This is a genomic window from Pseudomonas sp. YQ_5 (assembly GCF_043103305.1).
Taxonomy (GTDB): domain Bacteria; phylum Pseudomonadota; class Gammaproteobacteria; order Pseudomonadales; family Pseudomonadaceae; genus Aquipseudomonas; species Aquipseudomonas putida_Y.
This window is the reverse complement of sequence record NZ_JBICJS010000079.1, coordinates 1-51,890: the sequence shown is the minus strand read 5'-3', so window position 1 is coordinate 51,890 and position 51,890 is coordinate 1. Positions and strand designations below refer to the sequence as shown.

The 51,890-nt window shown below is 55.8% G+C and carries 54 protein-coding genes and 3 pseudogenes; 26 read left to right on the top strand and 31 right to left on the bottom strand.

The genetic code is table 11. From position 1 onward, the window contains the following. Positions 1 to 181 precede the first annotated feature (181 nt). Together ACF8EA_RS18555 and ACF8EA_RS18550 are read right to left on the bottom strand one after the other, a co-directional pair. Complete coding sequence (locus ACF8EA_RS18555; protein WP_209965250.1) at positions 182 to 922, bottom strand: hypothetical protein; 741 nt, start codon at positions 920 to 922, stop codon at positions 182 to 184. Between the two features lie 106 nt (positions 923 to 1,028). After that, positions 1,029 to 2,171, bottom strand: a complete 1,143-nt coding sequence (locus ACF8EA_RS18550) for a DUF3883 domain-containing protein (RefSeq protein WP_209965248.1) — start codon at positions 2,169 to 2,171, stop codon at positions 1,029 to 1,031. Positions 2,172 to 2,261: 90 nt separating this feature from the next. Between ACF8EA_RS18550 and tnpB the strand changes: the two genes are divergently transcribed. The 6 genes from tnpB to ACF8EA_RS18520 all read left to right on the top strand — a co-directional run bounded on the left by tnpB (position 2,262) and on the right by ACF8EA_RS18520 (position 7,991). Next, positions 2,262 to 2,621 (top strand): IS66 family insertion sequence element accessory protein TnpB, encoded by a 360-nt coding sequence (gene tnpB / locus ACF8EA_RS18545; protein ID WP_012270248.1) that lies wholly within the window; start codon positions 2,262 to 2,264, stop codon positions 2,619 to 2,621. Between the two features lie 18 nt (positions 2,622 to 2,639). Further along, entirely contained in the window at positions 2,640 to 4,169 is a 1,530-nt protein-coding gene (gene tnpC, locus ACF8EA_RS18540) for an IS66 family transposase (RefSeq protein ID WP_392522910.1), read from the top strand. A gap of 478 nt (positions 4,170 to 4,647) precedes the next feature. After that, positions 4,648 to 5,274 (top strand): hypothetical protein, encoded by a 627-nt coding sequence (locus ACF8EA_RS18535; RefSeq protein ID WP_321141775.1) that lies wholly within the window; start codon positions 4,648 to 4,650, stop codon positions 5,272 to 5,274. A 39-nt stretch (positions 5,275 to 5,313) separates the two neighbouring features. Further along, entirely contained in the window at positions 5,314 to 6,123 is an 810-nt protein-coding gene (locus ACF8EA_RS18530) for a GIY-YIG nuclease family protein (protein ID WP_392522909.1), read from the top strand. Positions 6,124 to 6,160: 37 nt separating this feature from the next. Further along, positions 6,161 to 7,036: a bacteriophage abortive infection AbiH family protein gene (locus tag ACF8EA_RS18525; RefSeq protein ID WP_392522907.1), complete on the top strand. Its 876-nt coding sequence runs from the start codon at positions 6,161 to 6,163 to the stop codon at positions 7,034 to 7,036. Between the two features lie 31 nt (positions 7,037 to 7,067). Then, positions 7,068 to 7,991, top strand: coding sequence for a toll/interleukin-1 receptor domain-containing protein (locus tag ACF8EA_RS18520; RefSeq protein WP_321141778.1), 924 nt, complete (start codon positions 7,068 to 7,070; stop codon positions 7,989 to 7,991). Between the two features lie 22 nt (positions 7,992 to 8,013). On the opposite strand, the gene ACF8EA_RS18515 is transcribed toward ACF8EA_RS18520, so the two are convergent. The 3 genes from ACF8EA_RS18515 to ACF8EA_RS18505 all read right to left on the bottom strand — a co-directional run bounded on the left by ACF8EA_RS18515 (position 8,014) and on the right by ACF8EA_RS18505 (position 10,829). Beyond that, positions 8,014 to 9,606 carry a relaxase/mobilization nuclease domain-containing protein gene (locus ACF8EA_RS18515; RefSeq protein ID WP_392522906.1) on the bottom strand — a complete coding sequence of 531 codons (1,593 nt, stop codon included), beginning with the start codon at positions 9,604 to 9,606 and terminating at the stop codon, positions 8,014 to 8,016. Beyond that, a complete protein-coding gene (locus ACF8EA_RS18510) occupies positions 9,603 to 9,947 on the bottom strand; it encodes a hypothetical protein (RefSeq protein ID WP_251009998.1) in 345 nt (114 codons plus the stop codon). Before ACF8EA_RS18510 ends, ACF8EA_RS18515 begins: the two co-directional genes overlap by 4 nt. Positions 9,948 to 10,619: 672 nt before the next feature. Beyond that, positions 10,620 to 10,829, bottom strand: coding sequence for a hypothetical protein (locus tag ACF8EA_RS18505; RefSeq protein ID WP_392522904.1), 210 nt, complete (start codon positions 10,827 to 10,829; stop codon positions 10,620 to 10,622). Between the two features lie 329 nt (positions 10,830 to 11,158). Between ACF8EA_RS18505 and ACF8EA_RS18500 the strand changes: the two genes are divergently transcribed. After that, the gene (locus ACF8EA_RS18500) at positions 11,159 to 12,676 is read left to right on the top strand and encodes a type IV secretory system conjugative DNA transfer family protein (protein WP_392522903.1); all 1,518 of its coding nucleotides are present in this window, start codon (positions 11,159 to 11,161) and stop codon (positions 12,674 to 12,676) included. 10 nt (positions 12,677 to 12,686) lie between these two features. On the opposite strand, the gene ACF8EA_RS18495 is transcribed toward ACF8EA_RS18500, so the two are convergent. Further along, positions 12,687 to 13,106: an ankyrin repeat domain-containing protein gene (locus ACF8EA_RS18495; protein WP_392522901.1), complete on the bottom strand. Its 420-nt coding sequence runs from the start codon at positions 13,104 to 13,106 to the stop codon at positions 12,687 to 12,689. Next, positions 13,096 to 13,956 (bottom strand): hypothetical protein, encoded by an 861-nt coding sequence (locus ACF8EA_RS18490; protein WP_392522900.1) that lies wholly within the window; start codon positions 13,954 to 13,956, stop codon positions 13,096 to 13,098. Before ACF8EA_RS18490 ends, ACF8EA_RS18495 begins: the two co-directional genes overlap by 11 nt. A gap of 99 nt (positions 13,957 to 14,055) precedes the next feature. Here ACF8EA_RS18490 and ACF8EA_RS18485 point away from each other — a divergent pair, with 99 nt between their 5' ends. Next, on the top strand, positions 14,056 to 14,742 hold the full coding sequence (locus ACF8EA_RS18485) for a hypothetical protein (protein ID WP_392522899.1): 687 nt from the start codon (positions 14,056 to 14,058) through the stop codon (positions 14,740 to 14,742). A gap of 72 nt (positions 14,743 to 14,814) precedes the next feature. On the opposite strand, the gene ACF8EA_RS18480 is transcribed toward ACF8EA_RS18485, so the two are convergent. Both ACF8EA_RS18480 and ACF8EA_RS18475 read right to left on the bottom strand, forming a co-directional pair. Continuing rightward, positions 14,815 to 15,144 carry a hypothetical protein gene (locus tag ACF8EA_RS18480; RefSeq protein ID WP_392522897.1) on the bottom strand — a complete coding sequence of 110 codons (330 nt, stop codon included), beginning with the start codon at positions 15,142 to 15,144 and terminating at the stop codon, positions 14,815 to 14,817. 117 nt (positions 15,145 to 15,261) lie between these two features. Further along, on the bottom strand, positions 15,262 to 15,591 hold the full coding sequence (locus tag ACF8EA_RS18475; RefSeq protein WP_392522896.1) for a hypothetical protein: 330 nt from the start codon (positions 15,589 to 15,591) through the stop codon (positions 15,262 to 15,264). Positions 15,592 to 15,674: 83 nt separating this feature from the next. On the opposite strand from ACF8EA_RS18475, the gene ACF8EA_RS18470 reads away from it, so the two are divergent. Both ACF8EA_RS18470 and ACF8EA_RS18465 read left to right on the top strand, forming a co-directional pair. Beyond that, positions 15,675 to 16,124 carry a hypothetical protein gene (locus ACF8EA_RS18470; RefSeq protein ID WP_392522894.1) on the top strand — a complete coding sequence of 150 codons (450 nt, stop codon included), beginning with the start codon at positions 15,675 to 15,677 and terminating at the stop codon, positions 16,122 to 16,124. Positions 16,125 to 16,481: 357 nt separating this feature from the next. Further along, on the top strand, positions 16,482 to 18,377 hold the full coding sequence (locus ACF8EA_RS18465; protein ID WP_392522892.1) for a flavin monoamine oxidase family protein: 1,896 nt from the start codon (positions 16,482 to 16,484) through the stop codon (positions 18,375 to 18,377). Between the two features lie 102 nt (positions 18,378 to 18,479). On the opposite strand, the gene ACF8EA_RS18460 is transcribed toward ACF8EA_RS18465, so the two are convergent. Next, a complete protein-coding gene (locus ACF8EA_RS18460; protein WP_392522891.1) occupies positions 18,480 to 19,262 on the bottom strand; it encodes a hypothetical protein in 783 nt (260 codons plus the stop codon). Positions 19,263 to 19,636: 374 nt separating this feature from the next. Then, positions 19,637 to 20,149 carry an antirestriction protein ArdA gene (locus ACF8EA_RS18455; RefSeq protein ID WP_392522889.1) on the bottom strand — a complete coding sequence of 171 codons (513 nt, stop codon included), beginning with the start codon at positions 20,147 to 20,149 and terminating at the stop codon, positions 19,637 to 19,639. Between the two features lie 581 nt (positions 20,150 to 20,730). Between ACF8EA_RS18455 and ACF8EA_RS18450 the strand changes: the two genes are divergently transcribed. Further along, positions 20,731 to 20,910, top strand: a complete 180-nt coding sequence (locus ACF8EA_RS18450; protein ID WP_392522887.1) for a hypothetical protein — start codon at positions 20,731 to 20,733, stop codon at positions 20,908 to 20,910. 22 nt (positions 20,911 to 20,932) lie between these two features. Here the strand turns inward: ACF8EA_RS18450 and ACF8EA_RS18445 are convergent, their stop codons facing one another. From ACF8EA_RS18445 to ACF8EA_RS18385, 13 genes are all read right to left on the bottom strand, one after another. After that, entirely contained in the window at positions 20,933 to 21,295 is a 363-nt protein-coding gene (locus tag ACF8EA_RS18445; RefSeq protein WP_392522885.1) for a histone-like nucleoid-structuring protein, MvaT/MvaU family, read from the bottom strand. A gap of 136 nt (positions 21,296 to 21,431) precedes the next feature. Continuing rightward, positions 21,432 to 23,159, bottom strand: coding sequence for an ATP-binding protein (locus tag ACF8EA_RS18440; protein WP_392522884.1), 1,728 nt, complete (start codon positions 23,157 to 23,159; stop codon positions 21,432 to 21,434). 9 nt (positions 23,160 to 23,168) lie between these two features. Beyond that, positions 23,169 to 24,182, bottom strand: coding sequence for an SIR2 family protein (locus ACF8EA_RS18435; RefSeq protein WP_392522882.1), 1,014 nt, complete (start codon positions 24,180 to 24,182; stop codon positions 23,169 to 23,171). 130 nt (positions 24,183 to 24,312) lie between these two features. Next, positions 24,313 to 25,053 carry a PaeR7I family type II restriction endonuclease gene (locus ACF8EA_RS18430; RefSeq protein WP_392522880.1) on the bottom strand — a complete coding sequence of 247 codons (741 nt, stop codon included), beginning with the start codon at positions 25,051 to 25,053 and terminating at the stop codon, positions 24,313 to 24,315. Between the two features lie 2 nt (positions 25,054 to 25,055). Then, a complete protein-coding gene (locus ACF8EA_RS18425) occupies positions 25,056 to 26,777 on the bottom strand; it encodes an Eco57I restriction-modification methylase domain-containing protein (protein WP_392522878.1) in 1,722 nt (573 codons plus the stop codon). Between the two features lie 22 nt (positions 26,778 to 26,799). Then, positions 26,800 to 27,099, bottom strand: coding sequence for a HigA family addiction module antitoxin (locus tag ACF8EA_RS18420; RefSeq protein ID WP_392522876.1), 300 nt, complete (start codon positions 27,097 to 27,099; stop codon positions 26,800 to 26,802). A 425-nt stretch (positions 27,100 to 27,524) separates the two neighbouring features. Beyond that, positions 27,525 to 28,724: a tyrosine-type recombinase/integrase gene (locus ACF8EA_RS18415; protein ID WP_392522875.1), complete on the bottom strand. Its 1,200-nt coding sequence runs from the start codon at positions 28,722 to 28,724 to the stop codon at positions 27,525 to 27,527. A 17-nt stretch (positions 28,725 to 28,741) separates the two neighbouring features. Continuing rightward, complete coding sequence (locus ACF8EA_RS18410) at positions 28,742 to 29,014, bottom strand: hypothetical protein (RefSeq protein WP_104881287.1); 273 nt, start codon at positions 29,012 to 29,014, stop codon at positions 28,742 to 28,744. Positions 29,015 to 29,050: 36 nt separating this feature from the next. Beyond that, positions 29,051 to 29,290, bottom strand: coding sequence for a hypothetical protein (locus tag ACF8EA_RS18405; RefSeq protein ID WP_104881286.1), 240 nt, complete (start codon positions 29,288 to 29,290; stop codon positions 29,051 to 29,053). 548 nt (positions 29,291 to 29,838) lie between these two features. Next, positions 29,839 to 30,168, bottom strand: coding sequence for an XRE family transcriptional regulator (locus ACF8EA_RS18400; RefSeq protein WP_392522874.1), 330 nt, complete (start codon positions 30,166 to 30,168; stop codon positions 29,839 to 29,841). Continuing rightward, entirely contained in the window at positions 30,161 to 30,529 is a 369-nt protein-coding gene (locus ACF8EA_RS18395) for a type II toxin-antitoxin system RelE/ParE family toxin (RefSeq protein WP_392522872.1), read from the bottom strand. The genes ACF8EA_RS18400 and ACF8EA_RS18395 overlap by 8 nt, the downstream gene beginning before the upstream one ends. Before the next feature lie 60 nt (positions 30,530 to 30,589). After that, the gene (locus ACF8EA_RS18390; RefSeq protein ID WP_392522870.1) at positions 30,590 to 31,834 is read right to left on the bottom strand and encodes a tyrosine-type recombinase/integrase; all 1,245 of its coding nucleotides are present in this window, start codon (positions 31,832 to 31,834) and stop codon (positions 30,590 to 30,592) included. A gap of 453 nt (positions 31,835 to 32,287) precedes the next feature. Continuing rightward, positions 32,288 to 33,193, bottom strand: coding sequence for a LysR family transcriptional regulator (locus ACF8EA_RS18385; RefSeq protein ID WP_392522868.1), 906 nt, complete (start codon positions 33,191 to 33,193; stop codon positions 32,288 to 32,290). Between the two features lie 122 nt (positions 33,194 to 33,315). On the opposite strand from ACF8EA_RS18385, the gene ACF8EA_RS18380 reads away from it, so the two are divergent. The 12 genes and pseudogenes from ACF8EA_RS18380 to ACF8EA_RS18325 form a co-directional block, all read left to right on the top strand. Next, on the top strand, positions 33,316 to 33,525 hold the full coding sequence (locus ACF8EA_RS18380; RefSeq protein ID WP_209965241.1) for a hypothetical protein: 210 nt from the start codon (positions 33,316 to 33,318) through the stop codon (positions 33,523 to 33,525). Then, positions 33,522 to 34,505 (top strand): aldo/keto reductase, encoded by a 984-nt coding sequence (locus ACF8EA_RS18375; RefSeq protein ID WP_392522866.1) that lies wholly within the window; start codon positions 33,522 to 33,524, stop codon positions 34,503 to 34,505. Before ACF8EA_RS18380 ends, ACF8EA_RS18375 begins: the two co-directional genes overlap by 4 nt. A 148-nt stretch (positions 34,506 to 34,653) precedes the next feature. Continuing rightward, positions 34,654 to 36,258, top strand: a complete 1,605-nt coding sequence (locus tag ACF8EA_RS18370; protein WP_392522865.1) for a GH3 auxin-responsive promoter family protein — start codon at positions 34,654 to 34,656, stop codon at positions 36,256 to 36,258. A gap of 11 nt (positions 36,259 to 36,269) precedes the next feature. Further along, positions 36,270 to 37,142 (top strand): alpha/beta fold hydrolase, encoded by an 873-nt coding sequence (locus tag ACF8EA_RS18365; RefSeq protein ID WP_339535347.1) that lies wholly within the window; start codon positions 36,270 to 36,272, stop codon positions 37,140 to 37,142. Further along, positions 37,120 to 38,259 (top strand): enolase C-terminal domain-like protein, encoded by a 1,140-nt coding sequence (locus ACF8EA_RS18360; protein WP_339535349.1) that lies wholly within the window; start codon positions 37,120 to 37,122, stop codon positions 38,257 to 38,259. The genes ACF8EA_RS18365 and ACF8EA_RS18360 overlap by 23 nt, the downstream gene beginning before the upstream one ends. Positions 38,260 to 38,276: 17 nt before the next feature. Next, complete coding sequence (locus ACF8EA_RS18355; protein ID WP_392522863.1) at positions 38,277 to 40,046, top strand: thiamine pyrophosphate-dependent enzyme; 1,770 nt, start codon at positions 38,277 to 38,279, stop codon at positions 40,044 to 40,046. Positions 40,047 to 40,054: 8 nt separating this feature from the next. Continuing rightward, complete coding sequence (locus ACF8EA_RS18350) at positions 40,055 to 40,933, top strand: sugar transporter (RefSeq protein WP_392522862.1); 879 nt, start codon at positions 40,055 to 40,057, stop codon at positions 40,931 to 40,933. Positions 40,934 to 40,980: 47 nt separating this feature from the next. After that, a complete protein-coding gene (locus ACF8EA_RS18345) occupies positions 40,981 to 42,246 on the top strand; it encodes a hypothetical protein (protein ID WP_392522860.1) in 1,266 nt (421 codons plus the stop codon). After that, positions 42,243 to 43,625: an MFS transporter gene (locus ACF8EA_RS18340; RefSeq protein ID WP_209965239.1), complete on the top strand. Its 1,383-nt coding sequence runs from the start codon at positions 42,243 to 42,245 to the stop codon at positions 43,623 to 43,625. The genes ACF8EA_RS18345 and ACF8EA_RS18340 overlap by 4 nt, the downstream gene beginning before the upstream one ends. Before the next feature lie 15 nt (positions 43,626 to 43,640). Beyond that, positions 43,641 to 44,024 carry a 5-carboxymethyl-2-hydroxymuconate Delta-isomerase gene (locus ACF8EA_RS18335; RefSeq protein ID WP_209965237.1) on the top strand — a complete coding sequence of 128 codons (384 nt, stop codon included), beginning with the start codon at positions 43,641 to 43,643 and terminating at the stop codon, positions 44,022 to 44,024. Continuing rightward, positions 44,024 to 44,734, top strand: coding sequence for an SDR family oxidoreductase (locus ACF8EA_RS18330; RefSeq protein WP_392522858.1), 711 nt, complete (start codon positions 44,024 to 44,026; stop codon positions 44,732 to 44,734). Before ACF8EA_RS18335 ends, ACF8EA_RS18330 begins: the two co-directional genes overlap by 1 nt. Before the next feature lie 363 nt (positions 44,735 to 45,097). Beyond that, positions 45,098 to 45,304: pseudogene (locus ACF8EA_RS18325) on the top strand (ABC transporter permease); the annotation flags it as partial. A gap of 37 nt (positions 45,305 to 45,341) precedes the next feature. Here ACF8EA_RS18325 and ACF8EA_RS18320 read toward each other — a convergent pair. Together ACF8EA_RS18320 and ACF8EA_RS18315 are read right to left on the bottom strand one after the other, a co-directional pair. After that, complete coding sequence (locus tag ACF8EA_RS18320) at positions 45,342 to 46,058, bottom strand: SDR family NAD(P)-dependent oxidoreductase (protein WP_392522856.1); 717 nt, start codon at positions 46,056 to 46,058, stop codon at positions 45,342 to 45,344. Positions 46,059 to 46,103: 45 nt separating this feature from the next. Then, positions 46,104 to 46,589 (bottom strand): DUF2165 domain-containing protein, encoded by a 486-nt coding sequence (locus ACF8EA_RS18315; RefSeq protein WP_392522855.1) that lies wholly within the window; start codon positions 46,587 to 46,589, stop codon positions 46,104 to 46,106. A gap of 367 nt (positions 46,590 to 46,956) precedes the next feature. On the opposite strand from ACF8EA_RS18315, the gene ACF8EA_RS18310 reads away from it, so the two are divergent. Beyond that, positions 46,957 to 47,994, top strand: a complete 1,038-nt coding sequence (locus ACF8EA_RS18310) for a diguanylate cyclase (protein ID WP_392522854.1) — start codon at positions 46,957 to 46,959, stop codon at positions 47,992 to 47,994. Between the two features lie 157 nt (positions 47,995 to 48,151). Here the strand turns inward: ACF8EA_RS18310 and ACF8EA_RS18305 are convergent, their stop codons facing one another. Together ACF8EA_RS18305 and ACF8EA_RS18300 are read right to left on the bottom strand one after the other, a co-directional pair. Next, positions 48,152 to 48,361: a 4-oxalocrotonate tautomerase family protein gene (locus tag ACF8EA_RS18305; RefSeq protein ID WP_014753565.1), complete on the bottom strand. Its 210-nt coding sequence runs from the start codon at positions 48,359 to 48,361 to the stop codon at positions 48,152 to 48,154. 69 nt (positions 48,362 to 48,430) lie between these two features. Then, on the bottom strand, positions 48,431 to 49,162 hold the full coding sequence (locus ACF8EA_RS18300) for an SDR family NAD(P)-dependent oxidoreductase (RefSeq protein WP_392522853.1): 732 nt from the start codon (positions 49,160 to 49,162) through the stop codon (positions 48,431 to 48,433). A 113-nt stretch (positions 49,163 to 49,275) separates the two neighbouring features. Here ACF8EA_RS18300 and ACF8EA_RS18295 point away from each other — a divergent pair, with 113 nt between their 5' ends. Together ACF8EA_RS18295 and ACF8EA_RS18290 are read left to right on the top strand one after the other, a co-directional pair. Beyond that, positions 49,276 to 50,202 (top strand): LysR family transcriptional regulator, encoded by a 927-nt coding sequence (locus ACF8EA_RS18295; RefSeq protein ID WP_392522852.1) that lies wholly within the window; start codon positions 49,276 to 49,278, stop codon positions 50,200 to 50,202. A 127-nt stretch (positions 50,203 to 50,329) separates the two neighbouring features. Beyond that, positions 50,330 to 50,674, top strand: coding sequence for a hypothetical protein (locus ACF8EA_RS18290; RefSeq protein WP_392522850.1), 345 nt, complete (start codon positions 50,330 to 50,332; stop codon positions 50,672 to 50,674). A 73-nt stretch (positions 50,675 to 50,747) separates the two neighbouring features. Here the strand turns inward: ACF8EA_RS18290 and ACF8EA_RS18285 are convergent. The 3 genes and pseudogenes from ACF8EA_RS18285 to ACF8EA_RS18275 all read right to left on the bottom strand — a co-directional run. Next, a pseudogene (locus ACF8EA_RS18285) lies at positions 50,748 to 50,882 on the bottom strand (phage tail protein); the annotation flags it as partial. 579 nt (positions 50,883 to 51,461) lie between these two features. After that, positions 51,462 to 51,692, bottom strand: coding sequence for a phage tail assembly chaperone (locus ACF8EA_RS18280; protein WP_392522849.1), 231 nt, complete (start codon positions 51,690 to 51,692; stop codon positions 51,462 to 51,464). Between the two features lie 71 nt (positions 51,693 to 51,763). Beyond that, positions 51,764 to 51,874 (bottom strand): annotated as a pseudogene (locus tag ACF8EA_RS18275) (phage tail assembly chaperone); the annotation flags it as partial. Positions 51,875 to 51,890: the final 16 nt, after the last annotated feature.

The window sequence follows — 51,890 nt, the reverse complement described above, 5'->3', positions numbered from 1 at the left end:
CAAATTGATTGTTGCATCGAATATTCCAGCGGATAACTAGCACTCCAATGAAAAAAATACTTGAGCACCGCACCCCGCAGTTTTGGTCACCAAGTTGCATTCCTTGCCTCACCTCGTCGACAACTCAACAGCTCAGCTCGATAGAGACTCATGCCGTGTTACGCATAGCCGACACCAGTAATCACAAATCTCGACAGCTATCCAATTCCGCATTATCTATGCTATTGTTTCTCAGTGCCACATCAAGGATTTCAATCTGGTAACGGTAACGGGCTGCAAGATACCCAAGCAATATCGAGCCTATTGAGATACCAAACAGAAATGCTCCAACCCAAAGTAACAGGGTATTGGCAAGGTTATCTAGCTTGAAACCTGCTGAGAGTGTCTGGGCGACCCAATCCAAACCACCAAATTCGCCGACAAACGAGTATGAGGTTGCTAGCAATCCAACAACAGCCGTTTTCTCACCAAAAAATCGCCCTGAACTGGCACTTATTCGATTTACCCTCCGTTCCAACCAAAACCGTGCATCCTTTAACTCGAACATTCCGTAAGCTTCCAATTTACTAGCCAATTTCTGCTCATGCCGGACGTCTTCACACAAACTATCGAGAGCAAGAATCTTCCACTTCACCAGTAGCATTAACGAGGCTATCATTGGAATTAGTAGAGCAGCCAAAGCTAGTACCGTAGTGAATATAAAAAGCACTGTAACCAATATAGTAGCGACTACAGTCGGGGGCTTAACATCATATAAAAGCACGAACAACACGTTTATCGAAAAGCAAAAAAACGAGCAGACCAGGGACCAATTTGCGATTGCTTGAGCCTTAGCCTCCAAATCGGTACGACCAACTTTTCGCGGCTCACAGCCATTTAACAATTCTAAAATTTTTATCGTATGCTCAATCGACACTGCCATTTTCCCTACATGACTTTCGAGATTGGCCTAGGCCAATGCCAATTCACCTGTCGACATCAAATCAGACACACAAGCCCTTCTGACTAGGTAATAAACTTGGCAAGCCCTAGCGAAAGTGCTCGCGAAAGCTCGCCCTGAAATCCAGTGGTTTTAAGTACAACTGGCTCGACAAGTCACCTCGCAAAATAAAAAGCTTTGGCTCGGTACTAAGCTGGAAAACCCTGTAGAGATAAAACTGCCCCCCTGCTTCTCCAGAGAACTCTAGCTCATTGTGACTTACAACAAACGAGGACGCGATCCCTCCATTGGTAGCCTTTACTTCGATATAGCGATGCAGAACATCACTTTCAAACGAAAGAATGTCGTAGCCAGCGCCATCACCCTGAGTGTCCGAGATCCATTCCAGCTTCTGGAAAAGCTCAGGATGACCTATCTCCGTCAGCCGATGCTGCTCATAACCAATCACCCAATCCTCCCCCAATCGCCCAAGTTTACGATTCGCTTCGTCCCGAGCGGCGTAGTCAAGCTTGCGCGGTAGGCGCTCTCGAGAACGAGAAGGTACACCGAGCTTTTGCCGCTCCTCCATAATCGGAGACTCAACTAGCACAGCCGAGTAGGATTTCTGTGTCGGTGTCTTTACCTCCTCCAGCACATCTATGATGTTGCTTACATCTGCGGAATATCGAAGCACATAATCTTGGACAGCCTTGCGCAATAACAGTTGGCTGTTGCCGCGCGGTTTGTAGCCCTGAATGAAAGGCAGGCCCATGCCCGCGAGAACGCCGCTGATGTTCTGATGTTTGAGCTCTACGGAGGCTTTGCTTCGCCCTCTCAACTGCTTTCGCAAGATTTCGTTGTGCCGGGACTTGTTGAAGGCCACGCTATCAGCTTCCAAGCGTAGCATTTCAAAATAGTCCAAGACGGTGGCGTGGACCTCATCTTCCGTCCAATCCTCCCCGATCCGTATAACCTCAAAACCCAAGCTCCGAAGCAACGGAACCACGGTGGTTTCACCGCCAGAGAAATCGCCCGCGCCAAGCACGCCTAGGTTAGGAAACTGCTTACCAAAGGCAACAGCCACGATCGCCTTGGAATCGCATGGTTCGCCAGTTCGAGGGTTGCGGACCATGTAATCTCTGGACTTACCGAAGCCGTATCGCTTGAGAAACGCCGCTCGTCCCAAATGCGAAAATTCGTCCATTGCAGCCTGTACAGCGGCGGGGCTTTTCAGAAGGGAAAGCTGAGTCACTAACTATGCGTCCTTGCGGCAATCTTCTCTGCAACTCTCAGCTTTTTCCTACGCGAAATCAAGCCAGCAAGGCATCGGAGCCCGCACGCCATGATGCGTCCCGACGCCAAAGTCGAAAAAGTCTATCTCTACCCCAAGCCCGTCGACTTCCGAAAATCCATTGATGGCTTGGCGGCGCTGGTCGAGTTGGACATCAAGGTGGCGGTGTTCGACCCCGTGCTCTTCGTATTTCTCAACAAATCCCGCAACCGTGTGAAGATCTTGTACTGGGAGCGCAACGGCTTCTGTCTTTGGCTCAAGCGCCTGGAATCCGAGCGATTCAAAACATCACCTGACGCCACCGACGAAGCGATTGTCCTCACCGTCCAGGAACTGAACTGGTTACTCGACGGTTTTGACCTCTGGCGCAATCGCCCGCATCAGGTTTTGACGCCGCGATTCGTCGCCTGATTCGTTATAATCCGGGGCATGATTTCCATGCCCGAAGACCTTCCCGATGACCCCGTACTGCTCAAGCAGATGCTTGCGCAGTTATTGATGGAGCGCACGGTCGATAAGGGCCAGATCGTCGATCTCAAAGAGCAGGTCAAGCTACTGCGCGACCGTCTGTTCAGTCGCAAGTCCGAGCAGACCGTTGAAACCAACACGCCGCAACTCGCGTTGTTCAACGAGCCGGAAAGCCTGTCGATACCTCCGGTCGATGACGACGAAGAAGTGGTCGCGCCAACACTGCGTCGTGGCAAGCGCAAACCGCTGTCCGCTGACCTGCCGCGCATTGAAGTCATCCACGAACTGCCCGAACACGAGCAGGCCTGTGCCTGTGGTTGCCGCAAACACGTGATCGGTGAAGAAACCAGCGAGCAGCTGGATATCGTGCCGATGCAGATCCGGGTGCTCAAACACATCCGTAAAATTTACGGTTGCCGTGGTTGTGAAGCCGCTCCGGTCACCGCTGACAAAACCGCACAGTTGATCGAGAAGAGCATGGCCAGCCCGAGCGTGCTGGCCATGCTGTTGGCCACCAAGTATGTCGATGGCTTGCCGCTGCACCGTTTTGAAACGGTGCTGAGCCGACACGGTATCGAGATTCCGCGTCAGACTTTGGCGCGCTGGGTGATTCAGTGCGGTGAGCACCTGCAACCACTGCTGAATCTGATGCGCGACCGGTTGCTGGAAAGCCCGGTCATCCATTGCGATGAAACCCGCGTCCAAGTTCTTAAAGAACCGGATCGAGACCCGACCAGCCAATCCTGGATGTGGATGCAAGCCAGTGGGCCACCGGATCGGAAAGTCGTGCTGTTCGACTACACCTCCAGCCGTGCGCAGGAGGTGCCGTTGCGCTTGCTGGAAAGTTATCGCGGCTATGTGATGACGGACGATTACGCCGGCTACAACGCCTTGGCGTTGCAGCCGGGTGTCGAACGATTGGCGTGCATGGCGCATGCGCGTCGCAAGTTTGTTGAAGCTCAGAAAGTGCAGCCCAAGGGCAAAGCCGGACGCGCGGATATGGCGCTGTCATTGATCAATAAGCTATATGGCATCGAGCGTGAACTGAAGGACGCCATTGATGAGCAGCGATTGACTGGCCGGCAGGAGAAGAGCCTGCCGATCCTGGGGCAGTTGAAAAGTTGGCTGGACAAAACGCAGCCACATGTGACGTCGCAAAGTGTGCTCGGCAAGGCGGTGAATTACTTGGCGAGCAATTGGAGTCGGCTGGAGCGTTATGTGGAGGCTGGGTATTTGCCGATCGACAATAACCCGGCAGAGCGTGCAATAAAGCCATTTGTGATTGGCCGCAAAGCCTGGCTGTTCAGCGACACGCCCAAGGGTGCCGCCGCCAGTGCTCAGCTCTACAGTTTAGTCGAGACTGCCAAGATCAACGGCCAAGAGCCCTATACGTGGCTGCGCCACGTACTGGAGCGGCTGCCCCATGCGCAGTCGGTGGTAGATTATGAAGCGCTGTTGCCGTGGAACTGTTCACCGGAAATGCCACGGTAAACGATGGCCTCACCTTGCGGTAGGTGGGGTTCATGGATCGCTTACGATTATTTGAGAATATGGCGGGGGCTGTCTCAGCCTGACTTAGAGGGTAATGTTGGGGTGGGAAATGATGGCAAACGTGCGTCGGCTGTTGACTTCGTTGACAATTTTGCTGTCGGACATCGTTCTGGATCTCGATTGTGTACGCTGTTATGTACACAGCTGAAAAGGTGCCTTTGGCCGCTTGCTACAGGCCAGCGCAGGAAATCGCGCATTGTAACAAAAAGCACCTTCAAACGCCCACGGAATGAGCCTTTGGGCGACGTATGCACGGGGAGGTTCGACTGCCCGCCAAGGTTTTCATGCAGCATTGCGCTCTAGGATCAGGCCCATCGTCAAAAGGCAGCGCACAAGACTTGCAGGGCCGTGGGGAAGGCTGTAGGAAAGGAATATTGAGTGATGGCGATTTTATATCAATAAAGGAACTCTCTACATCATGGAACAATCGCTTCGCAGATACACCGAGCTTCCCTACCTGATTGACTACCTGCAAACAAAAGAGCTTGTCCTGCTGAATCCCGCCACCTGGGATGACAGGAACGACTCCTACTACATTGAGCAATTTGCGCGCGCAAATGGATACCAGAGCACCTATGCGCTTTGCTTAGCCGATGCCTCGGAAACCTATCATCACTGGAGAGTGTTCTCTCATGGCGGCAGTGGAATCTGTATCGAGTTCGACAGAGAAAAGCTTCTCTCGGCAGTGCTCGCTGTACCTGGCTTGCGCGCTGAGGGGGTGAAGTACAAAACGATAGAGACACTCCGCTCATCCGCGCCATTGCAGAATGATTTACCGTTTTTGAAACGGCACGCGTTTATTGATGAGAGAGAGTTCAGACTTTTCTATGGTTCCCAGAAAAAGGGAGCACCTGTAATGCGTATCCCTGTTCCGCTCAACAGCATAAAACGGATCACCTTGAGCCCATGGCTTACAAAATCCGTTGTCGATCATGTCAAGCAGACCCTGAAAAGCATAAAGGGCTGTAGCGGGCTGAAAATTTACAAATCCACACTGGTAGAGAACGAAAACTGGAAAAAATTTGCTGGCGACGTATCACTGTAGGAAATGACCGGACTGGTGAAGGTTATATTCGAGGGATGGATGGAAATTAAGATTGGAAGTCTGATCGACATCGAGTCGATCAAGGATTACAAAATCCATTTCGCTGTCTGGAATGGACACGAAGATCCGCTCGATGTCTTCGTTCGGGATCGAGAAGAGTGGAAAGGCTGGAATGGATGGAAAGGCACTCGCGATGATTTCAGCAGGCGCTACATCTTCAGCCTTATTAGGTATCGGCACAGGCCTGGCACATGGCTGTTCGGCGGAATATTTCAGGTAATTGAGCGCCTACCCAACAAAAATATTGTTGCGCTTACGGATAAATACAGCAGTTACATCGGCAGACTGCTGATTGAGTATCATGGCCCCGGCTCTCGTGGCAGGGCTTTTTATCTCGAAAAGCATTTCGACAGTCTGGTGCTCTCACAAATACTTGAGAAACCATATACAGGCGAAGCATTTTGCGGGTATGAAAATATCGAGCATAGCTTCCCTGTGCTGGAGTCGATATTTGTACAAAAGAAACCGGACTGGAAGTCTGCTCTGGAGAATGTGAAGGGCGTTTATCTGATTGCCGATAAAAGCAACGGCAAAAAATACGTGGGCTCGGCGTATGGCGACTCCGGCATCTGGTCCCGATGGTCCTGCTACATCGGGACAGGTCATGGCTGGAATGATGAGCTTACCAAAATCATAAAGACAGAAGGCAAGGACTACGCGCGGAGAAACTTCCAGTTCTCTTTGCTCGAATATCGTTCCATGAAAACCGACGACAAGGTTATTATTGAGCGAGAGCAGTACTGGAAGCGCGCCCTGCTTTCAGGAGCATTCGGCTACAATCTAAACTAATTTAATCGCTATGCGCTTTCGGGCAATGTAGGTGAAAATGGGTAAGCTGAATATCATAGGCAATGGATTTGATCTTTGGCATGGGCTGCCAACCAGCTACGACTTGTTCTATGCCTTTGCCAAAGACACGCTAGATGAACTGGAGTCTTTTTACCTCATTGAGACAATCCTGAGCGGTCCTTGGTCAGATTTCGAAAATTCGCTAGGGAAATTTGGCTGGCAGCTATTCTACGAAGCCCACGACCATACCGACCCAACAGCCGAAAATTTTCGACCTAGTGAAGCGCTTAGCCTTGAAGATGATATCACTGAACAAGCCAATGACCTTGTTGAGGCCATCAAAGAGCGTTTCCATGACTGGATAGGAAGCATTGATGTCTCGCTGGCGTCAAAGAAGACGTCATTTTCTAAGACTGACTCTTTCCTCTCTTTCAACTACACCTCCACTCTTCAGCAGGTATATGGAATAGATGACGTAAATATCTTGCACATACACGGCAGGTCTGATGCATACGATGATTTAATCTTCGGCCATGGCGAAACGAGGGAAGAAGAACCTGAATTTGATGAGAATGGTGACAGCAACCGCACAATGTTTTCAGATGCGGAAGGTGCAGCCAAGTATCCTTTCTACATACTTCAGAAGCCAGTAAGTGAAGCAATAAAAAACAACAAAGCCTTTTTCGATTCATTAGGTGCCCTTTCGGCCATTAGCATTATTGGGCATTCGTTAAATAATATTGACCTGCCATATTTTGAAGAGGTAGCGAAAAACGCAAATAATGCAAAGTGGACGGTCTATTGCTATAGGCTCGACGATAGCGAGCACTATTTGAAACAGTTGCTTAAATGTGGCATAAACAGTAAAAATGTAACCATTAGCACATATGCAAAATTGCCAGGCGCACGATAAAGTTTGTGCGCCTTGAGGTTTGAGGGATTAAATGCAGCCGACAGTCTTTGTATCTTACTCACACGATGACCCATCCCATTTAGATTGGGTCCTGCAGCTTGCGACACGTTTGAGATCAAATGGCGCGAATGTAATACTTGACCGATGGAACTTGAAATTGGGGCAAGATTTGGCGTCCTTTATGGAGCGGGGTTTATCAAGCGCGAATCGAGTTATTTGCATTTGCTCTGAGAAATATGTTGAAAAAGCAAATTCTGGCAAAGGCGGCGCTGGATACGAGAAACAAATCATCACCGCCGAACTTATGACGAATTTGAATTCAAACTGGGTTATTCCTTTAATTAGGAACAATAGCCAAAACAAAAAGGTACCCACCTTCTTGGGAGGTAGGCTATTCGTTTCATTTGAAGATGACAGGCTGTATGAAAAGAACTACGAAGAGCTTCTTCGAGAATTGCTAGATGAACCAGTTCTACCAATTCCACCAATTGGGCAAAACCCTTTTCAAACGGCCAAGGCCTTTGCCAATCAAAAATTCCTCCCAAATAACGAAAAATACGTATCTCCCGCTATGAGCGGCACAGTAACCTTTGACTACTCAAACAACAATGGTAGGTATTTTATCGGGCAAGGTGAGTTGTCTTTCGTGCTAGCATTTAGCAAATCAAGCGATACAAACATCCAGCTTTACAATGATCCTCCTGAAATCAATACGATTGCTATTGCAAAGGGTGTAGAGCATATAGCTGATATTGAAGATGCCCGTGTCTTCGACGGCTCATCAAGGGTTCGCAGGCCACGGGTTGGGCAGATAGCCGTTCTGCAAAATATGAATGGTTTTTATGCGGCAATAAAGATTCTCTCAGTGAAAGATGACACTCGCGGGCCCGATGAAGATGAAGTGATCTTTGAGTACGTTATACAAAGCAATGGCAGTTCAAAATTCACTGCCTGAGTACTTCAATCAACATCTAATACTATCTCTCCCGATCAGGCTCATGCCCCTTGCTGTGACGCGACGGCATGAGCGGTCGGGATTTCCCCGGCCCCTCACCTTCGCGCTGCTCCTGCTTCCCTTTGCGGAATATTGCTGTGGCACGTTCAAACGCCGCCATCACGTCCGGGAACGGGCTACGCGATGCGTGTCGCGCCTTCTCGAAAGCGGCCATGACATCGGGAACTGTTCCCTTGCTCGGCGCGTGCCTGTGTCCCGTAATTTGATCCAGCGCTGGCATTGCACCGTCCTTACCACGCGCCCGGATGCGCCGAGCGCGCTGTTGGTCGCGCATGAAGGCCGCGAGCTCGCGCTTGTCGACCTTTTCCAGCGAGGTGCGTTGCCGATCAATGTTCGCTCCCTGAAGTTTGAGCCGGAGCGCCAGCGTTGCAGCTTCATGTGCCTGACGTGCTCTCAATTGAGCGTATTGATCTAGATAGGCCCGCAGGCGCTTCGTGTCCTGATAGTGCTGAAGCTTGTGCCGTAGGAAGTTCACGCCACTGACCTTGCCCAGAAAATCAGCGAGCCCCGTGGGGCGATGCTGATACCGTTCCTGGCGGACTTTTCTCATCAGGGCGAGATGTTCGGTGCGCAGCCGGTCCCGCTCTGCCCGGTGCCTGGTCTGCTGCGCCACACGCAGGCAATGCTGCCGGTGTTTGAGGGTTTCACGCTGCTGATCCAGTACAAGCCGCCGCTCCTGCTGGGCGTGCTTGAGCTCGGCAAGCTTGTCGGCGTAATCCTCCTCCCGCACTGACCTCTCGACCTGCTTGCGGTGAGCGGCCACGAGTTTCTGCGCTTCCTCCACGGTTGGCAGTGCCTCGCACGGAAACTCCTTCTCCAGGAACTCACGGATGTCCTTGGTGCGGACAGATTTGTCATCAATCAACCTAGGCAACGCATTCAAGTTGCCATACAGATCCACCAGCACATAGGGGCGGTTGCCGGTCGCCAGTATGTAGCCGCGCTCACTCAAGGCCTGGACGAATGAGCGGGCATTGTCGCTCTGCTGCCAGGCCTCGGTAACCTGCTGCTTGTGGTCGTCTGTGGAGAGCCCCGTTTGCTGCAATTGCGCCCGCTCATACAGGGAGAGCTGACCAACATTGCGGGACTTCTCATATCCGGCAGGAAGCGTCAGGCCGTGATCGCGAGCGAAAGCCCTGGTCACCCGCATCAACTTGTCCCTGTCGAAAGCCAGATGGACGGCCTTCTGGTTGTCGGCGTCGATCCGTGACCAGACCACATGGCAATGCTCGCGACCATCCTTGATATGGAACACCACGGCACGGGGCTGAGCCCCTAAGCCCAAGCTTTCCTCGGTACGCCGGATATAGTCCATATACTGATCGCGGGTCAGCGGCCCCTGGGCTGGATCAGGGTTGATCGACATGCTGTACAGGTACTTGTGACAGCGGGTCAATGTTTCGGCCTGCACCTGCCATTCTTTGAACGCACCATGCAGGTCACCCGCTATGGCTCCGCGTAGGTCGGCAACCTCGGCCAACTCATTGTCGTAGGCATTCAGCAGGTGAGTAGCGAGGTCCTGGCCGCTGCCACGCTGCGACGCAAAAGGGATCATGGCTCCCTCCCCAGCACCAGCATGAGATAGCTCCGGATTTCGGCAAGCTCATCCCGGCATTCTTGAAGGAGCGGGCTATGGTTGCCATCCAGCGGCGACTTGCACGCCTGCTCCAGCCTGTCGTTGATACGGGCTGCCTGCGATAGCAGCATGGCCACCATCTTCTGATCCAGGGATGACATTGGTCTGGAGCGTGGTGCGGCCTGCCCGAACACGGCTTCGGTGATGAAGGCGTTGACGGACTGTCGCGAGTTTCGGACCCGCGTATGAAACTCCTCGCGCAGCCGTTCGGGCGGTCGATATGAGATAGGCGCTGGACGTTTCGTTTTTCGTCTGGTCATGCCTATGAACTTATCTGCTCGACAAACGCTGCCTTCCTCTTGGTTTCCTCGCGCGGTCAGCGACGCGCTATTGATCGATGGGTTTCCAAAGGGAGAGCTGACATCTCCTTTTGGTCGGCACCGGGCCGAAATCCCGGTCGTGGTTCAGGACGCGAAAGTCCTGATCGAGGGTCGCAAGGGGCTACGAAGTGCCCTTTGCTCGATGGAGTTCAGAGGAGAGCCGAAGTCTCCTCTGAGCGTGATGCAACGGCGACACGTTGCGCCTTAATCCCTTGGTGAGAAAGTTCCACAAGAACTTTGGAGCCTAGGGATTCCCAAGGGGGGATCGCGGGGGACTGGAAGTCCCCCCGCAAGGTGGGCGTGGTACTACCACGCACACCTTGTGCTCACTTCGTTCGCATCTGGCCCTTGAGTCCAGTTTATGGCTGGGGATGTGAATAATTTCTAAAAGAAAAGCTGGCCACCGAGGTGGTCGCTCCTTTCCGAAATGGTATTGCTGGTTGTCCATAGCACGGCGGTGTGTGCATGGATACAAAAAAGCCCCGGAGCGCGACATACAGTGACGTACTTGTATGGAGCGTGTGCCGGGGCCTGAATCAGATTCTGGCGGACTGGTGCGGATAGCAAAAAAGACGAGCCTTGCGGCCCGTCTTTGCGGTGCTGATCCAGCAGCTACTCAGCTGATTGGTCGGTGCTTTGGATCTCGTAGAGCATGAAATCGGAGATGACCTGCGTGCCCGCGAGCTTGATGTAGAACGAACCATCGGCATTTCTCCAGGCGACGCCGATCCGTTCATAGACTGCCTGCTCGCCCGTGCCTTTGCGGATCTTTGCGACGAAGCCAGGTTTCCGGGATTCAGATATGGTGGATTTGGTGTTCATGATGTTGCTCCTTTTCGCTTGAGGCTGGTTTATTCCAGCGACGAGCCCCCAGCAACCAGCGAGCGACGACGTGTCATGGGCAACACGGGCCTGCACCAGGGCGACAGCCCGAAAAGGTGCAGGCTGGCGCGGGCCGCCCATTGACACGCCGCCAGGGCATCGGCGAGCGCTGGCTACGGGGTAAAGGCTTATAGCTGGGATAAAGGCAGCCCCGGAAAAATGGAGTATCTGAGTACCGCCCCCTCCTGATAAGACAGGAGGATTGCGAGAGGAAAGCCGCATACAGGCGCGTGTAATGCTCATGGCCACACCTACGGGAGGACACTGCCATGAGCGATTTCTATAAGGAGTTCATGCGGGATGTTCCGCGCGGCGACTCAACCCGCCCCTTGCGGGAGCAGAAAGTGCCGCAGGCGCGATGGATGAGGCTCGAAGACATCGCGGCTAGCCAAACACTATCGTATGACCTGCGTAAGCCGGGGAAAAAAGTCCTGATCGGTGCCCTGGGAAAACAGCTTATCGGGATTGAGGACGACCGCCACATACTGACGGTAGCGGGCTCCCGATCCGGGAAATCAGTCGGCCTCATCAGCAACCTGCTATTTTACCCCGGTAGCATCCTGGCCACTGACCCCAAGGGCGAACTGGCCGATATAACGGCAGACCGGCGTGCTGGTCTGGGGCAGAAAATTTACGTGGTTGACCCTTTCGGCGTCTCCGGCGTGGCGGCCTCGAAATACCGTGCCTCGTACAATCCCATGAGCATCCTGACAGCAGGCAGCGAGACATTTCTTGAGGATGCCGCGTTGATTGCGGAGTCGATTGTCGTGCAGTCGGCAGATCAGAAAGACCCGCACTGGGATGAATCCGCCAAGAACTTCATCGAGGGCGTAATTATTCATGTCGCGACTGCGCAACAGTACAGTTCCAAACGCCACCTCATCACCATGCGAGAGCTGATTAAACGGGCGCTGTGGGTTGAGCCAGTAGATGACGATGACAGCAAGGCAAAACCATCAATGCCCCTCCTCTATGAGGAGATGATGGACAACGCCTACCAACTGCAGGACCACCCGGAAACTGAAGACATTGGCAGCGCCGTCATGGCGTCGGCGCTCGATTTCTACGGCAAGAAAGGGGCAGAGATTTCCGGCGTTCACTCAACCGTAAACCGGCATACCAAATTCCTCGACTACTCGGCGTTTCGCAAGGTGTTGAGAGAGCATGATTTCGATCTGGCGGAGCTAAAACGCAACCCAGTAGGGGTCAGCATTTATCTGTGCTTCCCCGCGACCCGCATTGAGATTTCCAGGCGCTGGATGCGCGTTTTCGTAAACCAACTTCTCGATGCGATGGAGCGAGAGAAAAAGGTTCCGCCTGTCCCGGTGCTTGCGTGCCTCGATGAATTTCCTGTCCTCGGCTATATGAAGCAGCTTGAAACCGCATCCGGGCTGATCGCCTCGTTCGGCGTGAAGCTCTGGGTCATTATTCAGGACTGGAGTCAGGGCAAAGCGTTGTACGGGGAGCGTTGGGAGACGTTCGCCGGCAATGCCGGGATTATGCAGTTCTTCGGAAACAATGACCTGGCGACAACCGAATATATATCCAAGCTGCTCGGAAAAACGCAGGTGGAAGTCGCGCGAACGGGAGAAGTCGCGCAAGATCAGCAGCACAAAGGGCTTTCTGGCCGGTCAGAAGCCATCGAGCTTTACGACCTCATGACGCCTGATGAAATCAGACGTCACTTTTCCCGAAATGATCCGCTTAAGCGGCAAATTATCCTATGGGCGGGGCGTCATCCGATGATGATGCAGCGTGTGGTCTGGCACGAGTTGTTTAACAATTGACCGGACCGCCTCAATGCGTGGATGTAGAAGCCTCAAGGTTTATGCCCAGTTCATGGGCCTGCTTTACCTGTTTTTTTGAAAGCAATACACCAACCGCATAGTCCGCCCCACACGAGAATGCCAGTTCGGAAGCATAGCGACCGTGATTGTCTTTCAACAGATAGTCACACTTCCCACTATTAACCAGCACGCGTAGACAATGGCGGCTTCCCAGCGCTGCCGCGTAATGAAGTGCCGTCATTCCCTGCTCGTCCTGCATGTTCATCTCCTGAGTGCCTTGGTCAATTCTGCTCTTAACAACTTCAGGATAGCCGTATTTGACACACTCAATCAGAGTAAGATAGCCATGAGAGTTGTAGGAACTGGCTTCGCCGTAGAACTTCTCTCTGGGTTTCTTCCTCTTCAACGCATCTCGAAATTCAGTTTCCACTAGTCGAACCCTCTATTCTATTTTTGGGCAGCCGAAGGAAATTCAGGGCATTAGGTATATAAGTAGATCCATCAGGCTGCAACCTTGTTCGCAACTCGTATGGGTTATGGCTCGGACCATTCCGAAGGAGGCATACATGCATTGAAGAGGAGCCCTCAGCGATCACAACTCCGGTCTGGATATAGCTGACACAAATAGTATGGCATGCTTCATCACTTAAAAAGGCATGAAGTCTCATTTCATCGGTAGCCAATACGCCATAACCATTTCTAATGGTTTTTACACGAGTGTAGAATTCAGGCCTCTGATGAAAATCCTCTTCAGAGGGATTTCCAACAACGAGCTTGTGAGTCTCTGTAATTCGCAGAAACTCCTTGGACTTATCTAGCGTAATTTTCAGCTCAAAAAGTTCTTGTCTTTCAGGGCGCGGATTGAAACATGCCTCATATACACCCGCATGATATATTATGTATTCCTTTGCGCAAATATCCTTTGTTGCAATGTATTGATGAACGGCCAGCATTTCCCGCAGGCCTGATTTATCCTCATCCAGATGCTGTATATCTATCAATTTTGAATGAAGGAGGAATCGAGTTAGATCCTTTAGCCTATCCAGGCCCAAAACCGTGATTCTCGCTGCAAATCGACGCAATGCTTCCGGCTTAAAGGCCAGCTCTGCATCATCTTCAGAATATTTATCAATATTTATGTCTGAGCAGGCTATATCGTTGCGGACCTGCGTCCACGATGGAAGGCGGCCATTACGCGCGCTAGCAATCCGGTAGTTATTGAGGGCGACACGAATTTTCTCAATCTGCCACTCGGTAAATTCAATTTCATCGAATTCCATTTACCCCTACCTCCATCTTGTAGCGCGAGGAATGCGCGGCGAACCTCGGGTGCAGCAGTGTTTTAGCCTAGCCCAAAACGCTCAATGAGGAGGCTGGTCATGAAACCTGACATGCAAAACCCGATGGCCGGGAATCCGCCTACTGAGCAGGCAACCGACCAGGCTGGTCGGATGATGTTCAGGGTGAGCCCGAGGGAGCTGACCCCTGAGACGGCTGAATGTGCCGATGTGCTTGGTTTGCTGCTCAAGTTCGCATTGGTTGCCGCCTGCTTCTTCGTTCTATCCAGCTGGAGCGACCCGGAGTTTCCGCGCGTCACGGCATCCATAGGGACGGTTGCTCTTGGATATCTGGCGATACGTTGGCGGCAGCTATGCCACACGACAACAGAGATAGAGCTGCGCATGGGCTCGATCAAGGTCAAGCGATTGTTTGTCTGGCAGAGCTATGACCGAAGCCTCGATCACCGCTTTTCGCTATTGCAGCATGACAACACCGAGAATGAGCGGCGGCGTCATGACCTAGCCGTTCGCAAAGCGTCGGCTGAGGGCCGTGTGGTGCAGAAGACGGTTTATTACGGTGACTCGTACCATGTGGTCTTGTCGTACGCGGGGCACCGCATCGACCTGCTCACGGTCTATGGCCTGCCCCAGGCGGCGGCTGTTGTTGCCCGCTTGCAGTACTGCGACCGGCTGCTTGACCAGGAAGCGAAACGCGGCAATGGCGGCGAAGCTCCCCCTGCAGGGAATGAGTGGGCCGACGCGCCTGGAGGGCTTGATGATGACTAGTCAACGCCTCCTAAGCCTGGCTGCGCATCCAAGATCCGATCACGACCGATTTGTGGATACACCAAATCAGGATCAGGCATATCCAAGCGGCTCAACGTCTTCAAGATACTCCTGCTGCAAACTCTCCAGTTCTTCGGCGCTGTTTACAAAGCCTTCCTGCTGGATAAAGTCATGGCCTGCCTGCTTTAAAAACGCCTTAATCCAGATATTGCTGCCCAATGATGTGTCGTACAGATCCCGGCAGAAAGCAAACAGAACCCGAGCCAAAGCGCGAGCTATTGTTCGTGGCGGCAATCCCTGGCCCTCCAGAGCGCGAATATGGACCAGGAACTGTTGTTCAATTTCCGCTTCACTCGGGTCAGCCACAAATTCGCTCATGGGGGTTGGAAAGCGTTCGTCCATGTCATCCTCCTTGATATCATTAACATCGAATAACCAGGTACTCTTCTGCTCGTCCGGACGATGCAGGTTGCCTTTGTACAGCGCCAGGTACGCTTGCGCGGGTGTGTCCGCGCAAGATCAGGCTGACCCTAAGGGCTCAGCTTTTTTAAGGTGCTTTTCTCGCAAAACAACCAGCTTTTCGATGTCGCTTGCAAACTCTTCTTCCTGGATGAAGTCGCGCCCTGTCGCCTGCAGGAAGTCCCTGACCCAGAGACGGCTGAGTATCGAGTTGTCGTACAGGTCCAGACAGAAGTTGAAAAGTGCCCGTGCCAAAGCACGCGCTATCGTGCGCGGCTTTATACCCCGGCATTCCAAACCACGAATATGGGCTAATAATTGTTGTTCCACCCACGCTGAGTCCGGATCGCTTACGAAGTCGCACAATGATATTGGCAGGCTTTCTTTCATGTCACCCTCCTTGAAGTCGATTATGAGTTGATCCTTTCACAATGACTTCACCAGCGTCCAGATAATTATGCAGGTGGCTTATCGTGAACAAAAAAGACTCTTTCAATGATACAGCCCGCAAGGTAAGCGACGCCTTTAAAGCAAAGGAAAAAGAGCTTCGCAAAGCGCGCGACCAGCAACTTATCAAGCTAAAAAAAGAGCAAAATTTACGAATAGATGACGATATGGAAAAAGCGAAGCAGAAAATCCTGCGAGAACATAACCGGCTGGATTGCAAACCATCCTATGCACGCCGAAAACCTATCACTGGTAAACAACTGGAAGAACAGGCAAAACGTGCCGTTGAAGCCAGTAACTTAAAGGAATCAACTCTCATTCACGAGCAATACAGGCGTGAAGTCATGTTGCTTGAGAATGCAGGCCAGCATCAGCAAGGCGAGAAAGATATTGATAAGGCTCGAAGCCCTGACAGTATTACAGGCGTTTTTAACGATCTGCCAAAAGATAGAGACGGCAATGAGTTGGAGCGCTAATCGCGCTTTCAATTCCTGCCGGACTGAATCCAGGCCGCCCCCTGCCCGCGAGAAGCCATTGGGCCGGAAACAGTTGGACAGCCGAGCTGAACGGATCGTGGAAGCGCGGCATGTGCGGAGATCGAATGTGATCCGGGCGCGCAGCGCAAGAGCAAGGCCTTGGCAGGTGATCTGTCTTGAAGAAGATGCGGCCCGAAGGGCCGCGCGCATTTTTCTAATGCTCAGCGGGTCGGCTTTTGATCATCGAAAGGTGGAATACATCGCAGGCTGCACCATACTGAACAGCCAGAGCTCACCTTAACTCCCGTATGCCTTGGGTTTGATGACCAGCCGGAAAGCACTTCACAGGAAGGTGATATGGCCGCAGAAGAAAGCGAGAAAATTGCGATTGTCGGCGGGGGGATTGCAGGACTCTACTGCGCCTACATCCTTGGCAGGCAGGGAAAAAGGGTCACTCTTTTTGAAGCGACTGGTCGGTTTGGTGGACGGATTCTAACTGTTCGCCTATTACAGCCGGACTCTCAAAAAGCTGAAATTCAAGCCATTGTGCCGAATGGCGAGAGAGATCTGAGCGCCAAAGACTATAAAAGGCTGGAGTTCTATGCAGAATTTGGCCCCATGAGGGTGGAACTGGATAAACAGATTCTTTTGCGGGGACTCTTCGAACACTTAGATATTAAACCAGACGCCAGCAATGCAAAGGACAAGACAAAGGCATCGCTTGTTGAATTTCCTGCCTATGCTTCACCAGCCTCGGTCGGAGACCCGAGTTATGAGCTCCGACCAGAAGAGGAAGGGAAAACACCGCTTCAACTGATGCAACTTGCGATGCTGCGCATCATGATGAAGGTTACATTATCGAAGGGAGATAAAAACTACAGGAAGTTTCGGGACAAGCTGATTTCCGATGTCCAGCTCGCCGCTGCGACCGGGGAGGATATTCTCCCGGTTTATATGGACTGGGTTCGTACTCTTGGACCGGACCAGCATGTCGCCATCCAGTTTTATGGCGAGATCGATAGTGTGCCTCTTTATGCACAAGGATTTTGGAACCTGCTCAGTGATTATTTGAGCCATGACGCTATCATGAAGGTTCGTGATCTTGGCACGTTTTATCACTTGCTTGCGCTCAATCCTAATGCTGCCGAATGGCTTACCTGGTGGCTGATAGGACTTTCTATCAGCGATGGCTTAAAGGGCGTATATGGCGGCATGTCATCGCTCATCATCAGACTTCGAAATAAAATCAAAAAAGAGTGTAAAGGGCGGGTTATACTTAAGAAAGACGCTGAAGTCACCGCTATTGAGTTCGTAAAGGTCAAAGGCGATTCAGGCACTAAAAAGGATATGGGGCCTCTTGAAATTAGAATTGGCAGTAAACTATGGCCCGAGCAATTCAGTAGGGTTATTCTGGCCCTGCCAAAAGGGCCAATAAAACGCCTGTTACAGAAGTCAGCTCAGGTATTTGAGGCGGAGAACGAGCTTCCGGAATTATTAGGGTCAGCAGCAGCTTTCCCGATGGTTAAAGTTTTCGCCGTCGTCAAAAACCGCTGGTGGGGCAATGAGCCTATGGCCAACCGCTATGCAACGCGCGTTCCCACACGGGAGCTGCATTATTGGCCCGCAACGCACAACGAAAATTTTGGCATGATCATGTTCTACACTGATTTGCCAGCACAAGCGTTTTGGTCGAACTACGTCCCGCCAGGCAAGCAGATGTCGGTTTCCTATAAAGGCGGCCCAGACAATCCTTTGCCGGAAGCAACGGAAAAGAGACTGCTCGACAAAATTGTCCAATATATCAGCGAAAACAATGTCCCTGATTTGAAGAAAGATGACATTCTCTGGTGGGGCATTCGCGACTGGGGTCGCTTCCCCTATGGGGGAGCCAACCATATGTGGCGACCAGAACGGAAATACTGGCACGTGATGGGCCGACTCGGCGAGATTCCCGCCAGGTCGGCCCGGATTCACATCTGCGGCGAAGCATACTCCGACTATCACGGATTTATCGAAGGTGCGCTACGCTCTGCCTCCTATACGATTCACCGGATTTTCGAAGGGGATAATCCGGCCAGTCTCAAATGCCTGCGTCAGTGCGGCCTTATTGGGGCTGACGACTTATATTCCGAGTATCTCAACTCACTCAATAACTGGTGCAATCTCCTCGACGCATCGAGAATGGATAAAAGGAAACAATCTTTTCTGTACCAGGGGGAGCGCGCCGATCTAAGACCCAAAAAACCTCAGTGACCTCAGCGCTTCGCTCTTTCAAAAGATGAAACCTGGCCGGGTGAATCGACCAGGTTTCTTGTTTAATAACCACAGCTTTGGCTCCCGACTCTGGCTGGAGTCTCAGGGTGTATGCCCTAGCCGATCAGTGTGCCCATTTGTTTTATGTCCCACTAAATGCTTCCATTCAGGGATCAGTCTGCGTATGGCCGCTATTCGTTCTTTCACAATGGGCTTTTCTGTGCTCACCAATTGCCTTAATCTTTCAACAGCACGCTCCTGAAGATCATATAACATCTCGCAATCGTCCTCCGGCAAATAAAACGTGCTATACGGATCACCATAATAATGCTTCCCTTCATGCTCTCTAACCAGAGACTGATCTTTCATCTTATACTTGTATTTCTCATAGTAAAACATAATGTCATAAGCCAGATCGCACTCATCTATTAATCGTTCTTTCAAAAATGGAATTTTATGAGCCAGGGAGTCGATACTGTCCCAATCCACATCAGGGCCGCTATTCCGGGGAAGAGCAACCTTATAGAATTTATTGATGGCCTTGAAAAGTTTATTTACCCTAAGCAATAGATCATCGTAATCAGCCGTCAGTTTGTTGGCCAATGCAAAGGCATTTGAGAGCAGCCCGGTATATGCCACACCTCCAACTGACCCGATATGCTCTGCGATATTTTCATACAGGTTGCCACTCACGGCTCCTGAGCCATATTGAGCGACCTTGCGAAACTCTTTGGAGACTTTCTCCTTATCCGATGCGAAAAAGCCCTCCAAGGTAGTCGTGAAATTTTCTGGTGGCTGGTTAAAATCCAGAAGAACGCCCAGCAAGGTTGCGATGCGTTGGTCCTTGAGATCCTTTTGCGCCTGGCGCCTTTGATAATCTTCCATTTTTTATTCCTTTTCTTAAACATAGCCATATGACGTCCAAACCACATGACGCCGCGACGAGGCGTGTGGGTGGATAAACTTACAATGATGGGATTTGAGCAATAGGGTTCGTGCGCGTTAGTCGCGCATGAGCATCAGGGCAGCAGTGAGAAAGCGATGTTTATATTGCATATTTCACCCATATCATTAGAGCGAAATAAAAATCAACAAAAATCATTCCCTTCCATTTAAGTATTAAATGCACGAGAGGTCTAAACGGCAGCCTTAAGCGGGGTCGTTAAGTTTTAGAAAATTCGGCCCGAAGGGCCGCGTTTTTTTGCCAGGACGGCCAGGCAGTTCCTCCGATATTTGGGAGGCCCTGCCCGGTTGTTGCTCTACCGATTCCAGAACACATGGACTTCGCGACATCCAACCTCAAGGGTGAACACGTCGCCGTTCAGTTCCATGTCACGCGCCATGGCTTCGTAGTTGATGTAATAGCTCAAGGACTCCGGAATCACGGTGGTTTCCTCGGTGAGCTCCTGCGCGTAGTCGGCCAGTGACTCGTAGCAGCCGCAATAATCCTCGTCGGCAGCTTTGCGGGCGTCCTCGATGCTGGAAAACTGGGCGAGCAGTGCGCCGCCGAATGCGGGGAATTCTTCGATAAAGCAGGCAACCTCGTGCGCGGTGTCGATCCCTGCATATTCACCGAGCGCGTAACCGTCGAAGCCCTCGTAATCGTGGATGGCGTACTCCTCTGCATCCGGTACAGGGGATGCGACGAGCATGGCGGTGATCTGCTCTTGAATCGCTTCGACCTCCTCGCTCGCGTCTATCCAGACGCCATGGAGGTATCCGCCATTATAGGCGGCAAGGTCGGCAACGTAGATGCGGGGCGTGGTGGTCATGGCTCTGGTCTCCTTCTCGGGCTGTTGGGTGCATGTGCTTGAGCGCGCACATGCACCCCTGCCCGTCGGCGAGACCGGGGAGGCAAAACGCAGGGGCCTGATAAAGGGAGGGGAATCACCCGGCCTGCACAAACCCATGTCCTTCAATGGGTGCGGAAGGTTGGGGAAACCCTTTATCGGGGCGGAGCTTTACCCTTGCGATGCGCCAGGGGCAGCGCCCCTTAGTAGCTTTTCTATCCACGCGAAAGGGATCGTCACCGGATGGCCGGGACAAGATTTCCATTGGCCCGGTGCGCGTTCAGCGCATAGAGCCCGGTCTGACAGCGCAGTCGTCAAATTCGCCCAGGTTTCTTCTCGTTCACATGGTTATCAGCGTTTCACTTTCTCATCCTTACTCCTTCTGCTCACGCCTGCGCGCCTTTGGTTTGGGCTGTAGCACAAGCGCCGTCTGTCCCTGCAGCAAGTCATAAATGACTCCTCCTCTCACGTTGCGGCCCTCCGGGTGCTGCGAAGCCGACGCCCGTGCTGACACAGCGTCACAAGGCCGCGATGGGTGGCCGAAAGGCAAAAGGAGAGATGAAATGAAACTGATGACGATTTTTGAACTGGCCGCAAAACCTGATAGCGAACTGCATGCCCTGTACCGCCAGGCCTTCAATGACGCTGCACGCGGTGAGCGCACCGGCCAGGACTATCAGAACGCCCTGGCCACACTGGCAAATATCCGCCGCGTGCTGAACTCAAGGGCATTGCGCCCTTGAGCCCCTTGCTGGAGCATGCCCATCAGCCCTGAAGCCAGGACTCCACAGTGGCCGCGCCGTATTCGGCTTTCCACTCTTTCAAGACGCGATGATTGCCGCCCTTGGTTTCCACGACTTCGCCACTGTGAGGATTCTTGTAGCGCTTGAGAGCACGCGGACGCCGATGTGCGGCTACGGCTTTCTCCTGCTTGCGGCCAGCCGGAGCCGGGTCAAGGATGGTGACAATGTCTTTCAAACCCTTGCCGTAGGATTCCATCAGGGCCTTGAGCTTCGATTCGAATTCGATCTCTTTCTTCAGACCGGCGTCGCCTTTCAGCGCTTCGAGTTGAGCGAGTTGCTCCTGGAGCGCGCGCTCCGCGGCGCGGAATTCAGCCAATTTTGACACTGTTGTAACCCTCTAAAGGACGCATATGCGTGTGGGTCGAATATAGCAAAGTTGGATTTAAGTATTCACGCGAGAGAAAACAACAAAAGGAAAAACCTCAAGGGCGTATCACCCTTGAGGTTTAATATTCCTCTGGTTATTGAATATTTTGCTTACGCCAGTTATCGACCGCAACCGATAGCCGTTTATCCTTGACCGGCTTTTGCCATTCATCCCAGAAGTTGACCGTACCGCTATTCGGTTTATTTTTTGGTTCATCGATCCTGATCCGGCTCGGCAGCAAGCTGGCATCACCAACGACTAACGCCTCACCTGTATCGAGAGTCGGGAGAATATCGCTGAACCCACCGAGGCTATCCGGCAGCAGTCGTTTGATAACTCCCTGATCCTCAGCGTTCGTCAATCTCATGGATACGAAGTTGCTGCACTGGCTAAGCATCGTTTTATTTACCTCAGATGGACGCTGGCTTATCACAACGAGGCTCACGCCGTATTTTCGACCTTCTTTGGCGATACGCTCGAAGATGTCGAGTGAGATATCATCGGCAGAGTCGGCCATGTTTCGTTGAGGCATGTAGAGATGCGCTTCGTCACAGAGAAGCGCAATCGGATGACGTAGCTCGGATGGCGTCCACTGTTGGACGGAAAAGGTAACCCGCGCAACGAGAGATACGATCAGTGGCAGAACATCTGACGGGACCTCAGAGAAGTTGATGATCTTGATTCCCGCCTTGCCGTTTTCATCAGTGCTGCCGAGCACGGCAGTGGTGAACTTTTCAAGCCAGGTAAAATCCAGTACATCTCCGCCACCATTGAACATAAAGCCAAGGCGTCTATCGGAGATTTTGTTCTCAAGCCGGGAAATCATGCGCGACAGCTTACCGTTGAAGTCGCCTTGCTTCTCACCGCGAGCGCCGGGAACCATCTCGACGTTGATCTCATTCAACCGCCCCATGAGGAAACCAAGATCAAACGGGACCGGACTATCGACGGTGAAGTGCTTGAGCACATCTTTTTGGTCGTTATCTTCCAGGTATTTTTGCTTCGCCTGGTTAATCTCACGCGCCATGATCATGGCTTGGTTGGGCGCGTTCTGGTCGCTACGGTCAACAAACATGGACACGAGTGCTTCATACGAAAGCAGCCAGTAAGGCAGATAAAGTACGCCATCACCAATAGTGCGTTTTGCCTCAACGTCTGCAGGACCGGCCACCTTGAAATGTTGAATGCCCTGTCCTACGAGTGGCGCGTATTCACCATGGAGGTCAAAAACTATAGCATTCGCCGTGGAGAGTCCTGACATCTGTTCAATGATCTTGGCTGTCGTCCAGGATTTACCTGATCCGGTACTACCGCCGATAAATGCGTGGCGCTGAAAAAACTTGTTACCGTTGAGGTAGGCAACTGCATGTTCATCTAGTGTGTATTTGCCCAGCGTCAGAGCATTCCCATCGGCTGAGACGCTAGAGAGCGTGCGCATAAAGCCGGTAAGGTTTTCGCCCTCAAGCGAAAAGCAATTAGCGTCAATTTCAGGAACGCTTTCCAGAGTGCGGCGAAAGACATTTTCTCTTTCTCCGTCTCGATCCAGCATGGTGCCAATCAGGGCGATACGGCACAGATTTAGTTCTGAGGTCTGGTCGTTAATCCCGTCTGTGGTGATGTCCTCGACGCCACGTTTACGGGTCACCTGAGTGATGAGGCCGATAAGGTGCTGTCCGGGCCTGCTGCTTTGCAGGACGGCGAGATGGTTGACCTGCAATCGTTTGAGTTGATCGACATTCTCCACGTCCACGATTACGTTGGTCGTGTCGACGGACGCAACCTTCCCAAGTGCATCTTCATCCTTAAAGTTAAATATCGGCATCTCTTCTTCCTACATGATGAGTGACAGATAACCCTCAAGACTCCATATATTTTTTTCAATGGTCAATGGAGTCTTATCCAAAGAGGAGTAAACGATGGACTGGTCGTCCGTTGCTCCTCGCTCTATTGCTAGATAATTCTGTGCCTTGCCGTCAAGGATTAGCTTCTTGGCAGCATCTGAAAGCGTATAAGTAACAATGGTGATGGGGGTATTCTGACGAAGGCATTTGACCATGAGCTTCGGCTGAATATGCTCGTCATTGAATCCGTAGCCAATACACAGGTAAGAGCTAGCAGCAGTAATAGCCAAATCAGCATTATTGATAATCGAGCGATATGGCTCTAGATGCGTTGTTTGGTATTTCTGAGTTCCCGGGGTTACGATTTCAGGCCTGTAGTTAACAGGTATCCCTTGAATATTTGAAAGGGCGACAATGTCTTCGAGAGGTGATTTAAACCAGTCCAAAGAACCATGAACTTTCCAGATATTCACCCTGCGCGAAGATGTTATCTCATTCGGTGCGGCCAACTGCCGAAAGAATCCGTGTGTGAATCCGGTATAATGGTGGACCCCTTCTTGATCGCAGGCATACTCTGCCAGTCTGTCATAATTCGTAGTGACGATATTAATTTTGGTGAGGCTGCTTTTGAACATGTGACGAAGCAGTCGACTCAGCGGAAACATCGCTTGATTCTGAAGGCTTTCGTGGAATATTTGAATGTCTTCAGAGCTGATGAGCGACCAGGTTGCTTTGATAATTCTGGAAGTCAGCTCATCTGTAACAGCCACCTGATGCAGCGCAGACTCAAGATCAACGCCCGCCTCTAAAACCTGGCAAAATTTTCCCCAAGCTTCTATCTCGTTAGCCGATAGACCTGCAATGTCGGTATTTGCGACCAAGTGCTTCGCAAGCTTCCACATACCAGACATACCATGGGCAGACGATGCGCCGCTCCCCAGAATGATGAGGGGAGCCTTGCTGTAATAGTCCTGCGCTTGTTTTTGAAAATTCAGGTCAGACAAAATTCTATCCTTGCTGTTTGTGTCGGTCCCAAAAACTACGCCTGGCAGGCTATTAGCATACAAGGCTTACCCTCAATGGAGCATACCTTACACAATCCAATGCCAATTTGGATTGTGTAAGGTATTTACCTCATTCCAGTTGCGCCGCCATGGTGGCCACATGTCCTGCCAGGCTGGTCACAAACGTCTTAAAGCTGGTCAGATCTGAAAGAGACCCGTTCTCTCCTGAGCCCACGGCCTCACGTGGCGAAGCGATCAGCGCAGCGGAGGAATAGAGCTGTTCCTGCATGAGCCGCTGACACAAGATGTCGTAGCGGCTCAAATAGGATGCACCGTTAAACTCCTTGAACGTCGGGAAGTGAGGCGACTTGTCACGAACGGGAGTACGCGAACCTGGGGCATCTTCGACCACCATCAGCCAGCCAATGAAAGGCCGAGGTTGCTTACCGAACGCCCCCTCACGATAGGCAGTCCACAGGCAGTGTGCGGTGCCGATTGCCTCTTCCGTTCTGTTGTTGAAGTTGTTCCCGAAAGACGGCCCCACCTGGCTCTTGAGCTCAATGGCGGCAATCAGTTGGCCCTTGTGCATGACAATAATGTCCCAGAGCTTGGTGGGCCTGAAATACCCCGGAAGCGTCAGGGCAGCCTTTTGCTGATGAATCTGCGCGTGGGAAAGGCCGTTCTTCCTGACGATGTCCGCAATGAGGTCGGTGAAGCCGTCCATGTTCTTGCCGCCGGTGACTCCAGCGCGCTCACCCTGATCGACTTTCCCGGATTCCAGTTGCTTCTTCTTGGCGTCCTCCCGGCTTTGCCAGAAGGCCTTTACCGCTTCGGGTGTTTTCACTTCGTAGTTAGCGAGGTCTAGCGACACAGTTAATCTCCATTCCCGCCCAGAGCGGCACACTCTTCGGGCGTAAGTCCATACAGTTTAAAAACGGCGCGGTTGCAGGCGGGGAGGTCCTGCTTTTCGGCAGCTTCAGAAAGCTCTTTTCTTAAATCTTCAGGAACATCCTTCCAGAGCGGAACCCTGATACGACGCAGATATTGCGCCTGGAAGCGCAGATATCCGCCACGCATTTTGGTCGAGTAGACAGATACGAACAGCCTCGCTATGCCAGAAAGCAGCACGGCTTGAAGGGCCCTCATGTCCCAGTCGTCCGAGAGGATAAAGTACAGATTATGGTGAGGGTATAAGGTCCCGTCGTCGTAAACGACGTGGGCGTCCCCCTTGATATCCGGGATCAACAGCTTCGGTTTCTTCGCAAGCGAGGGCGTGATGCGGTCGATGGTGCGATACCAGGAAGACGGCTGGCTCTTGGCGACATGCCGGTTGCCGATCACCTCTTTGTGGGTTTCAAGATAGCGCCGCAGACGCGGATATTTCGCAAGATCGACCAGGCCGCCTTCATCTTTGAAGGGGTTGATGACACTGTAGCCACGCCACTCTAAGCGCCCGTCGACGATATCGCGGGTCATGGCAAGCGGTAGCTTGCGATCCGGCTCAACGTCGAGCGAGTCGAAGGGCGCGATAAAGACTTTATCCGCGCCTGTGGCCACGCCGATACCGACTTTGCATCCGGCCTCTTCCAGAACCGGGAACGCCCCCTCAAGGCGGCGCACAAGATCCATCTGATCCGAGGATTCCAGAATCCAGGGCTCGTCGCCTGAGGTGACACAGGCCATCTCGCGGATGGCGTCTTCACCCTTTGGCAGAGCCTTCTCTGCAATGAGACTGGCAAGCCGCTTCAGGTGAGCACCATCCAGCTCAGGGCTATGCACGATGCGAGTGGCCCCAGCCTTCTGCCGCGAGATCACGGTAATGGCGGGATAGGCAATCACATCGCTATGGAACGCCTGCGTGGCGGTCATGTCGATGTAGACCTTCAGGTGGAAGCCTGAGGCGACCATGTGGCGCAGCGGTCCACCATAGCGGTTCTTCATCCAGCGATCTGCACAGATGAAACCCAGGTTGCCGCCCTTGGTGAGGTGGCTCAGCGAACGCTCAATGAAGGGGATGTAGAGGTCTGCCCGGTCATAGATCGTCTTGTAGCGTGCTCTGTATTCCGCCATGAGCACGTCCGGGATGAGCTCCTGCCGGACATAGGGCGGATTGCCTACAACAAAGTCGAACTGGCCGGGAATGTCAGCCAGCAGAAAATCGCCCTGGATCAGCCAGCAATCGGCGAGCGCCTGGGCGTCTTTGCTGGGGATATGGGCGTCTTGCAGCGCTGCAATGACAAGCGCCTTGGCCTGAATGAAAGTGTCATGGTGCAGCTCAACAGCACGAATGCAGTCGCGCAAGGCGCTGAAGGCATCCTTGTCGCAGTCGCTGGATTGCCAGACTTTCAGCAGGCGCTCGATGGCCGGAACGAGGAAGTCGCCGCCTCCGAAGGACGGTTCAAGAAGACGTAAGCGGTGCAGCGGGGCATCAATGGTGTAACCGCTTAAGTCCAGGATGAATTCGACAACCTCTCGGCGGGTGAACACGGCCCCTCGTGCTTCCACACCACCCGAGGTCGCCAGCGCATGAACAGCTGCCGTGACGGGGCAGAGCTCAGGAAGTGAAAGCTGATGAAGTTTGAGAGATGTCGTCATGAGACCTTGGATTTTGAATAAATTAAATATGAGCGCCCGGCTGTATATTAATTGACCGAACCTTGATGGCTTTGCTGCGCTTCCTGGCCTCGGCCAAATCGAATCTTAGCTGGTGCTGGAGCCAGATTTCGGCACCGCCACCGAACACCAGGTCGAGCCGGATGGCCATCTCTGGAGAGATCCCGGATTTCCCCGTTAGCAGGTTTGAGAGCGCCTGTCGGCTAACCCCTAAGATTTCGGCTCCGGCTGTCACGGACAGGCCGCTGCGTTCGAGGCATTCCTGCCGCACCAGCACACCGGGATGAAGCTCTTCGACGGACATAGCGAATCCTCCCGCCCTTTTTGTCAGGCTCGGCATGGTCAAGCGTCAAGCGACACTTGTCAATGAACGCCCCCATACCCGGGGCAAATCATCCCCGCCTTTCGTCGATCAGCGATGAGGAGGTGGCCTGACTGGCTGGCGCGTTCGCCACAAACTTGCCACAAGCTCAAAACGCCCAAGGCAGACAATGGCGGATTTCTGCGGGTTTCGGCGTATGGCATTTTGTGGCAAAAACCGCCTAACACGCCCGGACATGAACTGAATAGTGAGGACTAAACTATTGATTTAATTATGGAGCGGGCGACGGGTCTCGAACCCGCGACCTACAGCTTGGGAAGCTGTAAAAGAATGTTTTATATCAGTGAGTTATTAGTTTTTGAAACAAATTTGCCACATGATACTTTCGAGTTTAGATCACCCGTTTTCTATAACGTATCAACAGGCTCTTCACTGTGAGTTTTTTTCATGCGGGCAATCATTCCGTTAGGGCGTCCCTTCTCATCAGTTCCCCGATCAATCAGGTGCCCGTACACGTCATAGGTCGTACTGATGTCCGTATGCCCCATGAGAGTCTTGATCTTAGCAATGTCCGTTTTTTCAGCAATCAGCATGGAGGCAAAGAAATGACGCAGGGAATACGGAGTATATTTAGGCGATACAACTTCTTTTCCGCCAATATTTTTAGTTATGACAAGTCCAGCTTTTTCCGAAGCCGCAAAGAATCCACGCTTTCGCCAGTTATCCAGAGATTGCCACTCACCGGTTGAGGTCGGAAATACCAGGTCGTAGCCGTTCTTTATTGCCTTGTGGTCACGATAGTAGGTGACCATATCCAGTGTCTCGGGGCTGATCTCGATAAAGCGGCGTGAGGCTTGTGTCTTGGGTACAGAAAGCTCCCCACTTCGATCTATGGCTCTTTCGACCTGAACTCCTGTTTTCAGGATATTACGTCCTGCGAGAGCCAGGTACTCTTGAGGTCGCATTCCAGAGTCCACGGCTAGATACAGAATGGGGCGATAACGCTCCCATGCTTTTGCAGTTTGTAGATTCTTTGAGTTTGCCAGCTCGTCTGCGGCCTTGAGGAGAGCTTCTATTTCTCTTTGCGTCGGAATGATTACGGGCTCAGAGTAGCGTGTATCTTTACGAACACTGACACCTGATGCTGGATTGCTGTCGATAAAGCCACGCATAGACATTTCAGAAAGAACAGCATGGAAGTAAGTAAGCGTCTTCGCAGCCAGATAGCGCCCGTGTTCACTGATAAGCCATGATCTAAAATTTACGATATCCGGCTTTGCGAGAGACGTTAAATCTTTTGCCCAAGGATAGGCTTTCATCTTTTCTGCAATATAGCTGTAGTACCTGTATGTTGCCGGAGATACAGGATCGCGTCCTTCGCGGCCTTCCGACTTACAGATCTCAAGCCACATATCTACCGCTTCATAGACGGTTTTATTATCTGGCGATGATTTCTTGATCCAGCTTTGGCTGTCATGAGAATACGCTTTGGCTTCTTTGAGTGTCCTGAAGCTTGCGTAGGAATAGCCCGTTTTGGATGAGCTATCCGCGTAACGGACTTGGTAGGTCGTACCTTTTTTGCCAGTTCTTTTCCTGATATCAGACATGATTCTGCATATCGTTTTTAGCTCGTGCGGTCAAATATTCCCTTTAGCTCCCCCGCACTTATATGCGCATTATTTTTGGCGTTCACCTGGCAGGTATTGTAAATTTCTGCCAATAGATTCTTATCTATTTTTAGCCGCCCATCGATGGGGTCGATGAAAAATGGCAGTTTTCGCTTCCCATGTGCATCGGGATCTGCCGCGCGCTTTATTTGCCTGTGCGTCAGCTCAATTCCATGCTCGGCGAGAAAACATCTGGCTTGCTCAATATTGACGTAACGAGGGAGCTCCATAAGACTTAACCTCCTTCTTCGAATATTATCTTTTGGCTATATTTTAAATTCCTCTGCCGCGCTTTTGTAAGGTCCGTTGCTCTGTAGCTTATTGACCTGTTGCCCGCATTTATTGCGGAGCACGACGCCCTCTCCAAATTCATTCACAGGATTAGTGTACAAAGTTGCGCCTTTAAAATATTGAACGCCGTAATCCTCTTCGAGCTCTTTGAATTTCTCATAGAGCGTCTGGCGCAGTTGAGCTATCGTCATTTCACCTCTAATAATGATTTGCATCGCGAGGCTTCTCTTTCTGCAACATAAAAATTTATTTTTATTTATATACTTATGATGGTGTTCCATAGGTTTATTTATTGTTAATTTTTACAGTCTAAAGTGGCGAATTTTCTGGAGTTGTACTTTAGAGACCCGTGCCGATCCATCGCGATCTGGATGCGTCCCGGGAGGAATTCGCGAGGCAGCCCGGTACAGGCTCTCAGATAGTCTGCACCCATGATCTCGCAGGGGGACGCTGCCATGGTTGCCTACTACTCTACGAAGGATTTGTGCGACCGCTTTCGCTGCTCAAGTCGCACCCTCTTTCGCCGTATGAAGCGGATTGTGAATCCATTCCCTGTGCCCTGCATAAAGCACGCAGGGAGTTGCAATCTCTGGGATGCTGATGATGTTTCCGAATGGGAACGGCGCGAACGTGAGCGCGCGCAGGATTCGTTTGATGGTGGGAGCAGCCGTTACGCTGGCTGATAGCGTTTAAATTAGATTGAGCGTTCGGTTAAGAGTCAGACCGCAAACCAAAAGGCCATCCGTCTGGATGGCCTTTTTTCTTACTTGAAGTCCGCGTTCAGGTCGCGAAGGCCTTCCAGCTTGACGGGGCCACGACCGGGAAGCCGAGCAACCAGTTCCAACGTTCCACCCATGGCTTCAACGTACTCGCGCAGCGTGGAGAGCAGCATATCGGTACGCTTCTCCACTTTGGAGACGTTGCCTTGCTTCATGTGTAGAAGGTCGGCCATGGCCTCCTGCGTAAGGTTCAGCGTCTTGCGCAGCTCCTGCAGGGTCATCTGTTCTGCAATGAGCTCCGCACCGCGTTGCTCGATCTTTTCTCGACGAGCAGTGGGAAGCCCTTTCATAACCTGGTCGAGTGACTTAGCCATTGCCTTTTCCTTTCTTCAGTGTGCTCAGATGCCGGTCAAATCGGGCGTCCGCACTCTTGATTAAAGCCTTATAGAATCTCTTTTCGCTTACACCTGACTTGTCACCACCAACAAGCAGGACAGCTTTCCTCTCAGGGTCGAACGCGAAGGCCACACGCCAGACCCCATCATCAGCCTTGAAGCGCAGCTCCTTCATGTTGGCGTGCTTCGAGTCGTTGAGGGTATCCACCTGGGGACGCCCCAGTTCCGGACCAAAGCGCTCCAGCAACTTGAGCTGCGCCAGCAATTCATCCTGAACCGCTTCGTCCATGGCCTCGAATTCCGGCTCAAACTCATCACAAAATTCGACAAGCCACGTCATAATCAAATATATCCTTAAGTAAATATTCCGTCAAGTATATAATTCTGGCAACTGCCCATCCTAGGCTGATTCCAGAGCCATTGAAAGGGTATCTGGACTGCTTTCTGTGAGGTTTTTCAGACGCTTGCACCAGGCACTGTAGGCCTCCCTCTGCTCAGCCAGATAGTCGTACTGGTCGTAGACCTGCCAACTGCCCGGCAACTTGTGGCCGAGCATAATTTCGGCGATGTGGGGCTCGGTCAGGGTCGAGAAATTCGTGCGCGCGGTCTTACGCAAATCGTGGACCGACCAGTGCGCCATTTCGTATTTCTCATGCCGCCGCAGCCACTGCATGATGTTGTAGGGCAACTGCAGGGGCGCGCCTGTCCCCATCGGCTTGCTCGTGCCGCTGTTGGTGAACAGATAGGGGCTGCCCTTGCTCAGGTCAATGGCCTGCTGGATCAGTGGTTCGGTCTCCGGCGTGATGGGGCGCAACAGCGGTTTCCCTGAGTTTTTGCCGAGCTTGTGGTTTGCCGCAGGCACCGTCCAGACCATCGCCTTAAAGTCAAAATGCCCCTTTTCGCTCGCGCGCAGCTCGCCATTACGGCAGCCATAGATCAGGCAGAGCTTCAGGAAAATCTTGTTTTTGGTGGCCATGCGCGATTGCTCAATGGCTTTCCACACGAGTGTGATTTCGTCGTGCGACAAGGATCGCGAGCCTGCGACCTTTTTGATTTGCAGGTCTTCCCTGGCATTGATGCCGGAGAGAGGATGACTGGGAATAAGCTGGCGTTTTACGCCCCATTTGAGCATCTGCTTGGCATTAACCAGGATACGGTCAGCGATGCCGGGCCTGGCCTTGGCGTGCTGCTCAAGCAGTGCCAGCCACTCGTGTAACGTGACTTTCCCTGCCGGGAGATGACCGATCTTCGGGAACACATGGATTTCGAAGGAGCGCAGGATTTCGTGATGCCCCTTCTTGTTCCCCTTGCAGTACGCCTCATACCACTGGCGGAACAGTGACTCTATGGAGTCGGCCTGAAGGATCGCCTGCCTCTCCAACTGCCTGACGACTCTGGGGTCATACCCCTGCTCCAGCTGGGCACGCAGACGCTGCGATTCCGCGCGAGCGTCTTTGAGTGACATCAGAGGATAGGTGCCGAGGTCCAGACGGCAGGGGCGAGCGTCATAGCGGAAGCGCAGTTGAAAGGTGATCTTGCCCTTCGGGGTCACGCGCACGCTTAAGCCGTCGCGGTCAGCCTTCTCTTCGCGTGTGTCGTGGGGTTTACCGCTATGGGCTTTCAGCCAGGTATCTGAGATCGCCATGCTCCCCTCCGGACTGTGTACATAATTTTCCAAGGCCTCCGAAGAGCTGTTTTGTGTACGCGGCTATGTACACAGATCGCGTGGCTCAGCTTGTCTTCGGATGTCTTAGATTGTCACGGGTGTTCGGGGTTTTCTCAATAAAATCAGTAGATTATTTGAGAATATGGCGGGACCTGTCTCAGCCTGACTTAGAGGGTAATGTCGGGGTGGGAAATGATGGCAAACGTGCGCCGGGCGTTGACTTCATTGACGATTTTGCTGTAGGACACTACTGGGAATCTCGATCGTGCACGCGGGTATACACGCAGCTGGAAGCCTTTGGCCGATTTCAAAGGCCAACACAGAGAGCCGCGCATTCCACCAAAAAACGCTCATGAACGCCCAAGGCAAAATGCCTTTCCGGCGGCCGGCAGGCCAAGGCCTTTCCCGCGCAAGCGCCTCCAGTGCCCGCGCTCAGCTGAACTCCTCCATGAGAAAACCGATGAATGCTTTCAACTTGAACGGCATGTGGGAGCTCTTGCGGTACACCAAGTGCATGGGCCGTGACGGGATCTGGTAGCCCGGCAGCAACGCCACCAACTGGCCCGTCGCCAGGTAACCGCTCACCACCACTTCCGGCAGCAGGGCGATGCCTTGCCCGCTCAACACTATGATGCAGACGCCTTGGGCATCGTTGACCTGCATCTTGGCAGGAACAGACACCTTGATGAACTCGGCATCGTCGCTCAAAAACTCCCAGGTGTTTTGCAAGGTATTCCACGCGGTCTTGTGCTCGTCGAAATAGGTCGCGATACAGTCGTGCAGGATCAACTCCTGCGGCGTCGACGGTGCGCCACGCCTGTCCACATAGCCCGGCGCGGCACACAGGATCAACTTGTAGGGCCGCAGCGGCCGCGCCACCAGTGACGAGTCCGAAAGCGCACCCAGGCGCACTGCGGCATCGAAGCGATTTTCGGAAAAATCCACCAGGGCGTCGCTGATCGAAACGTCGACCCGAATCTTCGGGTGCGCCTGATAAAACTTGTCGAGCGCCGGCAGAAAACCAAAAATGCCGAATGAACGTGGCAGCGAGACATTGAGAACACCTTCAGGGTTCTCAATGAAATGGGAAGCAACATCCTCACTTTCGCGCATCAGGTCGAATATATTCCGGCAGGTCTTGTAGTAGTACGCGCCATAATCCGTAATGGATATCTTTCGGGTCGTTCTCAGTAATAATACCGTGCCCAACTCGCCTTCAAGGAACTTCAAATAATTACTGACCATCGCCACTGAAACATTAAGTTTCTGCGCGGCTTTGGTGAGGCTGGCACTCTCAACGACCTGAACAAATGCCTGCATGGCCTTTAATTTATCCATAACAACCAAATATCCATTTTTTAACCAGGCTAAAAAGTGTTTTCAATTGTAAATGCTTTACGAAATTTTGCAAAGGGCAGACTATCGGCCGGCGTTATGGGAATAGCCCCCGGAGAACACCGATGAAAGTCATTTACGAAAACTGGCAAGGCCTGGAACGGGAAAGAAACATACAAGTGGAGTACCTCCACTTCGGCAGCACTGAGTACCACACCACGGCGCAGTGGCTGCTGCGCTGCACCGACCTCGACAGCAACGAAGTGCATGACTTTGCCTTGATCAAGATCAAGCAGATGGCTGCTCAACAACTCACCTTCAGGAAGAACATATGAAACAGGTAAAACTCGGTTCACAAGGTTTGACGGTGTCGCGTCTGGGCCTGGGCTGCATGGGCATGAGCCAATGGTACGGCGAGCCCGATGATGTCGAGTCCGGCGAAACCCTGCGCAGGGCCCTGGACATCGGTGTGAACTTCTTCGACAGCGCAGAAGCCTACGGGCCCTTCACCAACGAAGTGCTGATCGGCAAGGCACTCAAAGGCGTTCGTGAAAAGGCCGTGATCGCGACCAAGTTCGGCTTCGACCTGCAGGACGGCAAGATCGTCGGCGTCAACAGCCGCCCCGAGCATATTGTCGATGTGGTGAACGCCAGCCTCAAGCGCCTGGACACCGATTACATCGACGTGCTGTACCAGCACCGTGTCGACCCGACCATCCCGATCGAGGAAGTGGTCGGCGTGATGGGTGAGCTGGTCAAGGCCGGCAAGGTCAAGTACCTGGGCCTGTGCGAAGTGGGCGTCGGCACCATCGAGCGCGCTCATCGCGTGCATCCGCTGTCGGTGGTGCAAAGCGAATACTCGCTGTGGGAGCGCAACATCGAACTGGATGTGCTGCCGATGCTCAGAAAGCTCGGCATCGGCCTGGTGTCGTTCTGCCCGCTGGGCCGGGGCTTCCTCACAGGTACGGTCGAGCGCGCCGAACAGTACCCGGCATCGGATTTCCGCGCTCAGGACCCGCGCCTTCAGGGGGTCAACTACGACAACAACATGTCGATCGCCCGGGAAATCAGAATCCTCGCCGAACTTCAGAGCATGAGCGCGTCGCAGCTGGCCATTGCCTGGATCCTCGCACAGGGCGATGACATTGTGCCCATCCCAGGGACGAAACGACGCCGCTACCTCGAGGAAAACGCCCAGGCCACCCGCGTGCAGCTGGCCGCCGAAACCCTTCGCGCCCTGGAGCAGATGACCAGCGAGCTGCCCGCGTCGGGCCCGCGTTACAACGAAAGAATGATGGCCTTCGTCGACCGCTGAACGCCCCGAACACCCGCCACTGCAGTGAGCAAGATGCAACGTTAGTTAATTGAACCTGTCATCGCGGAATAAGGAAATTTCGATGTCTCGGAAAAGTCGCCCCGTCGATTGGTATGGACGCAAAAATGAGTTCTTGCACGAATGTGTGATGGCCAACTCGCGATGCATGACGTCGCTGCAACATCCCAAACAGGCTCAGCGGGATGTCGTGCAGGACATTATCGGTATCAGCCGCAACGCCCTGCATTGGCGCGAACAGGGTTATAACGAATCGGTCACCGACGAAGATTCGTACCGCCAACATTTGCCGATCATGCGCTATGAAGACTTCGAGCCGTACCTGGAACGGGAAGCGCAATGCAAGGGCGGCGTACTGACCTGCAGCCCGGTAATGCGTTGGTTGAAAACCAGTGGCACCACAGGCGTGCCGAAGAAGATCCCCTATACCTTGCATTGGTTGCAGACGTATCGCATACCGGCAATGAAAGTACTGTGGGCCACTTATATTCGCCATTACCCCGAAATCATGGACCATCCCTACGCCGTGCTCGATACCCAGACGGTCAGGGAAGATGTACAGGACTACCTGCAGGGCGTCTGTCATCAGGCGATCAGCAACCGCCACCCGCGTATCAATGCCAATGACTGGTGCCCCCCGTGGTACGAGGAACCCTGGTTCGTGCCGGAAATGCCGGTGGCCCACGAGCAGAAGATGTACCACCGCATCCGCCACTTCGTGGGTAAACGGCTGCACTGCATCTCGGCCATCAACCCCAGCACGCTGATCTCGATCAAGGACTACTTCGCCAAGTTCCGCGACCCGCTGGTCGAGGACATTCGCAACGGGACCCTGCAGGGCAAGCCCTTCGCCGCCCCCGACGAATCACTGGCCCAAGCGCTGGAGTCGATTCTGGCGCGCCCCGACTTCACCCTGGTGGACATCTGGCCGGAGCTGAAATTCATCAGCTGCTGGCTGACCGCTTCCGCGGGCCTCTACAACGAGAAGCTCAACGCCATTTTCCCGGGCGTGAAGAAGCTGCCCTTCATGAGCTGCGGCTCCGAAGGCGTGACCACCATTCCGGTGGACGACACCGCCCACAGTCAACCGCTGGCCATTACCCAGGCCTACTTCGAATTCGTGCCCACAGATGTGCCGTTGCGCGAACTGGTGGAGCGGCGCGCGCCGGTGCAGACCCTGACCTTCGATGAGCTGGAGGCCGGCCAGGACTATCACCTGATCATGAGCCAGGGCAACGGTTTTTACCGCCTGTGGACGGGCGATATCTACCGGGTAGACAAGATCGTCGACGGCATCCCGTGGATTCACTTCATCAGGCGCGATGGCGTCTACCACTCCTTCACCGGCGAAAAGCTCACCGAAGCGCAGATCAGCGAAGCGATCGAAAGCACCTTCGAGCATCACCGGATGGGCATGGGGCTGTTCATGTGCGGGCCGTCCTGGGGCGAGCCACCGCACTACGTGGTGATGGTCGAAGTCACCTCCGGCGACAGCGACAGCGACAACGCCGCGACGCTGGCGGCCACCCTGGACGAGCAGTTGAAGATCGAAAACATCGAGTACGCGTCCAAGCGCGATTCGAACCGGCTCGCGGCAATCGAAGTGCACACCGTGGGCGCCAACGCGATCACCCACTACGTCGAGAGCAAGCGCGCTGGCACCAACGCCAACCAATACAAATACAAACCCTTCCAGCAAAACCTCGATTTTCTCTCTGCCGTCACCACTCGTTAACAGGGCCGACCATGAGCATCGTAAAAGCCAAACAAGTTGAACGCAGCATTGAATATCTCCCCATGGAAGGCGGCAACCTCGCCCTCCATGCGTGGACCCCGGAAACGCCGAAGGCCGCCGTCTTCTATTTCCACGGGCTGCAAAGCCACGCCGGCTGGCTTTGGGAGGCGGGGTGCCAGTTCGCCGAAAACGACGTGGCGTTCTTCGCCCTCGATCGACGCGGCTGTGGCATCAGCGATGGTCCTCGGGGTGAGCTGGCGCCCGTCGATCAGATGCTGGCCGACTATCGCTCAGCCATCCGCACCGTGCGTGCGAAAGTCGGCGACAGCATACCGCTGGGCCTGTTCGGTCATTGCCTGGGCGGCTCGTACCTCGCCGCCCTGCTGGCCGACCCGGCGTTCGACACCGAGTTCGAGTCGCTGATCTTCTGCTCGGCCTGGCTGGGCAAGATCCACCACACCCTGCCGCCGCAGAAGATCCAGGCGATGCTGCGCGAACAGTCCGACGAACTGTGGGACGCGGGCCTGAAGGCCGAGGACTTCTCCGACCAGCGCCGCTACGTGGATTTCATCGGCAACGACGTGCTGGCCACCCGCCAGATCAAGGCCTCGTCGCGCGCCCGCCTGGTCGAGATGGAAATGATGTACCTGTACCAGAAGGAACTCAGCCGCAACACGCCGAGCATCTACATCAGCGGCTACGAAGACCCCGTGGTCAACCTGGAGTGCGCGAAGAAGCAGTACCTGTCGCTGTTCGGCGACCAGGGCGAGACGCTGGAGCTGGCGACCAACAAGCACTACCTGCTGTACACCAGTGTCCGCCAGCGCCTGATCAATCGCGTCTCGGCCTACGTGTCCTCCCATGGCCACCACCATCATGTCTGAGCTGTCCGCCTACACCGTCGACATGCCCATGGCCCGCAGTTTCGGCCATGCGGCAAACACCAGGCACAACGCGGAGTCGCTGGTGCTCAAGTACCAGCATGCGGGGATCACCGCCAACGGTGAGTGCGCCCCGAGGCATTACGTCACGGGAGAAACCCTGGCCTCGGTCGCGGCCGAACTGGCACAGGTCGACTGGCGACGCTACCGCGCAGGGCTCGAGTCCGCAGACCCCGCCGCGGTCCTGCAGCAACTGTTGACGCACGGCATGGGCGAGCTGCTGGGCGAGCTGCCACGCAACAACACCTGCTGCGCGCTGGAGCTGCTGGCCATTGACGTGCTCGGCAAACGCCTGCAGACCTCGGTACTGGCACACCTGGCGGGCACGACGGGCGAACACGCACAGCAACCGTTCACCCAGGTCAAGGACGCCGCCCTGTCGGTAGACGAGTTCCTCGCCAGTCGGGGCCCCTTCCATGTAGTCAAGGTCAAGGCAACCGCGAACTTCGCCGAAGACCTCGCCGTGCTCGATCGGCTGCGGGCAGCCCTTGGCCCGCAAACCGCGATCATCTTCGACGTCAACATGGCCTGGTCGCTGGACGAGGCGTTGGTGCGCTGCAAGGCACTGCGCGAGCGGCAGGTGAACATCGTCGAAGAGCCATTGCCGGCGCGCAGCTTTTCGGCGCTGGCCCAATTGCAGCGCCGCACCGGCATCGAGGTCATGCTAGACGAATCACTGTGCGACCTGGGCGATGCGGTGCACGCGGTCGAGCAGCAAAGTTGCGCGCATTTCAACCTGCGCGTGGCCAAGCTCGGCGGCATTGGCCGTGCCCTCGAACTGGCACGTTTCGCCGACAAGGCCGGTATCGGTTACCAGGTGGGGGTGCAGGTGGCCGAATGCGCCACGCTGATCGACGCAGGCCGCACCTTGAGTTTCCTGCTGCCCAAGGCATTCACCCGCGAAGCCGGGCAATCGGACCTGTTCTTCCCGGCGCCCGTCGCCCGCCCTTCATCCCAGGTCGATCGCATTGCCAATGTCATCACTGCGCCCGTCGATATCGGCTTCGGCACGCTGGTGACCCCGGCCATTTCGCACTACCAACACACTCGCTACCTCTAGGTGCAGGGACGCTCATCATGGATCACTTTCCAGACAACGCTTACTTTTCCGACTATATCGTCAGGTTTCTCAGTGCCCACGGCTTCGACAAGGTCGTTTTCAACCCGGGCGCCTCGTTCCGCGGCATCCACGACTCGCTGGTCTTCGAGGCCAACCAAGCGTTCGCGCCCGAGATCGTCATGGCCTGCCACGAGGAAATCGCGGTGGCCATCGCCCACGGCTACTACAAGGCGTCCGGCAAGCACATGGCTGTGCTGATTCACGCCAATGTCGGGCTGCTGCACGCTTCGATGGCCATCTTCAATGCCTGGTGCGACCGAGTACCGCTGTTCATGATCGCCGGCAACGGGCCCATCGACGCCGCCAAGCGCCGGCCGTGGATCGACTGGATCCATACCTCCACGCACTTGCCGACCGCGGTCAACGAGTTCGTCAAGTGGAGCGACCAGCCCACCAGCCAGGTCGCGACCGTTGAGTCGCTGTACCGCGCGCGAAAACTGATGGAAACCGGTGTCCATGCCCCGGTGCTGGTCGCCGTGGACTTCGATGTCCAGGAACAGCCGCTGCAGCAGAGCCTGCGCGCGGCGCTGCCGCTGCCCGAGGTGGTTCCGCAATTCCCTGGCCTGGGCCAGGCCGCCGCCCGCCGCATTGCGCAAAAACTGATGGACGCCAGGGCCCCGGTGATCGTGGTGGACTTCTCGGGCCGGGAGCCGGCGACCATCGCGCCATTGATCGCCATCGCCGAGCTCACGCAGGCGCTGATCGTCGACCGCGGCAACCGCTTCAACTTCCCCAGCCGCCACCTGCGCAACGGCTCCCAGTACGCGCGCAGCCACTTCGTCCACGTCGACCAGATCCTGGCTCTGGAAGTCCAGGATCTTGAAGGGGCGCTGCTGGACATCTTCCCTGGCCAGTCGCTGCACAGCCTGACAGCCGAAGTGGAAGTCTCGGCCATTGACTGCAACGACCTGCTCAGCAGCAAGTGGGCAACCGACTACCAACGCCACGTGCCAAACTGCAGCACCTATATCGGTGACACCAGCGCCTCGCTCGATGCCCTGCTCGGCGAACTCAAGGCACTCGATGCCCAGCGCCAGGCCGTTGCCCACTGGCCGGAAAAGCGCTTCGACGAAGAGAGCCTCGCCCAGGCCCGACACGCCGCGCAAGCGGCCATCGAACAGCAGCTCGACGAGCACCGCGGCGACGCCGTGCCCCATGTCGGCATCGCCGTGCAGGCAGTGGGCGCAGCCCTCGAGAACACACCCTGGGTGCTGGCCAACAGTGGCAGCCTCACGGTGGACGGCTGGGTGAAGAAACTGTGGAGCCTCGACAGGCCCAACTGCTACCTGGGCCTGAACGGCGGTGGCGGTCTGGGCTACGGCTTGGGCGCCGCGACCGGCGCTGCGCTCGCCCTCGAGAACGAGGATTGCGTGTGCGTCAACCTGCAGTCCGACGGCGACTTCCTCTACACCCCCAGCGGGCTGTGGACGCTGTCGGCCTACAACGTACCGCTGCTGATCATCGTCATGAACAACCAGCTGTACTTCAACTCCACCCAGCACGCCGTCCGCGTGGCCGGCGCGCGCAACCGCGATATCGACAAGGCGCATATCGCCACCAGCTTCTACGAAAACCCGGTCGACTTCGTCCAGCTCGCCCAATCCTTCAACGTCAAAGCCTACCCCGTGGTCCGTCACGCAACGGACATCTCCGCCACGGTGAGCGAAGCCGTGGCTTACATCCGCCAGCACCGGAAGCCGGCGGTTGTGGAACTGCTCATTCAATAGGGATGCTCATGAACACGTTTTTCGAATTCAGCTATCGCAACCAGCAGTACATTTCGTTCTCGCCCAGCCGCGACGGCGAAGTGCTGGCCTACCACTATGTCCCCGGTGACCTCCAGGAGCTGTTGCTCAAGGCCAACTTTGACTTCGCGCGGTTCAGGCAACTGGTCATCGATTCGGCCGCCGAGCAGCGTTTCCCTGCCGCCACGGCCCACGAGCGCACGCTCTTGCCACCGCTAATGCCGCCGGAAAAATCCGGCGCCATCGTCAGTGGCTTCGGGCTAACCAACAAGAAGAAGGTGCTGTCCACCGGCGGCACCGTCAACCCGCTGCCGGCCTGGTTCTACAAAGGCCCCGGCCACGTGCTCAAGGCCGATGGCGAGACGCTCACCATCGAACCGGGCACCACCGCCATCTGCGAAGAGGCGGAAATCGTTCTGATCTACCTGATCGATGGTCGCGGCAACCCGCGCTACATCGGTTTCACGGTCGGCAACGACATCACCGACATCGGCGCCATCAAGGCATCGCCCAGCGCATTTGCCTACGCCAAGTTGAAGGAATGCTCGGTCAGCGAGCGGATCTTCCTGCGCCCGGCGCCTTGGGTGCTCACCGGCACCTGCAACGTCCTGCGCAACGACAAGCCGGTGTTCAGCAGTGCCTTCGAAACCGGGATCGACCAGTTGTACTACCGACAGGAGCAACTGATCGAACACTTGTTCAGATCGCCCGCGCTGCGCCAGCCGGGGCTGATGCACTACCTGTACATCGGCGCGGACCGCAACAGCTACGACCACGGCCATTCGCTCATCGACGGCGACACGATTTCGCTGCGTTTCGATGAGCTGGGCCTGGGCCTCACCAACCGGCTGGCACTGCATGGCGCATGAGCGCCTTGCCCGACAGCGAACGCTGCTCGTCGAGCCTGGAGAATGTCATGACGATACTCAGACCACTCAGCGACGTTGAGGCGGCCTTCCACTACCTGCACGAAATGGGCAACGGCTCGGGGCAGGTGGTGACCGCCGCCCGGGTCAACGGCGATTTCGACCGCGCCACCCTGGCCGCCCGGTTGAACACCTGGGCCGGCCGGCACGAGGTGCTCAACGTTGCCGTACACGGTGCCCACGCGGGCACCGAGCAGGAGACGCTGAGCTTGCGGCACAAGCCGTTCGAGTCCGCGCAGATGACCCTGCGCGACGAACAACAGTGGGTCGATCATCAACAGCTGTTCAGCCAGGCGCTCAATACGCCCCTGCCGCACGGCTGGCCCTGGCGGCTTTCGCTGATCCTCGCACCCGGCGTACTGTACCTGTACCTCACCCGTAGCCATGTGATCTCGGACGCGTACTCCACCCGGATGCTGCTGCAGTCGTTGCTGGAAATCCTGGTGTGGAATGTCTGCACCGGGCAGCAGACGTCGCTGTTGCCCAACCGCCGAGAGCACGCGCAGCAGCCGTCGAGCAGCGCGCCCCGCGCGCAGAGTGCCGACGATACCACCCTGCGCCACTGCGTGACCTCGCCGGTCGCCGAGCGGCACACGCGTATTCACCGGCGCACGCTCGACCGCACGTTGTCGTCCACGATCATCACCGTGTGCAAGGCGCGCGGCATCACCCTGAACGAGTGCTTCGCCGCGGCGCTTGCCGAGGCTTACGCCAGCTGCCTGGGCACGCAGCAGGTCGAGCTGTACACCGCCATCAACTCGCGCCGCCATTTCGCCGGAGCCCTGGCCAGCGGCCTGGGCTGCAACATCCACGTACTGTGTTGCGCCATGCAGGCTACTCCGTTGCCGCTGGACTCCCAGGTCGTGCGCTACCGGGACGCCCTGGCCAAGGCCAGCCAAGGCTGGGCCCCCAGCCTGCTGCGCCACGCCGCCATCCGCGCGAACGTCTCGGCGCTGTGCACGGCCGAGACCTTCCTCGGGCCCTGCATCACCAACAGCGGCGTCAACGACTTCACGTCTGCCATCTACCATCACGTGGACTTCGTCGAAACCGCGGTCAACCGCAACGTCGCCAACTACAGCGTCGTGCTGCACCTGTCCTGCTTCCGCGGCCGCCTGCAGCTTCTCTACTCCTACGCCAGCCCAGCCATGTCCGACGCCTTCATCAAGGAAATCGACTACGCGCTCATGACCAAGCTGGGGCTTCTGGAAACATCACTACCCGGTCAACTTCCCCTGCTGAGGGTTGCACAATGAATACCTTGCTAAGAAGAAAGCTGAGCCTGGCGTCCGCCTGCCTGGCCTTCGTCATCGTCATTCTCGACGTGAGCGTCGTCAACGTCGCCTTGCAACAGATCTACACGCAGTTCGAGGGCAGCCTCGCGCACCTGGAATGGGTAGTCAACGGCTACACCCTGACCTTCGCCTCCTTCCTGCTGACCACCGGCTCCCTGGGTGACCGCTTCGGCCCCAAGCGCGTGTTCCTGGTCGGGTTCGCCCTGTTCGCCCTGGCCTCCTGGCTGTGCGGCACCGCGGACAGCCTGACCCTGCTGATCGCGTTCCGCCTGCTGCAAGGCATCGGCGCGGCGCTGGTGGTGCCGGCGTCGCTGGCGATCGTCAACCAGACTTTTCCGGACGCCAACGAGCGCAGCCGCGCCATCGGCCTGTGGGCCGCGGCCGGTGGCATGGCCCTGGCGCTGGGACCGGTGTTCGGCGGCGTGCTGATCTCGATGTTCGGCTGGCGCTCGATCTTCTACGTCAACATTCCGATCGCGGCCCTGGGCATCACCATCGCCTATGTGTTCGTGCAGGAGAAAACCACGCTGGTCGAACGCAATATCGACATCGCCGGGCAGGTGCTCGCGGTCGCGGCGCTGGGCTGCCTGACCTATGCGTTGATCCAGGTGAACAGCTATGGCCTGCAGTCCCAGGAGGTTCTGCTCAGCGCCGCGGGCTTCATCGGCGCCAGCGCCCTGTTCATCGTGGTCGAACGCCGCGTCGCGGCGCCGATGCTGCCGTTGTACCTGTTCGCCAACAAGCAGTTCGCCACCTCCGCCGTGATCGGCATTCTGGTCAATTTCGCCTTCTACGGCCTAGTGTTCCTGTTCAGCCTGTACTTCCAGTACAGCTGGCACTACTCGCCGCTGCAGACCGGCCTGGCGCTGCTGCCGATGACCGGCGCTATCATGCTCGCCAACCTCTACTCTGCCAAACTGATGGTGCGCAGCGGCTTTCGCAAGACCCTGCTGATCGGCACCGGCCTGGCGGCGTTGGGATACGCCTGCATCGTGCCGCTGCTGGGCGGTCATGGGTATGGGGCTATGGTCGTGCAGATCGTCGTGGCGGGCTTCGGCATCGGCCTGGCCGTGCCTTCGGTGACCAACGCCATGGTGTCCAGTGCCGACAGCCAGCATATCGGTGTCGCCTCCGGCGTGCTCAACGCCTCGCGGCAGATCGGTGGGCTGATCGGGGTGGCGTTCATGGGCCTGGTACTCGGCGACTTCGCAGCGGAGTCGTTCGACCAGGGTATGGGCCCGGCCTTGATCATCGCTTCGCTGGCGCTGCTGCTGTGTGTCGGCCTGGTGCTGACTGGCTTCAGCAAACCCCAAGTCCTCGTTTCCAAAGCCACCTCCTAAGCAAGGAATCTCAGCATGCCTCACCTGACCCTCGAGTACTCCACCAACGCCGGCCCCGCCCCCGACAGCCAACGGCTGTTCAACGCCCTGCATGTGCAACTGGCCCAGGCCGGTGAGTTTCGCACCCAGGACTTCAAGTCCCGGATCTTCCCGGTCGACACCTTCCATATCGGCCTGGGCGACGGCGACGCCTCGTTCGTGCGGTTGAACATCGAGACGTTCTTCGGCAAGAGCGCACAGCAGAAGAAGGCCATGTCACAGGTCGCCCTGCGGGTGTTGTCCGAGCACTTCCACCAGGCGCTGACCCTTGGTAACTGCGACATAGCCGTTCAGATCACCGAGCTGGAACGGGAAAGCTATGCCCGTGTGCGCTCCAGCGACCTGGTGGAGAACGCCTGATGTTCGACTTCAAAGTAACATCGGTGCTGGTGATCGGCGGTTCGTCCGGCGTCGGCCTTGCCACGGCGAAACTGCTCGACCGCCTGGGCGCCCAGGTGACCATCGCCTCGCGCAACCTGGAAAAACTCCAGGCAGCCCGGCAACAGCTCGGCGCTGGCGCCAGGCACCTGCAACTCGACATCACCGATACCGCGCAGCTCCAGGCCCTGGCTGACGGCCCGCGCTGGGACCATGTGGTGATCAGCGCCGCCGACACGCCCATGGGCAGCATCGCGGCACTGCCCAACGCCGCCGCGCGCCAGGCCATGGACAGCAAGTTCTGGGGCGCCTACAGCGCGGCGAAGTACATCCCGCTGCGCGCCCAGGGCTCGCTCACCTTCGTCGCCGGCTACCTGTCGGTGCGCCCTGGCAAGGCCAGCGCCTTGCAGTCGGCGATCAACGCGGCCCTCGAGGCATTGGGCCGGGCCCTGGCGCTGGAGCTGGCGCCTGTGCGCGTCAATACCGTATCGCCCGGCTTGTTGGCGACCGAGCTGTGGGACGGCCTAGCGCAGGACAAGCGCGCCTCGCTGTTCGACAGCGTGGCCAACCGCCTGCCGGTCGGCCGCATCGGGCTGGCGGAGGATGCCGCCAAGGCTGTCTGCTTCCTCATCGACAACGGCTACACCACCGGTTCGACCCTCTATGTCGATGGCGGCGGCCGCATCGCGTGAAACCCGGGCCGCCTGCGGCCCTTCGCGGGCAACTCTGCACAGGGCCGTAGGGCAGGTTTTTCAACGCCTTCAACGCAGTAAATCGCTATTTTTTTGCGCCGAATTCCGCTAGTGCCAGTGATTAACACTGGCCAAAAGCCGCATCAGATGGGAATCTTTGCCTCCATGGAGACGTCACTCCCTTGCAACCCGCTTTGGTTCAGGGCTGGTTACACCTGCATCTCGGACCTGGCGGGGTTCAGCTCATGGCCTGATTGGCGCCTTTGGCGCGCATCGGGCAGCTACTCGCGTTCACACTGCCCGCCGCCAGGAATGGCCGGCCACACGGGAGTGCGAGCGCCGACGGCAAGAAGGAGTCCGCCTGTGGCTGCACGCTACGGAAAAGGGCTGTTGGGATGGGCCGCCGTGCTCGTCATCCTGGGCCTGCTGGTCCACTGGATCGGCATCGATACGATCGCCCGCTACCGCGACGATCTGGCTTTCTACCTGCAAGCGCACCTGGTCCTGGTGCTGGCTTCGATGGCGGCGGCGTTGGCCGTGAGCACCCCCGCCGGCATTGCCCTGAGTCGACAGCCAGTAAACTTGAGGGCTGATGGCAGCTTTGGCCTCAGAAGCGCTCATCACCGATAGCCGGCAAGATCAGCTCCCGTACGAACGAAGCCCCGGACAAGCGCAACAGCGCGTCGACCATAGTGACCACATCATGCACCGGTACCTGGCGCCGCTCGCCACGTGCTGCGGCTTGTGCCAATGGAGTGTTCAGGGAGTCGTCGGTATTCAGATAACCCAGTTGAAGCACGGTCACCGCCAGGTTGTCATCCCTAAAACCTTCGCGCAGCGCATCAGCCATGCCGTTGAGGGCGAACTTTGAGGCGCCGAACGCTACCTCCGGGCGCCCACTCTGGCGAAGAGCTGAGGTCGAACCGGTGAGGATCAACTGCGGCCGGGGCGCGCCAAGCAACTTGGGCACCAGGCGCTTGAGCAGAAGCAGCGTGGCCGTGATATTCACCTCGACCAGCCTGGTGATCGATTCGTCGCTGTCGTCAAGGAATGCATAGTGCTCGCTGAAGGCGTGTTCTTCCCAGATGCCAACGTTGTAGATCAGGACATCCAGATCGGCAGGTGTCCGATCCGCGATCTGTGCTACAGCCGCCGTTGGTTTGGCGAGGTCGGCATCGACCCAGTGCAGATCGATGTCCGGGGCAAGGGCCAAGTCTGACGGCTGTTTGCGTGATACGCCGATCAGCGTGTCCCCTGGCTTGCCGAGCCCTTCGAGCAAAGCCCGGCCCAACCCTCTGCCGGCGCCTACGATCATCATCTTCATCTGTTGCTCCTTTTAACTGAAATGCTCCAAGCTTCCCTGGGCCGCTCAACTCCACCGGACATTCAGTACGACGAAGTGCAGCAGGATCCAGACCATCAACAGCAGATGGGTCAGTTGCAACCCTTCCTGGCGGATCCAGTAGCCGAACCATATCCCGCCCAGCAGCATCGCGAACAGGAACCCGAGCGTTGCGCTCAAGGCCAGGTTCAACCAGGGCCGCGCCACCTCTAGGCCGGCGCCAAGCAGCAGTTCATAACAGCCAACCCAAGCCGCGAGAACGGCGGCTGCCTGTGTCAGCACGATGATCGACAAGGCCAAGCGATGGATGGCGTGAGAGGTCATCGCTCGCACCAGCAGAGGGAGGCTGATTCCGGGAGGTTGGGCCAGCGGCGCCATCGACATGGTCTCCCCGATCGCCCCGGCTGAGCTGGCAAAGGCCTGCAGGTTGTTGATCAGGCTGATACTCAGCCACAGGCTCAAGCCAACGCAGCAGGTGATCTGGAAAATCAGCAGTGAAGTCGGAGTGTCCATTCCTGGTCCTTTGTGAGTTCGTTTCCGAAAGCAGCGAGAGCGTCCGGACGCCACTCTAAAACCTTGACTTAACTCGAGGTCAATACCGGTTTTCCAATAAGGCAGCCAGGGGCGACAACCTCAACCGTTTGTTAAAGCCGCCTGTAAGTCTTAGAAGTTTGTCGAGGTCTTGGGCGACCGACCGAGCCGCGCCGATCAACGCCACAGGTATGACCCACTGGAGGATCCGGGATAGAGCCAACCGGTTTGCTATGCTCTCTACTTCGGCTGGCCTGAAGGCGCCGAGCGTGTGCGGCATTGGCCAAGATGCTTGAGATTTTTCTATCCGCGTTTGTGAAAAAAAGAACGAAGGAGTGGAGTAACAGACATGCCAGCTTGTCCCCTACCCGCTGATGAAGCACTTCGTCAGCGCACACTTGATGACATGGACTTGGTCGATACGCCGGCCGAGCATTATCTTGATACCTTGGTACGACTCACCCAAGAACTAGCCCAGGTCGAGACCGTTCTGATCAGCCTAATCGATCAGGATCGGCAGTGGTTCAAGGCTCGAATCGGCATCGAGGTAAGCGAGACGAAGCGCAATGTGTCCTTTTGCGGCTACGCGATTCTCGGCGAAAATACCTTGATGGTTTCCGACGCCAGGTGCGATTCACGCTTCGAGGACAATCCCCTCGTGCTGAACCCACCCTATATCCGGTTCTATGCGGGCCACCCGTTACGTGCCTCAAATGGCAAAGCCATTGGCACCCTGTGCATGTTCGATCCTCGGCCGCGGAAGCTCAGCGAAGCGCAACAGGCTAATTTTCGGGACTTAGCCACGCTCACCGAGGGTTATTTGCAACTGCGGAGCCTAGCTCAGGTCAATCGCGCCTTGCGTGTTGAAATGGATCGCGGGCAGCGCAGGGCTTTGCTTGATCCTTTGACACAACTATGGAACCGCGGGGCGTTGGCAGCATTTCAGAACCGAGAGCTTCATTTGGCTGAGGAGCGAGGTTTACAGCTAGGAGCCGTATACGCAGACCTCGACCGTTTCAAATCCGTCAATGACGAGCATGGCCACGATGCCGGCGATAAAGTGCTCTGCGAGTGTGCCCGCCGACTGCGGGCTACGCTTCGGCCAGATGACCTGCTGGTACGCCAGGGAGGAGAGGAGTTCGTGGCCCTGCTACGGGTTAAAGATAGCCAAGAATTAACGCAGATTGCGGAGCGCTTGCGTCAGTCAATCGGCAGCGCGCCGTTTTTGATACCCGGCGGCCCTCGGAAAATGACCATCAGCATTGGATGCACCCTGCTTACCCCTGGTGAGCAGATTGATGATGCAATAAGGCGCGCTGACGGCGGTCTCTATGCGGCCAAACATGGAGGGCGTGACCAAGTTGTCTATGTGCCAGCGTTATCCTGAGGAAGTTAAGACTCGGTAACATGGGGCGAGACTCTCCCTATACGAGATGCGCTAGCGTATTGGCCACCCCGGTCTCCAAGTGGGTTCTCCTTCGCAAGCGTGTCGAGCCAAGGCCGCCCTGGAGGCGCTGATTCGCGCCGCCGGGGCAGTTCGCAGCTCATCCCTGAGTTTTTTTGCTGCGGTACTCGGTGGTGGTCATGCCGGCGTAGCCCCAGTTATCGGTGTCGACCTCCTCGATCACGATATGGGTGAGCTCAGGTTTCTTTCCGAGCACTCGCTGCAAGGTCTCGGTGATTTCCTTGATGACCTGGGCTTTCTGATCACGGGTGACGCCGTCGCGAGTGATGCGGACGCTGACGAAGGGCATGGTATTACTCCTATGGGCTGGGGAAATCAGGGCACGGAGGCGGGATGCCTCCCCGTTACGTTCAGCCTATTACCATTTGCCGACACTCATACCGCCGTCGACCGGCAACACCACGCCCGTGGTGAACCCGGCGTTGGCCAGGTAAAGCACGGCGTCGGCAATGTCGCTTACGCGGCCGATGTGTCCGGCCGGTTGCAGGCCGTTGAGGAAGTCGAAGCTGGCCGGATCGTGCATCGGCGTCTCGATGATGCCGGGAGCCACCGCGTTAACCTGGATGTTGTGCGACGACAGCTCCAGCGCCAGCGCGCGGGTGACCTGGTTGAGCCCCCCCTTGATCAGCACCGGCAGGGCGGCGGGCACGGCGATGTTGGGTTGCAGCGCCACAGCGGCGGTGATGTTGATGATTTGGCCCTGACGCCGCTCGATCATGTGCGCGGCGGCGGCCTGGGAGGCGTAGACCACGCCCTTGAGGTTGGTCTCCAGCATGCCTTGGATGTCTTCCGGGCTGTATTCGATGAAGGGTTTGGGCAGGAAGAAGCCAGCATTGTTGACCAACACGTCGACCTGGCCGAAGGCGTCGATGCTGGCCTGAATCAGGCGGCGGGCGGTCTCAGGCTTGGCGATATCGCCGGCCACGCCGATGAAGGCGGGGCTGTCCAGTTGTGCCTTGGCCTCGGCGAGGCGTTCGGCGGAGCGAGCATTGCCGACCACATTGAAGCCACTGGCGAGGAAAGCCTTGGCCAGGCCGAAGCCGATGCCGCTGGAGGCGCCGGTGATCACTACCGTTTTGCTGTTGCTCATGTCGTATCTCCCAATCAGGTGGCGCCGAAGAGCGCCGTTGGGAGGACTATATTTTTGCTTCAGATAAGGATAAATATGGCAGCGAGAACTTCAGTTGATACATGGTGTAATCAATGCAGCGGCATTTCGACGACGTCCTACTCGGCAGCATCGAGCTGTTCTGTCTGGCGGCGGAGCTGGGCAGCTTCACCGCAGCCGGTCTCGCGGCGGGCGTGACGCCGGCAGCGGTCAGTCGCTCGATCAGCCGCCTGGAAGAGCGCTTGGGCTCCAGACTGTTCGTCCGTACCACTCGCAGCATCCGTCTTACCGAGGGCGGGCGAGGCTACTACGAACAGTGTCGTCAGGCACTGACCCAGCTGGTGGAGGCCGAACGGGTAGTGACCGGGCAGCAGCAGGAGCCTTCGGGCACGCTGCGCATCAGCCTGCCCACGACCTACGGGCACCACCGAATCCTGCCGTTGCTGCCCGAGTTTCGCCGGCGCTACCCGAAGGTGCAGGTCGACATCCACCTGGGCAACCGCAATATCGACTTTGTCGGCGAGGGCTACGACCTGGCCATCCGCGTGCGTGCACAACCGGATTCGACCCTGATCGCCCGGCCGCTGGAAGATGCCCGGCTGGTGGTGGTGGCCACTCCAGATTACTTGGCACACGCGGGCGAGCCGCAGAGCCTTGAAGAACTGGCGCGGCATGACTGCATCCAGTTCGAACTGCCCAGCAGCGGTCGGCGCATCGCCTGGCTGTTCGACGAGGGGGGCTGCGAACGGGAAGTCCTCACCCAGGGCGGCTACGTCTGCTCGGACGACGTGCTCGGTGGCGTGACCTTGGCCAAGCACGGCGCGGGACTGTTCCAGACCTACCGCTTCATCGTCGAGCACGAGCTGGCCGAGGGCTCGCTGGTCGAGGTGCTGCGGCCCTTCGCGGGCCGCTCGCGGCCGTTCACCCTGCTATATCCCCAGGGCCGGCACATGCCGTTGCGCCTGCGAGCATTCGTCGACTTCATCATGGACAAGCGGCGCCAGTGGGCCGCTGGCAGCTGAGGGGACGTATCACTCTGTATCAGTGCCATGGTGGATGCGGCGCCGATGGGCCAGCCTGTAGTTGGCCTTGGATCGATGTCGGGTTTAGCACCTGCCGGCCCAGCACCGGGCCAAGCCGGTGGCATGGATGGACTCACGCTCACCTCAGGCGTACGCCACGATCTCGACCGAGGTTAAGCAGCACAACCTCAAATTCGGTGGAGCGCCTGCCTCGGCGGTCAACGACTACAACATTCCGCTCTACACCCACGTCGATCCTGGCGAGGTTGAACGGGTGAAAGCGGAGCATCGGAAATATGCAGTTGAGCTGATCGCTTTGCGTGGGCTGATTCGAGAAAAGCGTGACGCCCTTCGCGCCCAACTGGCCGAGCGGGCAGCGTTGCTGCGCAAGTGGCGCCACTACCGCTGCTCCAACCCCCTCTCCCCTCTATTCACTGCCGCTATATGGAGGCCAAGGAATCGTCATACCTGAAGAAAATCGAATCGCCTCCGTGAACTACCAGGCCAAGTGTCGCTACAAGAAGGAATACCACTGCGGTGAATCCTTACGGGTGAAATGCCCGCTCGAAGGTAGCGGTGACTTTGAATCGGCTACCACCAACGGGCGTGGGCTTGGGGTCGGCACAAGGGAAGAGCCAGAGATCTCCGAGCGGCGTCGACCAGAGAAAGGCCTCGGCACCACCGGAGTCGATCTGCAGGCCAAGGGAGGCGATGGTCGTCATGGTCTACTCCAAACGGAAAACAAAAAGCCCGCACAAGGCGGGCTCTAATAAGGGAAGCCAATCAGTTACGAAGGCTGGAATCTCGTGTTACAAGCATGGCACAACCAGGTACGGCGCCACTCCTCATATTCGTCATATTGCTTAACGTTGTATCGACAGTGCCGCACAAACCCGATCACACCAATGGTGATGAACGTCACGCCAATGAAAACCCGGGTCCAATCCACCTCCCAAGAAAGCTTAAGGCCATCGTATAGAATGATTGTGCCAACTCCAGCGAGGACAACCGGACCAAGCAGACGTTTGGCCCCCGGCGGGGCGACACTAGCAGCGAGGTTAGTTTGCTGGCGCCCGGTCGTTTCAACACTCACACGCGGCCCGAAACCTGAGTGCGCCTCATGAGTGGCATGGATATGAGAGGTTCCAGCGGCATGAATGGCAGAAAGAAGCTGCACGTTTTGACCGTGACAGTGCGGGCAGGCAATGGCATTTTGACTTACCACAATTCAGTCCTTTGAGATGGTAGAGGGGCGCATTCTAAGGCAATCTTGGACCCGGGCGCACCTCTTCAATCAACTCTGTCTGCCTCAACCACAACTGCCATCGCCTCGGCTTCCATGACGCGTATGCTTTCGGCGCGCCGGTGCAGGTGGGCACCAGGTCGGCGATGGCTTCGGCGCTGAACTCATCCTCCAGGTCCCGGCCTGTGACGATATCGTCCAGCCGCTCAGCCAGCAGGGCGATTTCACCGGTAATGACCCCTCCCAAGTCGCCCCGTCCTTCTGGGCCTTTTCCGCCCAGGCATCGCGAGCCTTATTCCAACGATCAAACATTGAGGACAGGGCCACGCGGTCCATGTAGCGGAACTGGAATTCGACCGGCGCCGGCTCGGCGCCAATGCGCGGAACCTGCACCACGGCAGCGAAAGTGGGACTCTGCGCGATCTTCATCTTCGCCATGAGGGCC

Coding starts and splice junctions, on each gene's coding strand:
- ACF8EA_RS18555 (WP_209965250.1), bottom strand. CDS start 922: ATGGCAGTGTCGATTGAGCATACGATAAAAATTTTAGAATTGTTAAAT.
- tnpB (WP_012270248.1), top strand. CDS start 2,262: ATGATGCGTCCCGACGCCAAAGTCGAAAAAGTCTATCTCTACCCCAAG.
- tnpC (WP_392522910.1), top strand. CDS start 2,640: ATGATTTCCATGCCCGAAGACCTTCCCGATGACCCCGTACTGCTCAAG.
- ACF8EA_RS18535 (WP_321141775.1), top strand. CDS start 4,648: ATGGAACAATCGCTTCGCAGATACACCGAGCTTCCCTACCTGATTGAC.
- ACF8EA_RS18530 (WP_392522909.1), top strand. CDS start 5,314: ATGGAAATTAAGATTGGAAGTCTGATCGACATCGAGTCGATCAAGGAT.
- ACF8EA_RS18525 (WP_392522907.1), top strand. CDS start 6,161: ATGGGTAAGCTGAATATCATAGGCAATGGATTTGATCTTTGGCATGGG.
- ACF8EA_RS18520 (WP_321141778.1), top strand. CDS start 7,068: ATGCAGCCGACAGTCTTTGTATCTTACTCACACGATGACCCATCCCAT.
- ACF8EA_RS18515 (WP_392522906.1), bottom strand. CDS start 9,606: ATGATCCCTTTTGCGTCGCAGCGTGGCAGCGGCCAGGACCTCGCTACT.
- ACF8EA_RS18510 (WP_251009998.1), bottom strand. CDS start 9,947: ATGACCAGACGAAAAACGAAACGTCCAGCGCCTATCTCATATCGACCG.
- ACF8EA_RS18505 (WP_392522904.1), bottom strand. CDS start 10,829: ATGAACACCAAATCCACCATATCTGAATCCCGGAAACCTGGCTTCGTC.
- ACF8EA_RS18500 (WP_392522903.1), top strand. CDS start 11,159: ATGAGCGATTTCTATAAGGAGTTCATGCGGGATGTTCCGCGCGGCGAC.
- ACF8EA_RS18490 (WP_392522900.1), bottom strand. CDS start 13,956: ATGGAATTCGATGAAATTGAATTTACCGAGTGGCAGATTGAGAAAATT.
- ACF8EA_RS18485 (WP_392522899.1), top strand. CDS start 14,056: ATGAAACCTGACATGCAAAACCCGATGGCCGGGAATCCGCCTACTGAG.
- ACF8EA_RS18480 (WP_392522897.1), bottom strand. CDS start 15,144: ATGGACGAACGCTTTCCAACCCCCATGAGCGAATTTGTGGCTGACCCG.
- ACF8EA_RS18475 (WP_392522896.1), bottom strand. CDS start 15,591: ATGAAAGAAAGCCTGCCAATATCATTGTGCGACTTCGTAAGCGATCCG.
- ACF8EA_RS18465 (WP_392522892.1), top strand. CDS start 16,482: ATGGCCGCAGAAGAAAGCGAGAAAATTGCGATTGTCGGCGGGGGGATT.
- ACF8EA_RS18460 (WP_392522891.1), bottom strand. CDS start 19,262: ATGGAAGATTATCAAAGGCGCCAGGCGCAAAAGGATCTCAAGGACCAA.
- ACF8EA_RS18455 (WP_392522889.1), bottom strand. CDS start 20,149: ATGACCACCACGCCCCGCATCTACGTTGCCGACCTTGCCGCCTATAAT.
- ACF8EA_RS18450 (WP_392522887.1), top strand. CDS start 20,731: ATGAAACTGATGACGATTTTTGAACTGGCCGCAAAACCTGATAGCGAA.
- ACF8EA_RS18440 (WP_392522884.1), bottom strand. CDS start 23,159: ATGCCGATATTTAACTTTAAGGATGAAGATGCACTTGGGAAGGTTGCG.
- ACF8EA_RS18425 (WP_392522878.1), bottom strand. CDS start 26,777: ATGACGACATCTCTCAAACTTCATCAGCTTTCACTTCCTGAGCTCTGC.
- ACF8EA_RS18420 (WP_392522876.1), bottom strand. CDS start 27,099: ATGTCCGTCGAAGAGCTTCATCCCGGTGTGCTGGTGCGGCAGGAATGC.
- ACF8EA_RS18415 (WP_392522875.1), bottom strand. CDS start 28,724: ATGTCTGATATCAGGAAAAGAACTGGCAAAAAAGGTACGACCTACCAA.
- ACF8EA_RS18410 (WP_104881287.1), bottom strand. CDS start 29,014: ATGGAGCTCCCTCGTTACGTCAATATTGAGCAAGCCAGATGTTTTCTC.
- ACF8EA_RS18405 (WP_104881286.1), bottom strand. CDS start 29,290: ATGCAAATCATTATTAGAGGTGAAATGACGATAGCTCAACTGCGCCAG.
- ACF8EA_RS18400 (WP_392522874.1), bottom strand. CDS start 30,168: ATGGCTAAGTCACTCGACCAGGTTATGAAAGGGCTTCCCACTGCTCGT.
- ACF8EA_RS18395 (WP_392522872.1), bottom strand. CDS start 30,529: ATGACGTGGCTTGTCGAATTTTGTGATGAGTTTGAGCCGGAATTCGAG.
- ACF8EA_RS18390 (WP_392522870.1), bottom strand. CDS start 31,834: ATGGCGATCTCAGATACCTGGCTGAAAGCCCATAGCGGTAAACCCCAC.
- ACF8EA_RS18385 (WP_392522868.1), bottom strand. CDS start 33,193: ATGGATAAATTAAAGGCCATGCAGGCATTTGTTCAGGTCGTTGAGAGT.
- ACF8EA_RS18380 (WP_209965241.1), top strand. CDS start 33,316: ATGAAAGTCATTTACGAAAACTGGCAAGGCCTGGAACGGGAAAGAAAC.
- ACF8EA_RS18375 (WP_392522866.1), top strand. CDS start 33,522: ATGAAACAGGTAAAACTCGGTTCACAAGGTTTGACGGTGTCGCGTCTG.
- ACF8EA_RS18370 (WP_392522865.1), top strand. CDS start 34,654: ATGGCCAACTCGCGATGCATGACGTCGCTGCAACATCCCAAACAGGCT.
- ACF8EA_RS18365 (WP_339535347.1), top strand. CDS start 36,270: ATGAGCATCGTAAAAGCCAAACAAGTTGAACGCAGCATTGAATATCTC.
- ACF8EA_RS18360 (WP_339535349.1), top strand. CDS start 37,120: ATGGCCACCACCATCATGTCTGAGCTGTCCGCCTACACCGTCGACATG.
- ACF8EA_RS18355 (WP_392522863.1), top strand. CDS start 38,277: ATGGATCACTTTCCAGACAACGCTTACTTTTCCGACTATATCGTCAGG.
- ACF8EA_RS18350 (WP_392522862.1), top strand. CDS start 40,055: ATGAACACGTTTTTCGAATTCAGCTATCGCAACCAGCAGTACATTTCG.
- ACF8EA_RS18345 (WP_392522860.1), top strand. CDS start 40,981: ATGACGATACTCAGACCACTCAGCGACGTTGAGGCGGCCTTCCACTAC.
- ACF8EA_RS18340 (WP_209965239.1), top strand. CDS start 42,243: ATGAATACCTTGCTAAGAAGAAAGCTGAGCCTGGCGTCCGCCTGCCTG.
- ACF8EA_RS18335 (WP_209965237.1), top strand. CDS start 43,641: ATGCCTCACCTGACCCTCGAGTACTCCACCAACGCCGGCCCCGCCCCC.
- ACF8EA_RS18330 (WP_392522858.1), top strand. CDS start 44,024: ATGTTCGACTTCAAAGTAACATCGGTGCTGGTGATCGGCGGTTCGTCC.
- ACF8EA_RS18320 (WP_392522856.1), bottom strand. CDS start 46,058: ATGAAGATGATGATCGTAGGCGCCGGCAGAGGGTTGGGCCGGGCTTTG.
- ACF8EA_RS18315 (WP_392522855.1), bottom strand. CDS start 46,589: ATGGACACTCCGACTTCACTGCTGATTTTCCAGATCACCTGCTGCGTT.
- ACF8EA_RS18310 (WP_392522854.1), top strand. CDS start 46,957: ATGCCAGCTTGTCCCCTACCCGCTGATGAAGCACTTCGTCAGCGCACA.
- ACF8EA_RS18305 (WP_014753565.1), bottom strand. CDS start 48,361: ATGCCCTTCGTCAGCGTCCGCATCACTCGCGACGGCGTCACCCGTGAT.
- ACF8EA_RS18300 (WP_392522853.1), bottom strand. CDS start 49,162: ATGAGCAACAGCAAAACGGTAGTGATCACCGGCGCCTCCAGCGGCATC.
- ACF8EA_RS18295 (WP_392522852.1), top strand. CDS start 49,276: ATGCAGCGGCATTTCGACGACGTCCTACTCGGCAGCATCGAGCTGTTC.
- ACF8EA_RS18290 (WP_392522850.1), top strand. CDS start 50,330: ATGGACTCACGCTCACCTCAGGCGTACGCCACGATCTCGACCGAGGTT.